The 46,660-nt window shown below is 62.9% G+C and carries 41 protein-coding genes and 1 tRNA gene; 12 read left to right on the top strand and 30 right to left on the bottom strand.

Annotated elements, in window-relative coordinates:
- Positions 1-433: 433 nt before the first annotated feature.
- The gene (gene murA / locus ACYP01_RS04695; protein WP_003941314.1) at positions 434-1,693 is read right to left on the bottom strand and encodes a UDP-N-acetylglucosamine 1-carboxyvinyltransferase; all 1,260 of its coding nucleotides are present in this window, start codon (positions 1,691-1,693) and stop codon (positions 434-436) included.
- Between the two features lie 54 nt (positions 1,694-1,747).
- Between murA and ACYP01_RS04700 the strand changes: the two genes are divergently transcribed.
- On the top strand, positions 1,748-2,320 hold the full coding sequence (locus ACYP01_RS04700; protein ID WP_003941362.1) for a cob(I)yrinic acid a,c-diamide adenosyltransferase: 573 nt from the start codon (positions 1,748-1,750) through the stop codon (positions 2,318-2,320).
- A gap of 10 nt (positions 2,321-2,330) precedes the next feature.
- Here ACYP01_RS04700 and ACYP01_RS04705 read toward each other — a convergent pair whose 3' ends face one another.
- The 22 genes from ACYP01_RS04705 to argS form a co-directional block, all read right to left on the bottom strand.
- Positions 2,331-2,753, bottom strand: a complete 423-nt coding sequence (locus tag ACYP01_RS04705) for a DUF2550 domain-containing protein (protein WP_029255703.1) — start codon at positions 2,751-2,753, stop codon at positions 2,331-2,333.
- Between the two features lie 49 nt (positions 2,754-2,802).
- The gene (locus ACYP01_RS04710; protein WP_003941287.1) at positions 2,803-3,171 is read right to left on the bottom strand and encodes a F0F1 ATP synthase subunit epsilon; all 369 of its coding nucleotides are present in this window, start codon (positions 3,169-3,171) and stop codon (positions 2,803-2,805) included.
- 6 nt (positions 3,172-3,177) lie between these two features.
- The gene (atpD, locus tag ACYP01_RS04715; RefSeq protein ID WP_003941349.1) at positions 3,178-4,629 is read right to left on the bottom strand and encodes a F0F1 ATP synthase subunit beta; all 1,452 of its coding nucleotides are present in this window, start codon (positions 4,627-4,629) and stop codon (positions 3,178-3,180) included.
- 3 nt (positions 4,630-4,632) lie between these two features.
- Entirely contained in the window at positions 4,633-5,616 is a 984-nt protein-coding gene (locus ACYP01_RS04720) for a F0F1 ATP synthase subunit gamma (RefSeq protein WP_003941320.1), read from the bottom strand.
- 48 nt (positions 5,617-5,664) lie between these two features.
- Positions 5,665-7,308: a F0F1 ATP synthase subunit alpha gene (atpA, locus tag ACYP01_RS04725; protein ID WP_007726218.1), complete on the bottom strand. Its 1,644-nt coding sequence runs from the start codon at positions 7,306-7,308 to the stop codon at positions 5,665-5,667.
- Positions 7,309-7,370: 62 nt separating this feature from the next.
- A complete protein-coding gene (locus ACYP01_RS04730) occupies positions 7,371-8,195 on the bottom strand; it encodes a F0F1 ATP synthase subunit delta (RefSeq protein ID WP_003941304.1) in 825 nt (274 codons plus the stop codon).
- A 5-nt stretch (positions 8,196-8,200) separates the two neighbouring features.
- A complete protein-coding gene (locus ACYP01_RS04735) occupies positions 8,201-8,761 on the bottom strand; it encodes a F0F1 ATP synthase subunit B (protein WP_003941337.1) in 561 nt (186 codons plus the stop codon).
- 7 nt (positions 8,762-8,768) lie between these two features.
- Complete coding sequence (locus ACYP01_RS04740; protein ID WP_003941327.1) at positions 8,769-9,011, bottom strand: ATP synthase F0 subunit C; 243 nt, start codon at positions 9,009-9,011, stop codon at positions 8,769-8,771.
- 83 nt (positions 9,012-9,094) lie between these two features.
- Positions 9,095-9,922, bottom strand: a complete 828-nt coding sequence (gene atpB, locus ACYP01_RS04745) for a F0F1 ATP synthase subunit A (RefSeq protein WP_020970049.1) — start codon at positions 9,920-9,922, stop codon at positions 9,095-9,097.
- Between the two features lie 280 nt (positions 9,923-10,202).
- Positions 10,203-10,673: a glycine zipper family protein gene (locus ACYP01_RS04750; protein ID WP_019749175.1), complete on the bottom strand. Its 471-nt coding sequence runs from the start codon at positions 10,671-10,673 to the stop codon at positions 10,203-10,205.
- Positions 10,674-10,705: 32 nt separating this feature from the next.
- Entirely contained in the window at positions 10,706-11,893 is a 1,188-nt protein-coding gene (locus ACYP01_RS04755) for a glycosyltransferase family 4 protein (RefSeq protein ID WP_459678803.1), read from the bottom strand.
- Positions 11,890-13,215 carry a serine hydroxymethyltransferase gene (locus tag ACYP01_RS04760; RefSeq protein WP_459678804.1) on the bottom strand — a complete coding sequence of 442 codons (1,326 nt, stop codon included), beginning with the start codon at positions 13,213-13,215 and terminating at the stop codon, positions 11,890-11,892. The genes ACYP01_RS04755 and ACYP01_RS04760 overlap by 4 nt, the downstream gene beginning before the upstream one ends.
- Positions 13,216-13,217: 2 nt before the next feature.
- The gene (locus ACYP01_RS04765; protein WP_003941345.1) at positions 13,218-13,880 is read right to left on the bottom strand and encodes an L-threonylcarbamoyladenylate synthase; all 663 of its coding nucleotides are present in this window, start codon (positions 13,878-13,880) and stop codon (positions 13,218-13,220) included.
- A complete protein-coding gene (gene prmC / locus ACYP01_RS04770; protein ID WP_030537333.1) occupies positions 13,877-14,809 on the bottom strand; it encodes a peptide chain release factor N(5)-glutamine methyltransferase in 933 nt (310 codons plus the stop codon). Before prmC ends, ACYP01_RS04765 begins: the two co-directional genes overlap by 4 nt.
- A gap of 77 nt (positions 14,810-14,886) precedes the next feature.
- A complete protein-coding gene (prfA, locus tag ACYP01_RS04775; protein WP_003941341.1) occupies positions 14,887-15,966 on the bottom strand; it encodes a peptide chain release factor 1 in 1,080 nt (359 codons plus the stop codon).
- A gap of 146 nt (positions 15,967-16,112) precedes the next feature.
- The gene (gene rpmE / locus ACYP01_RS04780; protein WP_003941310.1) at positions 16,113-16,349 is read right to left on the bottom strand and encodes a 50S ribosomal protein L31; all 237 of its coding nucleotides are present in this window, start codon (positions 16,347-16,349) and stop codon (positions 16,113-16,115) included.
- A 226-nt stretch (positions 16,350-16,575) separates the two neighbouring features.
- Positions 16,576-18,705, bottom strand: a complete 2,130-nt coding sequence (rho, locus tag ACYP01_RS04785) for a transcription termination factor Rho (RefSeq protein ID WP_322002106.1) — start codon at positions 18,703-18,705, stop codon at positions 16,576-16,578.
- Between the two features lie 503 nt (positions 18,706-19,208).
- Positions 19,209-20,153, bottom strand: coding sequence for a homoserine kinase (gene thrB / locus ACYP01_RS04790; RefSeq protein WP_007726194.1), 945 nt, complete (start codon positions 20,151-20,153; stop codon positions 19,209-19,211).
- Positions 20,154-20,197: 44 nt separating this feature from the next.
- Positions 20,198-21,280, bottom strand: a complete 1,083-nt coding sequence (gene thrC, locus ACYP01_RS04795) for a threonine synthase (RefSeq protein WP_003941280.1) — start codon at positions 21,278-21,280, stop codon at positions 20,198-20,200.
- Entirely contained in the window at positions 21,277-22,590 is a 1,314-nt protein-coding gene (locus ACYP01_RS04800) for a homoserine dehydrogenase (RefSeq protein ID WP_007726192.1), read from the bottom strand. The genes thrC and ACYP01_RS04800 overlap by 4 nt, the downstream gene beginning before the upstream one ends.
- A complete protein-coding gene (lysA, locus tag ACYP01_RS04805) occupies positions 22,587-24,008 on the bottom strand; it encodes a diaminopimelate decarboxylase (RefSeq protein ID WP_003941384.1) in 1,422 nt (473 codons plus the stop codon). The genes ACYP01_RS04800 and lysA overlap by 4 nt, the downstream gene beginning before the upstream one ends.
- A complete protein-coding gene (argS, locus tag ACYP01_RS04810; RefSeq protein WP_003941360.1) occupies positions 24,005-25,657 on the bottom strand; it encodes an arginine--tRNA ligase in 1,653 nt (550 codons plus the stop codon). The genes lysA and argS overlap by 4 nt, the downstream gene beginning before the upstream one ends.
- Before the next feature lie 216 nt (positions 25,658-25,873).
- On the opposite strand from argS, the gene ACYP01_RS04815 reads away from it, so the two are divergent.
- Together ACYP01_RS04815 and ACYP01_RS04820 are read left to right on the top strand one after the other, a co-directional pair.
- Positions 25,874-26,701, top strand: coding sequence for a DUF3105 domain-containing protein (locus ACYP01_RS04815; protein ID WP_058227677.1), 828 nt, complete (start codon positions 25,874-25,876; stop codon positions 26,699-26,701).
- Positions 26,694-27,413: a DUF305 domain-containing protein gene (locus ACYP01_RS04820; protein WP_058227678.1), complete on the top strand. Its 720-nt coding sequence runs from the start codon at positions 26,694-26,696 to the stop codon at positions 27,411-27,413. The genes ACYP01_RS04815 and ACYP01_RS04820 overlap by 8 nt, the downstream gene beginning before the upstream one ends.
- Positions 27,414-27,483: 70 nt before the next feature.
- Here ACYP01_RS04820 and ACYP01_RS04825 read toward each other — a convergent pair whose 3' ends face one another.
- Positions 27,484-29,853 carry a phosphoketolase family protein gene (locus ACYP01_RS04825; RefSeq protein ID WP_459678808.1) on the bottom strand — a complete coding sequence of 790 codons (2,370 nt, stop codon included), beginning with the start codon at positions 29,851-29,853 and terminating at the stop codon, positions 27,484-27,486.
- Positions 29,854-30,096: 243 nt separating this feature from the next.
- On the opposite strand from ACYP01_RS04825, the gene ACYP01_RS04830 reads away from it, so the two are divergent.
- The 4 genes from ACYP01_RS04830 to ACYP01_RS04845 all read left to right on the top strand — a co-directional run bounded on the left by ACYP01_RS04830 (position 30,097) and on the right by ACYP01_RS04845 (position 34,510).
- A tRNA-Arg gene (locus ACYP01_RS04830) sits at positions 30,097-30,172 on the top strand.
- Between the two features lie 89 nt (positions 30,173-30,261).
- Positions 30,262-31,188 (top strand): LysR substrate-binding domain-containing protein, encoded by a 927-nt coding sequence (locus tag ACYP01_RS04835; RefSeq protein WP_030537328.1) that lies wholly within the window; start codon positions 30,262-30,264, stop codon positions 31,186-31,188.
- 128 nt (positions 31,189-31,316) lie between these two features.
- Positions 31,317-32,645: an MFS transporter gene (locus ACYP01_RS04840; protein WP_058227680.1), complete on the top strand. Its 1,329-nt coding sequence runs from the start codon at positions 31,317-31,319 to the stop codon at positions 32,643-32,645.
- A 2-nt stretch (positions 32,646-32,647) separates the two neighbouring features.
- The gene (locus ACYP01_RS04845; protein WP_387390509.1) at positions 32,648-34,510 is read left to right on the top strand and encodes an FAD-dependent monooxygenase; all 1,863 of its coding nucleotides are present in this window, start codon (positions 32,648-32,650) and stop codon (positions 34,508-34,510) included.
- A gap of 118 nt (positions 34,511-34,628) precedes the next feature.
- Here the strand turns inward: ACYP01_RS04845 and ACYP01_RS04850 are convergent, their stop codons facing one another.
- Positions 34,629-36,158 (bottom strand): MFS transporter, encoded by a 1,530-nt coding sequence (locus ACYP01_RS04850; RefSeq protein WP_065456552.1) that lies wholly within the window; start codon positions 36,156-36,158, stop codon positions 34,629-34,631.
- Positions 36,159-36,243: 85 nt separating this feature from the next.
- On the opposite strand from ACYP01_RS04850, the gene ACYP01_RS04855 reads away from it, so the two are divergent.
- Positions 36,244-36,621 carry a MarR family winged helix-turn-helix transcriptional regulator gene (locus tag ACYP01_RS04855; RefSeq protein ID WP_459678809.1) on the top strand — a complete coding sequence of 126 codons (378 nt, stop codon included), beginning with the start codon at positions 36,244-36,246 and terminating at the stop codon, positions 36,619-36,621.
- A 233-nt stretch (positions 36,622-36,854) separates the two neighbouring features.
- The gene (locus tag ACYP01_RS04860) at positions 36,855-38,006 is read left to right on the top strand and encodes a N(5)-(carboxyethyl)ornithine synthase (RefSeq protein ID WP_003941354.1); all 1,152 of its coding nucleotides are present in this window, start codon (positions 36,855-36,857) and stop codon (positions 38,004-38,006) included.
- Between the two features lie 9 nt (positions 38,007-38,015).
- Here ACYP01_RS04860 and ACYP01_RS04865 read toward each other — a convergent pair whose 3' ends face one another.
- The 5 genes from ACYP01_RS04865 to ACYP01_RS04885 form a co-directional block, all read right to left on the bottom strand.
- The gene (locus ACYP01_RS04865; protein ID WP_003941292.1) at positions 38,016-38,387 is read right to left on the bottom strand and encodes a nuclear transport factor 2 family protein; all 372 of its coding nucleotides are present in this window, start codon (positions 38,385-38,387) and stop codon (positions 38,016-38,018) included.
- On the bottom strand, positions 38,384-39,538 hold the full coding sequence (locus tag ACYP01_RS04870) for a 3'(2'),5'-bisphosphate nucleotidase CysQ (protein WP_003941396.1): 1,155 nt from the start codon (positions 39,536-39,538) through the stop codon (positions 38,384-38,386). The genes ACYP01_RS04865 and ACYP01_RS04870 overlap by 4 nt, the downstream gene beginning before the upstream one ends.
- Complete coding sequence (gene cysC / locus ACYP01_RS04875; RefSeq protein WP_003941334.1) at positions 39,535-41,379, bottom strand: adenylyl-sulfate kinase; 1,845 nt, start codon at positions 41,377-41,379, stop codon at positions 39,535-39,537. The genes ACYP01_RS04870 and cysC overlap by 4 nt, the downstream gene beginning before the upstream one ends.
- Positions 41,379-42,305 carry a sulfate adenylyltransferase subunit CysD gene (cysD, locus tag ACYP01_RS04880; RefSeq protein ID WP_003941285.1) on the bottom strand — a complete coding sequence of 309 codons (927 nt, stop codon included), beginning with the start codon at positions 42,303-42,305 and terminating at the stop codon, positions 41,379-41,381. The genes cysC and cysD overlap by 1 nt, the downstream gene beginning before the upstream one ends.
- Positions 42,306-42,448: 143 nt before the next feature.
- Positions 42,449-43,384: a helix-turn-helix domain-containing protein gene (locus ACYP01_RS04885; protein ID WP_003941358.1), complete on the bottom strand. Its 936-nt coding sequence runs from the start codon at positions 43,382-43,384 to the stop codon at positions 42,449-42,451.
- Between the two features lie 116 nt (positions 43,385-43,500).
- On the opposite strand from ACYP01_RS04885, the gene ACYP01_RS04890 reads away from it, so the two are divergent.
- Genes ACYP01_RS04890 through ACYP01_RS04900 form a run of 3 tightly spaced genes read left to right on the top strand, consistent with a single transcriptional unit; the run spans position 43,501 to position 46,599 of the window.
- Positions 43,501-44,667 (top strand): hypothetical protein, encoded by a 1,167-nt coding sequence (locus tag ACYP01_RS04890; RefSeq protein ID WP_003941336.1) that lies wholly within the window; start codon positions 43,501-43,503, stop codon positions 44,665-44,667.
- A gap of 2 nt (positions 44,668-44,669) precedes the next feature.
- On the top strand, positions 44,670-45,452 hold the full coding sequence (locus ACYP01_RS04895; protein WP_003941313.1) for an SDR family oxidoreductase: 783 nt from the start codon (positions 44,670-44,672) through the stop codon (positions 45,450-45,452).
- A gap of 7 nt (positions 45,453-45,459) precedes the next feature.
- Positions 45,460-46,599 carry a sulfotransferase family protein gene (locus ACYP01_RS04900; RefSeq protein ID WP_003941406.1) on the top strand — a complete coding sequence of 380 codons (1,140 nt, stop codon included), beginning with the start codon at positions 45,460-45,462 and terminating at the stop codon, positions 46,597-46,599.
- Positions 46,600-46,660: the final 61 nt, after the last annotated feature.

Below are 46,660 nucleotides of genomic sequence, written 5' to 3' on the forward strand. Positions count from 1 at the left end.
CGCGGATGCGAAGTACCAAAAAATATTTGGCACTGACATTCATCGACACACTGTTGAGTTCTCAAAGAACACGCACACACCATCACCACGACCCGATGGCCGCCGCTCCGGGGCAACTTTTCCAGCCTATCCCATCATGATCATCGGCGCAAACCGCTAAGCATTCGGGGAAGAACTGGAGGTGAAGCACAACCATACACGATGGAAACTACTTCGAAATTTGGTCAGGCACTTCGTACAACCTCGTGTCACTCACCCTCGCAGGTGGGAGTCGGTGTCCGTGTCGCTCTGACTTGGAATAAGTTACGCGAACCTTCAATCAATTCACAAATCGCCTGGTCACTACACCGAACTCACCGACTAAGGCCAGGTCAGATCGTTGAGCCTTTCCACCAACTGCGAATAGACCCGAGTGTGACGCCGAGCACCGAAGCTATTCGGAGCCCACCCGCTCGATCACTCCCCCGAGTCCACGGAGATTCTCGACGAATCGCGGGTACCCACGGTCGATGTGGAAGATGTCGTGAACTTCGGTGGTTCCGTCCGCAACCAACCCCGCAAGCACGAGCCCGGCGCCAGCCCGAATGTCCGAAGACCACACCGGCGCACTCGACAACACTGGAACTCCGCGGATCACCGCATGGTGACCGTCAGTTCGGGCGTCGGCGCCGAGTCGGATCATTTCCTCGACAAATCGGAAGCGCGATTCGAACACGTTCTCGGTGATCATCGACGTGCCTTCGGCAACCGCAGCCAAACCGATTGCCATCGGCTGCAGGTCGGTCGGGAATCCGGGGTACGGCAATGTTGCGAAATTGACCGCTTTAGGCCGTTCACGCTGAATGACGCGGAAACCGTCAACCTCGGGAGTCACCTCCGCGCCGGCCGTCCGAAGCTTGTCGAGGACCAGTCCGAGATGCTTGTGGTTCACCCCGCGAACGCGGACGTCACCTCTGGTCATGGAGGCAGCGACACCCCATGTTGCGGCAACGATCCGGTCACCGATGACGCGGTGCGTAGTCGGTTCCAACTTGCGGACGCCTTGAATGGTGAGCGTCGAACTTCCGCCGCCAGATACCTTGGCGCCCATCTCGTTGAGCATGTTGCACAGATCCACGATCTCGGGCTCACGTGCAGCGTTGTCGATCACTGTCTCACCACGGGCGAGGACCGCTGCCATCAAGATGTTCTCGGTTGCACCCACAGACGGGAAGACCAGGCGGATGTTCGCTCCATGCAGGTCGTCTGCCTCGGCAACTACACATCCGTGTTCGATCTCGCTGCGCGCACCCAACAGGCGGAGCCCGGATTGGTGCATGTCGAGGGGCCTCGAACCGATGGCGTCACCGCCAGGCAAGGCAACAACAGCGCGTCGACAACGCGCGACCAGCGGACCGAGAACACACACTGACGCTCGGAACTGTTTCACCGCATCGAAGTCAGCGTGATACTTCGGCTCGGCCGGCGTCGTGATCCGCACTTCGGAATCTTCGAGTTCGACTTCGCAGCCCAGACCTCGCAGAACGTCCGCCATCAGCGGTACGTCGAGAATGTCCGGGCAGTTGGTCACGACAGTGGTGCCTTCGGCCAACAGCGCCGCGGCCATCAGCTTCAGCACACTGTTCTTGGCCCCTCCCACCAGTACTTCACCTTCGAGGCGGTTACCCCCGGTCACAAGAAAGTGCTCACTCACGGTTCACAGCCTAGAGCCACAACCTCGTCGGCACCGCGCCGGTACCGTAGCCCTATGTCTGTTCACCTGACGAAGATCTACACCCGGACCGGCGACGACGGGACCACGGGCCTCAGCGATTTTTCCCGCGTGTCCAAGAACGATCCGCGTCTGATCGCATACGCGGATTGCGACGAGACCAATGCAGCGATCGGTGTGGCCGTTGCCCTCGGCACTCCCCCGGAGAATCTCCTCGCAATGCTGCGCCAGATCCAGAACGACCTTTTCGACGCAGGGGCCGACTTGTCCACCCCCGTGGTCGAGAACCCGAAGTACCCGCCGCTACGAGTGACTCAGTCCTACATCGATCGACTCGAAGGGTGGTGCGATGAGCTCAATGAGCAACTGGCACCGTTGAATTCGTTCATTCTGCCGGGCGGAACCGCCTTGGGAGCCCTGCTTCACGTAGCAAGAACCGTCTCGCGGCGTGCGGAGCGTGCGGCTTGGTCCGCCATCGATGCGAACCCGGAGGACACGAGCGTGCTCCCCGCGAAATACCTCAACAGATTGTCGGATCTGCTCTTCATCATGGGAAGAGTGGCAAATCCTGAAGGCGATGTGCTCTGGAAGCCCGGCGCCGGAGCTTGAGCGGAACCGGTCAGGCGGTGCGTCGCCTACGGGCGCGCCCGTCCGGCCGCGATTCCACCCAGGACAGGAACGCTGTCAATGCTCCACTGTCCAAAGCGATTTCGTAGGCCGACGAGCCGTCGTTGACCTTGACCACGACGATGTCGTCGCTCATGATGTCGAATTCGGTACCCGAGGGAGAGCGACGGCTCTCGACCTCGATACCTTGACGATCAATCCTGGAGTCCGGGCCCGGCCGCAGACTCGACAGTTTGAAAAAGACAAAGGTGCTTTCGCCGTAGCGAATGATTCCGTGACGCCACCCGCTGTCCCCCGGGGATGGCAGAACACGAAGCAGTGCAGCGGTACCGCCGCGACGCAGAACCAGCAGACGATACAGAAAAGCCGCGACGAGAACCGCGAGCAGCACAACCAGAATGATCAACACAGTCATTCCGAATGTCACTGTTCGTCGGCTCCCGTCGCGGCTTTACTCGAGTAACTTACGCGCGCTCGACGGCCCGGAGCTGACCCTTGGCGACCGCAATCGCTTCGAGGTCGCCCGAGTTCTCGGCCAAGACAGCCTTGGCTGCCTCGACGTCGATGTCCTGTGCCATGTCCGCGGACTCGGCAAGGATCGTCACCGTCGTCGCAGTGACGGAGAGAAATCCTCCGTGTACCGCAGCAACGATACGCTCGCCGTCGACCGAGGTGATCGACACGGTTCCGCCCTCGATCAGCTGGCCGAGGACCGGCTCATGCCCAGGCATGATTCCGATTTCACCCTCGGTGGTCTGAGCGCTGACCAGCGTCGCCGAACCAGACCACAAGCGCTGCTCGACGGCAACGAGTTCTACGGTCATCTCAGCCATCGTGGACTACTTCCCGGCCATCTTCTTGGCTGCAGCCTCGACGTCGTCGAGTCCACCGCAGCTGTTGAATGCCTGCTCGGGCAGGTGATCGAACTCGCCCTTGCAGACGCGGTCGAAGGCTTCGATCGTGTCGCGGAGCGGCACGACGGAGCCGGGCTCACCGGTGAACTTCTCGGCAACGATGAAGTTCTGGCCGAGGAACTTCTGGATACGACGGGCGCGGCCGACGAGGACCTTGTCCTCTTCCTGAAGCTCGTCCATACCGAGGATGGCGATGATGTCCTGCAGTTCCTTGTACTTCTGCAGAATGCGCTTGACCTCGTTGGCAACGCGGAAGTGCTCGGCACCGACGATGCCGGGCTCCAGGATGCGGGAGGTCGAGCTCAGCGGATCCACAGCGGGGTAGATACCCATCTGCGAAATCGGGCGCGAAAGCTCGGTGGTGGCATCGAGGTGCGCGAAGGTCGTAGCCGGCGCGGGGTCGGTGTAGTCGTCGGCGGGCACGTAAATAGCCTGCAGCGAGGTGATCGAGCGACCACGGGTCGAGGTGATGCGCTCCTGGAGCTCACCCATCTCGTCCGCCAGCGTGGGCTGGTAGCCCACTGCCGAAGGCATACGGCCGAGGAGGGTGGAAACCTCGGAGCCTGCCTGCGTGAAGCGGAAGATGTTGTCGATGAACAGCAGAACGTCCTGGCCCTGGACGTCGCGGAAGTACTCCGCCATCGTCAGTGCGGACAGGGCGACGCGCATACGCGTTCCGGGCGGCTCGTCCATCTGGCCGAAGACAAGGGCGGTGTCCTGGAGGACGCCCATCTCTTCCATTTCCAGGTGGAGGTCGGTGCCCTCACGGGTACGCTCACCGACGCCTGCGAACACCGAGGTGCCCGAGAACTCGCGAGCGATACGCGTGATCATTTCCTGGATCAGAACGGTCTTGCCGACGCCGGCGCCACCGAACAGGCCGATCTTTCCACCCTTGACGTACGGGGTGAGGAGGTCGATGACCTTGATGCCGGTCTCGAGGATCTCGGTCTTACCTTCGAGCTGATCGAAGGCTGGTGGCTTGCGGTGGATTCCCCACTGCTCGCCGTCGCGGCCGAGGCCCGGGGTGTCGAGGCAATCGCCCAGTGCGTTGAACACGTGGCCCTTGACGACGTCACCGACGGGAACCGAGATCGGCTTGCCCGAGTCGGTCACTGCAGTGCCGCGGACGAGGCCGTCGGTGGGCTGCATGGAGACGGTGCGGACCAGGTTGTCACCGAGGTGCTGTGCAACCTCGAGCGTCAGCGTCTTGGCGACCGAGGGAAGCGTGATCTCGGCGTTCAGGGCGTTGAACAGTTCAGGAACAGCGCCACGCGGGAATTCAACGTCCACGACGGGACCGATGACCCGCACGACGCGGCCGGCTACGGCCGAAGCCGAACCTGCCCCGTTGTTTTCGGTTACTGCTGCGGTCATGTGCTAGTCACTTCCTGCGCTCGAGGCGAGCGCGTTGGCGCCGCCGACGATCTCGCTGATTTCCTGGGTGATCTGGGCCTGGCGAGCCTGGTTGGCCTGACGGCTCAACGTGTTCACCAGTTCGTTTGCGTTGTCCGTCGCGGCCTTCATGGCAGTACGACGGGCTGCCGACTCCGATGCCGCAGCATCGAGAAGCGACGAGAAGATACGAGTGCTGACGTACTTCGGGAGAAGAGCACCGAGAAGCTTCTCGGGCTCGGGCTCGAAGCTGAAGTCCGCGACGGGGCCATTGTCATGGTCGTCGTCGTGGCCGTTGGTCAGCATGTCGTCACCGAGTTCGATGCGCTCTTCCGACACGAAGACCTCGAGAGGGGCCATACGGCGAACCTCGGGAGTCTGCGTCAGCATCGACACGAAGCGGGTGTAGACGATATGGAGTTCGTCGACGCCCTCGATCGTGCCTTCACCGTTCGGAGCGGCAACCTGGTTACCCGAACCAGCCATGAACAGCTCCACCAGGTGGCGGCTGGCCTTCGCTGCATCCGAGTAACCCGGATCCTGCGAGAAGCCCGTCCACGCAGCACCGATGTCGCGGCCGCGGAACGTGTAGTAGCCGAGCCCCTTGGAACCGAGCACGTACACGACCGGCTCCTTGCCCTCGCTGCGGAGGAGAGCCATGAGCTCTTCTGCCTGCTTGAGGACGTTGGAGTTGTAGCCACCACACATGCCGCGGTCACTGGTGACAACCAGGACCGCTGCCCGCTTGGGCTCCGGACGCTCGTTGAGCAACGGGTGATCGAGCGAAGCAGACGCACTCGCCAATTCGGTGAGTACCTTCGTGATCTCCTCGGCATACGGCTTGGACGCGGCGACGCGAATCTGAGCCTTGGTGATACGCGAAGTCGCGATCAGTTCCTGTGCCTTGGTGATCTTCTTGGTCGAGTTGACCGACTTGATACGAGACCGCAATTCGAGAATGCTCGCCATCGATCAATCACTCTCCCTTCGGAATTCGCAGTGTCATGGGCGCGTACGTCACTTGCTGACGGTCTTGCGCTTGACGTTGATCTGCTCGTTCGCGACCTCGTCGGCGCCCAAAGCGTCAGCCTCGGCTTCGTTCACGACCCGGCTTCCGTCGGATGCGATGAAGCCTTCCTTGAACTTGTTCGTCGCGGCGATCAGCTCAGCAGCGTTGTCGGCATCAAGTGCCTTACCGCCGTTGATGCTGGAGTAGACGCCAGCAGCCGAGTGCTTGAGGTCTTCGAGCAGTTCCTTCTCGAAGCGACGGACGTCGCCGATCGGAACGCTGTCGAAGATGCCTTCGCCGGCCAGGTAGATCGAGACGATCTGGTCCTCGACGGGGATCGGGCTGTACTGATCCTGCTTGAGCAGCTCGACCAGACGGGCGCCGCGCTCGAGCTGAGCCTTGGAGGCAGCGTCGAGGTCGGAAGCGAAGGCGGAGAACGCTTCGAGCTCACGGAACTGAGCCAGTTCCAGACGCAGCGAACCGGAAACCTTCTTCATGCCCTTGGTCTGTGCAGCGCCACCGACGCGGGAGACCGAGATACCGACGTTGATCGCGGGGCGAACGCCCTTGTTGAACAGGTCGGACTCGAGGAACACCTGACCGTCGGTGATGGAGATGACGTTGGTCGGGATGTAAGCCGAGACGTCGTTCGCCTTGGTCTCGATGATCGGCAGAGCCGTCAGCGAGCCACCGCCGAGTGCGTCGGACAGCTTCGCCGAACGCTCCAGCAGACGGGAGTGCAAGTAGAAGACGTCACCGGGGTAAGCCTCGCGTCCCGGCGGGCGACGCAGCAGCAGCGAGATGGCGCGGTACGCCTCTGCCTGCTTGGTCAGGTCGTCGAACACGACCAGAACGTGCTTGCCCTGGTACATCCAGTGCTGGCCGATGGCCGAGCCGGTGTACGGTGCGAGCCACTTGAAGCCTGCGGAATCAGATGCCGGAGCAGCAACGATGGTGGTGTACTCCATCGCGCCCTTCTCCTCGAGGGCAGCCTTGACGCCCGCGATGGTGGAACCCTTCTGACCGATGGCAACGTAGATGCAGCGCACCTGCTTGTTGACATCGCCGGAATCCCAGTTGGCCTTCTGGTTCAGGATGGCGTCGATGCAGACCGCGGTCTTGCCGGTCTTGCGGTCGCCGATGATGAGCTGGCGCTGGCCGCGGCCGATCGGGGTCATGGCGTCGATAGCCTTGATACCGGTCTGGAGCGGCTCTTCGACCGGCTGGCGCTCGAGCACCGAAGCGGCCTGGAGCTCGAGTGCACGATTCTCGGTGCTCTCGATCTCGCCGAGGCCGTCGATGGGCGCACCCAGCGGGTCGATGACGCGGCCGAGGAAAGCATCGCCGACGGGAACCGACAGAACGTCGCCCGTGCGCTTTACTTCCTGGCCTTCTTGAATGTTCTGGTAATCGCCAAGGATGACGGCACCGATTTCGGTGGCATCCAGGTTGAGCGCGACGCCGACGATTCCACCGGGGAACTCCAACAGCTCGTTGGACATAGCCGAAGGCAGGCCAGAGACGTGCGCAATGCCGTCACTGGTGTCGGTCACTGTGCCGACCTCCTCACGGGAGGCCTCCGGGGAGTAGCTCGCGGTGTAGTTGTCGATCGCGCTACGGATCTCGTCGGAGGAGATCGTCAGCTCCGCCATGTTTTTCCTGCTCTCGGTGTCTGGTCTTCGAAAAGATCTGGAGTATGTGTTCGGCTGAAGGACTACTTGAGGTTCTTCCGCAGTGCTGCGAGTCGACCCGCTGCGCTGCCGTCGATAACCTCGTCGCCCACCCGGACGACCAAGCCGCTGAGGAGTTCTGGATCGACCTCGACGTGCACTGCTACCGGCTTCCCGTAGGTGCGGGTAAGAGTGCTGGCCAAGCGATCCGACTGCTCCGAGCTCAACGCCGAGGCGCTGCGAACGTGAGCAACGGTGGTATCGCGCTGCGCTGCGGCAAGATTCGACAGCTGATCGAAAGTGTCTGCGGGTGCAGACTTCAACCGGCCGACGGCCTGTCCGGCGAGTGCCTCGGTGACCGCAGTGACCTTGCCGTAGAGCAAGCGGGAGAGGAACTCACGCTTGCGGGCTGCGGGAACCGACAGATCCGAGAGCGTCTGCTCCAGGCTGGGATCCCCTGCCACGATGCGACCGAGACGGAAGAGCTCGTCCTCAACGGTGTCCAACTGGCTCTGATCGGCTGCGGCGCGGAGCAGAGCTTCGCGTCCGAGCAGTTCGAGCGAGTTGACCAAGTCGCGGGCCGCAGACCAGTCCTGGCCTGCAGCTGCCTTCACGGTGGCGAGCGCCTCGGCGCCGACCTTTCCGGAGAACAACTGCTCTGCCAAAGCCTGGCGACCAGCGGCCGGTGCCGAAGCGTCAGCCAGCGCGCTGCGAAGAGCGCGCTGGCCGTCGAGTACCTCGACCACCGAGAAGAGCTCGGACCCAGCCTGAGCAGAAGCAGCAGTTGCGGCTCCTGCAGAGACGGCGCCCAGGGCACTGCTCAGCGCAGAACGAGTCTGCGCCAAGGCTTCACGGCTCGCTGCGTACATGTTGCTCACTTCCTGGCTGAATCAGCGCTGACGGTGTCGAGCTCGTTGAGGAAACGATCAACCGTTCCGGCGCGCTTCACGTCGTCGGCGAGGGACTCCCCGATGACCTTCTCGGCCAGGTCTACAGCGGTCTTGCCGAGATCCGAGCGGAGCTCAGCGACAATCTGCTGACGCTGGGCGACGAGCTGGCTGTGGCCTGCGGCCACGATGCGGTCGCTCTCGTCCTGCGCCTGAACCTTCATGTCAGCGATGATCTGCTGACCCTGGGTACGCGCTTCCTCACGGATCTGCGCTGCCTCGGTACGAGCTTCGGCGAGCTGCGCGCGGTACTGCTCGAGCGCTGCTGCTGCCTCCGCCTGTGCGTCTTCGGCTTTCTTGATGCCGCCCTCGATCTGCTCGGTGCGTTCGGCCAAGACCTTCTGGAACTTCGGAAGAACGAGCTTCCAGAAGACGAAACCAACTACTACGAGCGCGACCGCGGACCACACGATGTCGTATGTCTCGGGGATGAGGGGATTGTGTTCAGTCGTCCCCTCCGCCGCGAGAATTGCGATGGTGGCTGCCATGTCGGTCTTAGAAGATGAAGCCGGCGACGAGGCCGATCAGCGCGAGGGCCTCGGTGAATGCAATACCGAGGAACATGGTGGTACGAACCTGGCCGGCCATCTCGGGCTGGCGGACCATGCCTTCGATTGCCTTGCCCACAACGATGCCCACGCCGATGCCGGGGCCGATTGCTGCGAGGCCGTAGCCGATGGCTCCGTAGCCGCGCGACTTGGTCTCGACAACTTCCTGAGCGAGGTAAGCGATGCTCATGGTGTTCCATTCCCTTTCTGTTGACCTCCGCCGGATTCGGCAAGAGGCTCAGTTCTTGGTGTAGCTGGTGAGGAGGTAAAAGGTCAGTGCTCGTCGGCGTGGAGCGCCAGATCGATGTACACCGCGGTCAGCAGCGCGAACACGTAAGCCTGCAGGAAGATGACCAGCAGCTCGAAGAACGTGAATGCGATACCGGCAATGATCGACGGAACACCGAAGATCGCCTGGAATCCGCCCGACACGAAGAAGAAGTAGTTCGTCGCGCTGAAGAACAGCACCAGCAGGATGTGGCCGGCCAACATGTTGGCCATGAGACGAACCATCAGCGTGAACGGGCGCAGGATGAAGGTCGAGATGAACTCGATGGGCACCAACAAGAAGTGCAGGGGCAGCGGGACGCCGGGAACGACGATGCTGCTCTTGACGTACTTGAAGAAGCCGTACTTCTTGATTCCGACGTAGTTGAACACGATGTAGGCGAGCGCCGCGAGTACCAGGGGCATACCGATTCGTGCGTTCGGCGAGATGTTCAGGAAAGGAATGATGCTGGCCAGGTTGCTGGCGACCACGATGAAGAAGATCGTCGTGATGACCGGCAGGAAGCGCTTGCCCTGTTCCTTGCCCAGGATCTCCTCGGCGATGTTGATACGAACGAAGTCGAGCGCAAGCTCAGCGGCGTTCTGCATCCCACGGGGAACCAATCGAGGGCTGCGCATCGCGATCACGAAGAAGGCTGCGACCAGCACCGACATCAGCAGACGAATCAGCATCAGACGGTCGAGCTCGAAGGGGCCCGCGTGAATCAACACGGAGGGCGGGAAAAAATCGTCTAGTGACGGCGCATGGAATTCATCCGCGGCCAGGGTGGTGACGCTCAGCGTTCTCTCCCGTAGTCGGTCCGCAGCCATCATTGACTGCGGTTCGATCGGACATTGACGATCTACAAGTCGACAAGTTCGACTCGCGCATTCGTCAGCAGCTGGAGAACCCTAGAGGGGCCTGGCGTCTGTCGGTGTCGGCGACTCTCGTCGACTCAGTGGTCAGAATTTCGACCACCTGCGAGCACATGGCATCGTCGGCTGAGTGTTACTCGGCCCACCATTGCTCTCGCTTGAACCGAACCTTATCAAGTCATCTACGACATTGTGTAGATGGGGTACCTGGAAGTCCGATTAGTTACCTCTTGTAGTACTACTCGTCGTCGTCGACGTTGCTGCTGGGAGTGGGATCGACGTACGGAGTTTTGGTTCCCAGGACGCCGTAAGTCTCCGCACCGAGCACCACGACCAGCGACATGATGATGACCAGGACGAGGGCAGTCTTGTTGTAGAAATCCATGTCCGAGAGGACAAAGAGAACCACCATCGCGAGAATCATCTTCAGCAGCCAGGTACCGAGCAGAACGGCACCGGCCGTGAGCGCAGGCAGCTTCGCTGTGAGCAGCACGCCCAACGCCGTGAACAAGATGAACCCGCCGCCGACGGCTGCGCCGATCAGAGCGCCGTAGACGCCTTCCTTACCGGCGAAGAGCCCGCCCAGGAGCGCGCCGACCACGGCCAGCGCGATCAGCCCCATCACACCCCACTTCACGGCCGACTTCATGGCGGCGGTCGAATCAGGGATGGGTTGCGAGGCAGGTACAGGCTGCGGCGTGTTCGTCACGATGCCCAAGGGTAATGGATCGGAAAACTTGGCTAGCGACGCTGCTGCTTGCGATCGATCAGCGAAGGCACCGCAGTGAAGAACAACGCAAGAACCAAACCGGCCGCGACGAGTACAACAACCAGCTGACGATTGAGCAGCGAGGATCCGACGGCACCGAACGCCAGGACGCTGACCCACAGGTAGATGACCAGCACAACTCGTCGGTGCGTGTGTCCGATCTGCAAGAGGCGATGATGCAGGTGCATCTTGTCCGGACTGAACGGACTGACGCCCGCTTTCGTCCGGCGGATCACGGCCAGGAGCATGTCCAGCATGGGGATGAACATCACAGCTCCGACCAGCAACAACGGCGCGAGAAGGCCGACGAGGTCGCGGGTTCCGTAGGCAGCGAGCGGAATACGACCGGACGCGCTGGTCGAGATCGCAGCCAGCATCAGACCGATCAACATCGACCCGGAATCGCCCATGAAAATGCGCGCTGGATTGAAGTTGTGCGGAAGAAAACCGAGACAAGCGCCTGCCAGCGCCGCAGCAATCATTGCCGGCGGATAGACGCTCGCGTCGCCGCCCTGATCGTGGAGCAGACCGATCGAGAAGATGAGGATCGCCAAGGCCGCGATGAGGCCCAAACCGGCGGCCAATCCGTCGAGACCGTCGACGAAGTTCATCGCGTTGATGGTCGCCACGGCGATAGCCACCGTGAACAGTCCCGATTGAATCTGATCGAGGATGATCGTGGACCCACCGTCACCACCGAACGGGTTGTAGATGATGAACCAACTGACGCCCATCACCACAAGAACTCCGGCAGCAGTCACCTGACCCACGAACTTGGTGAGAGCGTCGAGACCCCACCTGTCGTCGATCACGCCCACGAGGACGATGACGGCGCCCGCGACGAGCGCAGCGTGGACGTCCGGACTACCGAAGCCGAAACCTCTTGTGAGCGCGGGTAATTGCTGCGCGAACAGCAGACCGACAGCCATGCCGACATACATTCCGACGCCACCGAGGCGCGGAATCGGCTCGACGTGAACGTCCCGATCACGAGGAATCGCGACAGCGCCGAACCTCAGCGCCAACAACCGGACTGCGCCAGTGGCCAGGTAGGTCACCACCGCCGCTGTACACAGCACGAGCAAAAGTTCACGGATGGGAACACCCGCTCCCCCGCCGCCCTGTGCCAGATATGTGGTCGCCTCGTAGGAAGTGATCACTGCTCGAGATCACCCGTCTGGCGGGCATAGGCAGGCTTTGCCCGGACCAGTTCGCGAACGCCGTCGGCAACTGCTGCCAACTCGGCCTCTCCTGACGTGGTGGCGGGGTCCGCGACAACTGCGCGCGCGATCAACTCCCCCACCACGCTCATGTCGGAGCGGTTGAAACCCTGGGTCGTGACGGCCGCGGATCCGACGCGGATTCCGGACGTGACGGCGGGCGACTGCGGATCGAACGGAATCGCGTTCTTGTTGAGCGTGATCGAAGCCAGTCCGCACCTACGCTCGGCGTCGACGCCGGTGACACCGCTTGCGCGCAGGTCGAGAAGCGCCAGATGTGTGTCGGTTCCACCGGACACGGTGCGCAGACCGCGAGCTTCCAACGACAGCGCGAGTGCCGATGCGTTGGCAACCACTTCCTGTGCATACCAACGATATTCCGGCGTCGACGCTTCCTTGAAGGCAACCGCCTTCGCAGCGATCGCATGCATCATCGGGCCGCCTTGAATGAAGGGGAACACCGCGCGATCTACAGCAGAGGCATGCTCGCCGCGGCACAGGATCATTCCGCCGCGCGGGCCTCTGAGGACTTTGTGCGTCGTCGCGGAGACGACGTCGGCGTACGGAACGCACGAAGGTATCGCCCGGCCTGCCACGAGTCCGATGAAGTGGGCGGCGTCGACCCACAAGATCGCACCGACCTCGTCTGCGATCGAGCGGAAGGCTGCGAAGTCGATGGTGCGGGAGTACGCGGTCGCGCCGGCGACGATGATTTTCGGCTTGTGCGCCAGAGCCAGGGTGCGAACCTCGTCGTAGTCGATCAATTCGGTGGCCGAATCGACGTGATAGGGAACGGTGGTGAACCACTGCCCAGAAAAGCTGACGCGAGACCCGTGAGTCAGATGCCCACCGTGCGGCAGACTCATCGCCAATACGGTGTCGCCGGGCTTGGCGAATGCGGCGTACACCGCGAGATTCGCAGTGGCCCCCGAATGCGGTTGGACGTTGACGTGCTCGGCGCCGAACAGCGCCTTTGCCCGATCGATCGCCAGATTCTCGGCTATGTCGACGTACTCGCACCCGCCGTAGTAACGCCGACCCGGATAGCCCTCGGCGTACTTGTTGCTCAGGGTCGAACCCAAGGCAGCCAGTACCGAGGGGCTGGTGAAGTTCTCGCTCGCGATGAGTTGAAGTCCGTCGCGCTGACGCTCGAGTTCGGCCAGCGCAACAGCCGCGATCTCGGGGTCTGCCGTGGCAAGCTCACCGAAATCCGGTCCCCAATACGTGGATTCCCCCGCGCGCTCGCCGCCGGCGCCGACCATCGTTACGAAACTCCCTCTACGAGACTTTCCGGACTGGTGCCCAATACCTCGGCGATGGATTCTGCCGAGACGGCACCCACTCGCAAGATACGCGGTGAATTGCCGGTCAGGTCGACGATCGTGGAAGCAACGGCGTGTTCGGCCTTGCCCCCGTCGAGATACACGCTGGCAGATCCGCCGAGCTGATCTCGGGCTTCCTCGACGGTAGTGGCCGGCGGACGCCCCGAAATGTTGGCGCTCGAGACGGCAAGCGGTCCGACATCGCGCAACAATTCGAGGGCAACCGGGTGGAGGGGCATGCGGAGCATGACGGTTCCGCGGGTATCACCGAGGTCCCAGGCAAGCGAAGGCGCCTGCTCGACGACCAGGCTCAGTCCGCCGGGCCAGAATGCGCGGATCAGATCCCGTGCCTGCGGGCGCACGCTGTAGACGAGCCCGTCGATGGTGTTCCACGATCCGACCAGAACCGGGACGGGCATGTCTCGCCCGCGTCCCTTGGCGCGCAACAGACTCGTGACAGCTTCGCTGTCGAACGCGTCGGCGGCGAGTCCGTAAAGGGTGTCGGTAGGGAGAACTACGAGTCGGCCGGCCTTGAGCGCGTTCTTCGCGGCGGCCAAGCCTGCGGTTCGGGAATCTGTCTGACTGCAGTCGTACACGGTACTCACTCAGCCATCCTTTCACTCTGCGCTTCGGGCGTTCGATTCCGCTGTGCTTCGACGTCGGTGGCGACGCGTCTGGCGACGACGAATCGCGGACGACCGGCAAGATCTGGATGCTGCGCGACCTCGCCGAATACCCGGCGCGCCGAGAACAGCGCAGCGACGCCGTCCCCGTTGGTGTCGTCGTGCTCGATGCCTGCCGCGCCGCCGATTCGAAGCCACCGCGCGATGTTGCTGATCATGGGTTTGATGACGGACAGACCGTCGGTACCGCCGAACAGTGCGGTGTGTGGGTCGTAATCCATGACCTCAGGCTGCAATTGCGCGCCTTCGGGGATGTACGGCGGATTGGACACGACCAGATCGACGCCGCCCTCGAGCCCTGGCAACAGGTTCCGATCGGTGACATCACCCTGATGCAGATGGATCGGTGTATCACCGGCGGCCTCGCGGTCGGCAGCATTACGACGCGCCCACGCCAGGGCGGCGGGCTCCTTCTCCACGGCGTGAACGACGGCGTCCGGACGGGCCTCGGCGATGGACAGCGCGAGTACACCCGATCCCGTACACAGGTCCAGAACTACCGGCGGCTTGCTTCCGCAACCTTCGAGGAACGAGAGTGCCCAACCCATGAGCAGTTCGGTTTCCGGCCGCGGAATGAAGACACCCGGCCCGACAGCGACGTCGATGTTGCCCATCGACGCGACTCCGATGATGTGCTGCAACGGAATCCGCTTCACCCGTTGCGCAACCAACTCGTCGAACGCCGCGATGACCTCGGGATCGACCAACGGAATCAGCCCGAGACGCGTGCGTTCGACCCCGAGCAGGTGGGATGCCAACAACTCGGCGTCGGTGCGTGGGCTGGGCACACCTGCGGCGTCGAGCTGTTTTGCAGCTTCGATCAGCGCCAAACGAAGTGGAAGTCGACTCACGGGTACAGCCTGCCACGCTCGACCGACACGCGGTTCACCGAGTTCCCGGCGGGATGGAGGTCAGTCATGGTCTGCATCTACTCGGCCGCGAGACGCGCCTCTCGGTCCGCCTTGCCCAATGCATCGAGAAGTGCGTCGAGCTCACCGTCGAGCACCGCGTCGAGGTTGTGCGACTTGAATCCGATGCGGTGATCGGTGATGCGGTTCTCGGGGAAGTTGTAGGTGCGGATGCGCTCCGAACGGTCCACCGTCCGAACCTGACTCTGGCGACCTGCCGACGCTTCAGCGTCCGCGGCTTCCTCGGCGACTACCTGCAAACGGGCTGCAAGGACCTGCATGGCGCGCGCCTTGTTCTGGAGCTGCGAACGCTCGTTCTGGCAGGTGACGACGATGCCGGTCGGAAGGTGCGTGATTCGGACAGCAGAGTCGGTCGTGTTGACGCCCTGACCGCCCTTGCCGGACGAACGGTAGACGTCGATACGCAGGTCACTTTCGTCGATCTGGACCTGCTCGACCTCTTCGGGCTCCGGGTAGACCAGAACGCCGGCAGCCGAAGTGTGAACGCGTCCCTGGGATTCGGTGACAGGCACTCGTTGGACGCGGTGAACGCCGCCCTCGAACTTCAGCCGCGCCCACACTCCGTCCGGGGTGTCCGACTTGCTCTTGATCGACAGCGTGGCTTCCTTGTATCCGCCGAGATCGGAGACCGTCGCGTCGAGGATCTCGACGCGCCAGCCATGCCGTTCCGCGTAGCGGACGTACATGCGGGCCAGGTCCGAGGCGAAGAGCGCGGATTCTTCGCCGCCCTCACCGGACTTCACTTCGAGGACGATGTCGTCGCCGTCATGCGGATCACGCGGCGCCAACTGATCGGTGAGCGTCTGCTCGAGCTGCGCGACCTCGGCTTCGAGATCGGGGATCTCGGCGGCGAAGCTGGAATCGTCGGCGGCTAGTTCGCGCGCGGCTTCCAGATCGTCCTGCGCAGCGGTGAGCTTGTTGTACGTCGACATGATCGGCGAGAGCTCGGAGAACCGCTTACCGACGCGCCTGGCAGCGGCAGGGTCGTTGTGCAGCGCCGGATCGGACATCTGTGCTTCGAGACCGGCGTGCTCCGCCAAGATGTCGTCGATGGCCGAGGGCTGGGTTGCGCCTGCCATGGTTCGCTCCGCTCTGAGTTTCGATTCCTACGGTGCGCGCTTGAAGGTATTTCGACGCCGGGACCCGGGAAACGCGCAAACCGAGTGCAGGCACAAAAAAGCCGACGCCCGATCTGCGTATGGCAGATCGGGCGTCGGCGGAACAGCTAGGACTCGGTGGCCGGGACCTTGCTGTCTGCGCGCTTGCCGTAGCGAGCCTCGAAGCGAGCGACGCGTCCACCGGTGTCGAGAATCTTCTGCTTGCCCGTGTAGAACGGGTGGCACTGCGAGCACACCTCGACGTTGATGCGTCCGGACTCCTTGGTGCTGTGGGTCTCGAACGTGTTACCGCAACCGCAGACGACGGTGGTCGCTACGTAGGTTGGGTGGATTCCTGCCTTCATGGTGTCCCTTTCAATGGTCGCCGGGTCGACGTCGCCAATCGACATCGTGAACCGGAACCGGACTCGGCCGTTCAGTATGCCAGATGCGGTACCTCACCGGATAATCCGCGTCTCGCACGCCTCGGGGTGGCTGTACGAAGTTGTCAACGCACTGTCGCTCGGTTTTGTTCCGCCCACGCAAAAGGCCCACAACCAGCTGGTTGTGGGCCTTTTGACGTCGAATCGATCAGTCGTCGATCGCACCCGGTGCGGTCTTGGAGACCTGCATCAGGAACTCGAGGTTGTTCTTGCTCTTCTTCAGTCGATCGATCAGCAGATCGATGGCCTGATGCGAGTCCAGACCGGACAGGACGCGACGGAGCTTGTGCAGCACCGCAGCTTCGTCCGGGCTCAGGAGCAACTCGTCCTTACGCGTGCTGGACGGGTTGACGTCCACGGCCGGGAACACACGGCGTTCGGCGATCTTGCGATCGAGCTTGAGCTCGGCGTTGCCGGTGCCCTTGAACTCTTCGAAGATCACAGTGTCGCCGGTGGATCCGGTCTCGACCATTGCGGTAGCGATGATGGTGAGCGATCCACCGTTCTCGATGTTGCGGGCAGCACCGAGGAAACGCTTCGGCGGGTAGAGCGCCGTCGAGTCGACACCACCGGAGAGGATGCGTCCCGACGCCGGCGAGGAGTTGTTGTACGCACGACCCAGACGCGTGATGGAGTCGAGCAGTACGACGACGTCCTTACCCATCTCGACCAGGCGCTTCGCACGCTCGATTGCCAGCTCGGCAACTGCGGTGTGATCTCCCGGCGGGCGGTCGAAGGTGGAGGAAATGACCTCACCCTTCACGCTGCGCTGCATGTCGGTCACTTCCTCGGGACGCTCGTCCACGAGGATGACCATCAGGTAGCACTCAGGATTGTTGGTGGCGACGGCATTCGCGATCGCCTGCAACACGCTGGTCTTACCGGCCTTGGGCGGGCTCACGATGAGGGCGCGCTGGCCCTTACCGATGGGCATCACCAGGTCGATGACACGCGTGGTGAGAATGTGCTGCTCGGTCTCGAGGCGAAGACGCTGGTTCGGGTACAGCGGCGTGAGCTTGTTGAACTCGGGGCGCTTCTTCGCGGCCTCGACGTCGCCGCCGTTGACCGTGTCGATACGGACCAGCGGGTTGAACTTCTGACGCTGGCTGCCCTGCTCACCGTCACGCGAGACGCGGACGGCACCGGTGATGGCGTCGCCACGGCGAAGGCCGTTCTTGCGGATCAGGTTCATGGAGACGTAGACGTCGTTGGGACCGGCGAGGTACCCGGACGTACGCACGAAGGCGTAATTGTCGAGGACGTCGAGGATGCCGGCGACCGGCTGCAGGACGTCGTCCTCACGAATCTCGGTCTCGCGTGAATCGTTGGGTGCGCCACCCTCACCGCGATCGCGACCACGGCCACGGCGCTCGCGGAAACGGCGTCCGCGGCGTCCGCGTCCACCCTCTTCGTCGTCGTCCGGTCCGTTGTTGCGGTTGTCCGTACGCGGACCGGCGTTGTTCTGGCCGGCGTTGTTCTGATTGCCGCGATCCTGGCGATCCTGGCGATCCTGGTTACCCCGGTTGCCCTGGTTGTCCCGCTGGCCCTGGTTGTCGCGCTGGCCCTGATTGTCGCGGTTGCGCTCGCGGCGGGGACGCTCGTTGCCCTGCTCGGCGGGAGCCTGATCAGCGTCGGACTTGCCCTCGGTGCGCGCAGGACGCTCGGCCGGAGCCTCGGCCTTGGCGGTCTCGGCGACCTTCGAAGAATCGGCGACCTTCGCGGTGTCCGCGTCGGACTTCGCCGAAGGAGCTTCCTGCTCGATGCTCAGTTCACCCTGGTCGGGTGAACCTGCACGACGAGCGGCGCCACGACGCTGACGTCCGCGACGGGGTGCGCTCTGATCGGAATCCTCGGTGGATTCGGTACGCGCAGGCGCGGCCTCGGCAGGAGCCGATTCGGCTGCCGGAGCTGTTTCGGCTGCGGGGGTTTCGGTGCGTGCAGCGCGAGTGCTCTTGGCACGAGTGCGCGCAACGGGTGCGTCGTCGAGAGTGAGTTCACTCTGTGCGGGTGCAGCCTTTGCGCTGCCGCCCTGGCGCTCCTTGATGGCTGCGATCAGGTCACCCTTGCGCATGCCGGAAGTGCCTTTGATGCCCAGTTCACCCGCAAGAGTGCGGAGTTCGGTGAGCACCATGCCGGAGAGTCCGGCACCACGGCGCGTTTCGGCACGCTTCGTGGAGGTCGCCACCGCACCGTTCGATGCTGAAGATGACGCCTGAGAATTGTCGCCTGATTCCGACCCGGCGGGTGCAGAAGTGGCGATGAGGTCCGTATCGGTCACGGAGGTCCTTTCCTTCCCTCACTCGCACTGCGCAAAGTCGAGGGTTCGTCCCGCAGTTCGATTGAATACCGAACTCGGTGGTGCCGTACGTGGTTGCTGTCCAGAACTGCCGGCTTGTCCGCCGTCACATGATTGTCGGAAACTCTCGCCTCAAACTTTTCATGCGCTCGCAAACCTGCCCAACGCGCCTTCGTCGACGATTCACTCCCCCGTGTGTTGAACCCCAGAGTGATGGAACCTCTGAGTGTTCGATCCGCGGAGGATTCAAACCTTCGGAGAAGGTACAAGCGTGAGGATCATGCCTGCGAGAATCATGCCAAGGACTGTGGACCCCGATTGGGAAGGAGTTTTGCCCCCTGGTGATGCACCGGCGACTGACGCGCACGATGTACGGACATAGCCCAGGATAGCGCCCAAACCTGAGTCCGGCAAGAATTTGGACGACTGGGTGTGTCAGTTCACTACCGATCGGTAGTGGGCGATCACCAGGACCAAGGCAGGGATCAGACCGTCGTCGTGGATACTTCGACGCCGTCGGCGATGTCCAATTCGAGCACACGTAGTCCGTCTGCCCGCGCCGCTTCCGCGAGTTCGACGGGGAAAGGTTCTGTGCTGAGCGCCAACACGGTGGGGCCGGCTCCCGAAACGGTCGCAGCAATACCCGCCTCGCGCAGGATCCCGATCCATCGCGTCGTGAGCGGAAGCGCGGGTGCGCGCTGTGCCTGATGCAGGCGATCCTCGGTGGCCGCCATCAACAGATCGGGCCGAGCAGTGAGCGCAACGACGGCGAGCGCGCTGCGGCTCGCGTTGAACGAGGCATCCTGGTGCGGAACCAATTCGGGCAGGAGCCCGCGAGTGTGTGCGGTGGACGACCGCTCCTCGGGAACCAGTGCCACAGCACGGATGTCGGGATGGACGTCGAGTTTGGCCGCGGAGTAGATCGGCTCGTCGCCTTCGACGGCCGGTGGGCAACTCCACGAGACGACTGCGCCACCGAGAACACTGGCAGACGCGTTGTCCGGGTGACCTTCGAACTCGGACGAGAGTTGAACCAACTGCTCTTCCGTCAAGCCGATCTCGGCATCGAGAGCGCGCGCCAGACCGTTGGCTGCTGCCAATCCACCGACAGCCGCGGAAGCCGAGGATCCCAACCCGCGCGAATGTGGAATCGCGTTGCGGCACAACACGTCCAGGCCACTGGCCCACACTCCGGCCGCCTCGAGACCACGCTCGATGGCGCGGACCACGAGATGCGAAGGACCCCAGGGCACGTCGGCAGCGCCTTCACCTTCGACGCGAATCTGAAGGCCTGAATCCGTTGTGGTGACCACGATTTCGTCGTACAACCCCAACGCCAGACCGAGGGTGTCGAACCCCGGCCCCAAGTTCGCACTCGACGCCGGGACGCGAGCAGTCACCGAAAGGCCGATAGGCAGGGTTATAGTCATGTCAGACACCGGATTCCGCGGAGTGGTCGATGAATCCACGGACACTATGCAAGCTCGAGGGCAGCCGCGACGGCAACGGGATCGACACCGATCGGCTCGACGTTCGGCATACCCTTCAAAGCCGTGTCAGGATCCTTGAGACCGTTACCGGTCACCGTGCACACGACGGTCAGGCCCGGCTCGAGCCAGCCCTCTGCACGTGCGGCGAGCAGGCCGGCGACGCTGGCTGCCGACGCCGGTTCGACGAAGACGCCCTCGGTGGCGGCGATCAGACGGTAAGCCTCGAGGATCTTCTCGTCGGTGGCGGCACGGAATGCACCGTTCGACTCTTCCTTCGCGGCGACAGCGCCGTTCCAGGAAGCGGGAGAACCGATTCGGATTGCCGTGGCGATGGTTTCGGGATCCTTGACGGGTGCACCGTTGACCAGCGGAGCCGCTCCGGCTGCCTGGACGCCGAGCATGCGGGGCTTCACCGTGGTCAGACCGTCCGCGTAGTACTCGGAGTATCCGCGCCAGTACGCGGTGATGTTACCGGCGTTTCCGACCGGGAGTGCGTGCACGTCGGGAGCCTTGCCGAGGACGTCCATGATCTCGAATGCCGCGGTCTTCTGGCCTTCGATGCGCACCGGGTTGACCGAGTTGACGAGACCGATGGTGGGGAATTCGGCCGTGGTCTTGCGTGCCAGCTCGAGGCAGTCGTCGAAGTTGCCCTGGACCTGAATGATCTTGGCGCCGTGCATGACTGCCTGCGCAAGCTTGCCCATGGCGATCTTGCCCTGCGGGATGAGCACGGCGCAGGTCATGCCGGCCTTGGCTGCATACGCAGCGGCCGAGGCGGAGGTGTTGCCGGTGGACGCGCACAGAACTGCGCGCTGGCCACGGGCCAAGGCGTCGGTGACGGCCATCGTCATGCCGCGGTCCTTGAAGGAACCGGTGGGGTTGAGGCCCTCGACCTTGAGGTAGACGTCGCAGCCGGTGATCTCGGAGAGGTGGCCGGCCGGCAGGAGCGGGGTGCCGCCTTCGCGCAGGGTGACGGTCTTCCAGTTGTCACCGATCGCGAGACGGTCCCGGTATGCCTCGATGAGACCCGGCCATGCCTTGTGGACGGGGTTGACGATGCCGGTCATTGTTCAGTGCCTTCCAGTCGCAGCACGCTGGTCACAGCGGTGACGAATTCGAGTTCGTTGAGGGCCGCCACGGTCTCGGAGAGAGCCGCGTCGGTTGCTACATGAGTGACGACCACCAGACGCGCGCCGGCGCCGGCGCCCTCCTGGCGGACGACGGAGATGCTCACGCCGTGCTTGGCGAACTCGGCGGCGACTGCGGACAGCACACCTTCCTTGTCCGCGACCTCCATGTTCACGTAGTAGCGCGTGAGGATGTCGCCCATCGGGGCGACCTTGAGCTTGGCGTACTTGGACTCGCGGGGGCCGCGGCCGCCGTGAACCTTGTTGCGCGCAGCCATCACCAGGTCACCCATCACCGCGGAAGCGGTGGGGGCGCCGCCTGCGCCCTGGCCGTAGAACATGAGCCGGCCGGCGTTCTCTGCTTCCACGACAACGGCGTTGAACGCGCCGTTGACCGAGGCCAGCGGATGGCTGAGCGGAACCAGCGCCGGGTACACGCGAGCGGAAATCCGCTCCTTGCCCTTGGGCGTGACGATGCGCTCGCAGATCGAGAGCAACTTGATCGTGCAGTCGAGTGCCTTCGCCGAAGCCAGGTCGGCGGAGGTGATCGTGGAGATTCCTTCGCGGTACACGTCCGCGGCAGTGACGCGGGTGTGGAACGCGATCGACGCGAGGATCGCTGCCTTCGCCGCGGCGTCGTAGCCTTCGACGTCCGCGGTCGGGTCGGCTTCCGCGTATCCGAGTCGTCCGGCTTCGGCCAAGGTCTCTTCGTAGTCGGCGCCGGTCTCGTCCATCGCCGAAAGGATGAAGTTGGTGGTGCCGTTCACGATTCCGGCGACCTTGTTGACACGGTCTCCGGCCAACGACTGTGTGAGCGGGCGGATCACGGGGATCGCGCCGGCAACAGCGGCCTCGAAGTACAGGTCGACAGAGTTGGCCTCTGCAGCCTCCGCCAATTCACCGGTGTGGTCCGCGAGCAGCGCCTTGTTGGCGGTCACGACCGACTTACCGGAGTTGAGGGAAGAGAGAATCAGCTTGCGAGGGAGCTCGATTCCGCCGATCACCTCGACCACGATGTCGACGTCGTCACGACCGACCAGGGACTCGGCGTCCGTCGTCTGCAGTTCCTCGGGAATTCCGCGGTCCGAGCCGATACGGCGGACGGCAACCCCCCGCAGTTCCAACGGGGCGCCGACGCGAGCTTCGAGTTCCTCGGCCTGCTCACGAATGATCCGGACGACCTCGCTCCCGACGTTGCCGAGGCCGAGAACGGCCACACCGATAGCGCGATGCGCCGATTCGCTCGTCACTGCGATACCTCCAAGCTGAGCAGATCTTCCACTGTTTCCCTCCGCAGAATCACGCGTGAGACTCCGTCACGCACCGCCACCACGGCTGGGCGGGTGAGCAGGTTGTACCTGCTCGACATCGAATAGCAGTATGCACCGGTCGCTGCTACCGCTAGTAAATCACCGGGCCCGACGTCCTCGGGCATCCAGGTGTCCCGAATGACCACGTCACCGGACTCGCAGTGCTTACCGACGATACGTGCAACGACGGGATCAGCCTCGGAAGTTCGCGAAACCAACTTGGCTTCGTACTCCGCACCGTAGAGGGACGTGCGGATGTTGTCGCTCATCCCGCCGTCGACGCTGATGTAGCGGCGTGTCAGCGAGCTACCCACCGTGACGTCCTTGATGGTGCCGACCTCGTAGAGCGTCACCGTGCCAGGTCCGGCGATGGCGCGGCCGGGTTCGACGGCAAGCGTCGGCTCCGGCAATCCGGCCAGTGCGGACTCGTTGCGCACGATGTGGCCGAGCTTTGCTGCCAGTTCGTCGACGGGCGGCGGGTCGTCGGAGGGGATATACGAGATCCCCATGCCGCCGCCGAGGTCGATGATCGAAATCTGCTTGGTCTTCTCGACTCCGAACTCGGTGACGACGTCGCGGAGCAAACCGATCACGCGGTGCGCTGCCACCTCGAAACCGTCGACGTCGAAGATCTGCGAACCGATGTGGCTGTGCAGGCCGACCAGTCGCAAGTTGTCGGCAGCGAAGACGCGACGGACTGCGTCGATCGCCGCTCCCCCGGCCAGCGAGAAACCGAACTTCTGGTCCTCGTGTGCGGTGGAGATGAATTCGTGGGTATGCGCTTCGACGCCGACGGTCAGTCGGATCAACACGTCCTGAACGACACCGGCCTCACCGGCGACACGATCGAGTCGGTCGATCTCGATCGACGAGTCGAGCACGACGTGTCCGACGCCCGCGGCGACACCAGCGGCCAGTTCGGCGACTGACTTGTTGTTGCCGTGCATGGCAATTCGCTCGGCCGGGAAGTCCGCGTGCAACGCGATCGCCAGTTCGCCGCCGGAGCAGACGTCGAGCGAGAGGCCTTCGTCGGCGACCCAGCGTGCGATCTCGCCACAGAGGAATGCCTTGGATGCGTAGTGCACCTTGGCATCCGGGCCGAAGGCGCGGGCCATGTCACGGCAGCGCGAGCGGAAGTCGTCCTCGTCGATGACGAACAGCGGGGTGCCGTACTTCTCGGCAAGTTCACCGACCTTGACACCCGCGAGGGTCACTTCACCGTCGTCGCCACGAGAAGCGTTGCGCGGCCACACCTGCGGTGAGAGTTCGCCGAAGGCTTCGGGGCTGGTCGGACGGTCGGGCAAGCCGGGGGCCTGCAACTGCTCGGCGTGCTTGGGGCCGGCGGGGTGCGCGTTCACATTTGCTCCGGTGCGGTGACGCCGAGCAGTTCGAGACCGTTGGCCAGGACCTGTCGGGTGGCGGCGCAGAGAGCCAGACGCGCGCGGTGCACGTCGGTGGCGTCTTCGTCGCCTTGCGGAAGGATGCGGCACGCGCCGTAGAAGCGGTGGTACGCACCCGCGAGTTCTTCGAGGTAGCGGGCAATACGGTGCGGCTCACGCAGATTCGCAGCGCTCGACACGACGCGTGGGTACTCGCCGATCGTGCGGATGAGGTCACCCTCCTGCTCGACGGTGAGCAGGGCGAGGTTGCTCGCGTCGGCGGACAGACCGAGGTCTGCGGCGTTGCGAGCGATCGCCGAGAGGCGTGCATGCGCGTACTGGACGTAGTAGACGGGGTTCTCGCTGCTGGTCTTGGTCCACAGGTCGAGGTCGATGTCGATGCTCGAGTCGACCGACGAGCGGATCATGACGTAACGCGAGGCGTCGACGCCGATTGCCTCGACCAGGTCGTCGAGGGTGATGACGGTGCCTGCACGCTTGCTCATCTTGACGGCAGTGCCGTCCTTGACGAGGTTGACCATCTGGCCGATCAGCACCTCGACGGTGTCCGGATCGTCGCCGAATGCGGCAGCGGCAGCCTTGAGACGGCCGATGTAACCGTGATGGTCGGCGCCGAGCATGTAGATACAGAGGTCGAACCCACGTGCGCGCTTGTTCTGGAAGTAGGCGATGTCACCGGCGATGTAGGCGGCGTTGCCATCGCTCTTGATGACGACGCGGTCCTTGTCGTCGCCGTAGTCGGTGCTCTTGAGCCACCACGCACCGTCTTCGTGGAAGAGGTTGCCCGAACCCTTGAGGGATTCGACGGCCTTCTCGACCGCACCGGATTCGAAGAGCGAGTTCTCGTGGAAGTAGACGTCGAAGTCGACGCCGAAGTCGTGCAGGGTCTGCTTGATGTGCGTGAACATCAATTCGACGCCGATGGCGCGGAAGGTTTCCTGCTGCTCGTCGGCAGGCAGATCCATGACGTCGGGACGCTGCTTCAGAACCGAGGCGGCGATGTCGGCGATGTATGCACCGGCGTAACCGTCTTCGGGAGCAGGTTCACCCTTCGCTGCAGCGATCAGCGAACGCGAGAAGCGGTCGATCTGGGCACCGTGATCGTTGAAGTAGTACTCACGTGTTACCAAACCACCCTGCGCGGACAGAATGCGTCCGAGCGCGTCTCCGACTGCGGCCCAACGGGTTCCACCGAGGTGAATCGGTCCGGTGGGGTTGGCGGAGACGAATTCGAGGTTGATCTTCTTGCCGGCGAGGGAGTCACCCGAGCCGTACGACGCACCGGCTTCGAGAACCGACACGACGATCGCGCCCTGGGCGTCCTTGTCCAACCGAATGTTGAGGAAGCCGGGCCCGGCGATCTCGGCGGATTCGATTCCGTCGGCAGCGGTGAGGGCTTCGGCGATCCAGCCCGCCAGCTCGCGGGGATTCGTGCCGACCTTCTTGGCTACCTGCATGGCAATGTTGGTGGCGTAATCGCCGTGCTCGGGGTTGCGTGGTCGCTCGACGGTGAGGGTTTCGGGTAGCACGGATACGTCGAGGCCACGATCGGCAAGGACGCTCGCTGCGGTTCCGCGGAGCAGTTCGGCAAGGTCAGCTGGAGTCACAGGTATTCATCCTATTGCCTGCACACCGGAAGTGGAGACTCGCCTCACGCCTCGCTCTCCGTGAACGTGCGCGGGGCCGCTGTGGCGTGTCGCACGCCACTCTCAAAGTTTGCCCTCAGACTCGGAAAGTACAGTGGTAATGCCCGAGCTACCACCGCGTACCTTCATGCGCGGGCGCGCCACACCTCAAGCCCACACACCGAAAGAGCCCAATCGATGCCAAGCGGTTCCGATAGTCGCGGTCCCAACAAGAACTCCGGGGCCAAATCAGCCAAGGCCATCAAGGCCGCCAACAAGAACAGTCGGCCGGCCAAGAAGGGCAAGGGCGGCGTCCCCGCTCCCCGCCAGATCCCCTGGCTGTCGATCGGCGCCGGTGTGGCTGTGCTCGCACTCATCGCCGTGCTCGGTATCAATCTGTGGCCCAAGGTCGAGGAGCGGCAGGCCCTCGAGCCGTACAAGTACAGCTCCGAGAACAAGGATCCGTCGGACAAGATCGACGGCGTCCTCAAGATCGAGTACCCGGCCGGCCAGCACGTCGATTCCACTCAGCGCGTGGCGTACGACCAGACCCCGCCGTTCGGTGGCCCGCACGACGCCACCTGGGCTAACTGCACCGGAACCGTGTACGCCGACCCGATTCGCACCGAGAACGCCGTCCACTCGCTCGAGCACGGCGCCATCTGGATCACGTACAACCCCGATCTCGTCGACCAGGACCAGATCGACAGTCTCGCCGGACGCGTGAACGGCAAGTCCTACATGCTGATGTCGCCGTACCCCGGTCAGAGCAGCCCCATTTCTCTGCAATCGTGGGGCCATCGCCTCGAGATCGACAAGGCCGACGACGATCGCATCGATCAGTTCATCACCGCGCTGAATCAGAACCCGAACGTCTACCCCGAGGTCGGCGCGAGCTGCACCAATCCGCTGTTCACTCCGTCGACGTCGCCGTTCGATCCGACACCTCCGGGCCCGGACGCCATCCAGATGGACGGCACGGGCGCTACCCCGGCCACCGACGAGCAGATTCCCGCCGGTGGATAGTTCACAGAACACCGATCAGTCTTCGAAGCCGAGTCAGCGCACCGCACTGCTGATCATCGGTCTGATCGGCGCGATCGCCGTCGGTTTTGCATTGGGCGCATTCACCAATCTCCTCGGACCCGACGCGAAGTCGTCACTGACCGTTCCGGCATCGGATTCGGTGGACGTCGGATTCGCTCAGGACATGAGCGTGCATCACAGCCAGGCCGTCGACATGGCGGCCATCGCCCTGACGAAGTCCACCGACAACGACGTACGCACGCTCGCGTTCGACATCTTGACCACGCAGCAGAACCAGCTCGGTCAGATGCAGGCGTGGCTGACCATGTGGGATCAGCCGCTGTCCAAGGTGGGCCCGTACATGGAGTGGATGTCGTCCGATTCGGGCTCCGGCCATGGATCGCACGGGACTTCGGCCACGATGGACATGAGTCATTCCGGGCCGGTCGACACGATGCCCGGCATGGCGTCCCCCGAGGACCTTGCGGCTCTCCGCGCAGCGGAAGGTCTGCAACTCGACACCTTGTTCCTGCAGCTGATGCTTCGTCACCACGAAGGTGGGCTTCCGATGATGGAGTACGCAGCAGCCGACGCCACCGAGGGGCCGGTGCGCAGCCTGGCGCAGACGATGGTCAACACGCAGCAGAGCGAGTCCAAGCTGATGACCGACATGTTGGCAGCTCGCGGCGCAGTGCCACTGCCCATGAACTGAACTGCACTGCACTGCACTGCACTGCACTGAGCCGCAATTGTTCAGACCCAACTGGGCCTGGTCCTGAATTTCAGGACCAGGTCCAGTTTTCTACTTCCGGCATGTCTTCGAGGTGCTCGACGATGTAACGCGAGTGCTTTTCGAGTTGTGTGCGGCAGAACTCCGCCAACTCGGACGCCCCGGCCGGCCGACGCTTGGAGCGTCGTAGCGCCTCGATCACCAGGTGGTAGCGGCTCATCTTGTTGAGGACAACCATGTCGAACGGTGTTGTGGTTGTTCCCTGTTCACTGAATCCGCGAACGTGGAAGCGCTCTGGACTCGGACGCCCGTGAATCAGTTCGTGCACGGCACGCGAGTATCCGTGGAATGCGAACACGACGTCGGTCTGCGCGGAGAACAGATCGAGGAAGACCCGCTCCCCGAATCCGTGGGGATGCTCGGTTGGCGTCAGCAAGGCCATCAGATCGACGACGTTGACGACGCGGGTGATCAGTTCGGGTGTGTGATCGCGCAGCAACTGTGCAGCAGACAGGATCTCCTGCGTCGGCACATCTCCCGCGGCGGCCAGGACCACGTCCGGTTCCTGTCCGCGAGCCTCGGTTCCGGCCCATTCCCAGACCGAAGCGCCCGCCGCGCAGTGCTCGTGCGCTTGCTCGAGCGTGAGGTACTGCAGGTGCGGTTGCTTGTCCACGACTATCAGGTTGACGTGGTCGGTACTACGCAGGCAGTGGTCCGAGATCGAGAGCAAGGTGTTGGAATCCGGCGGCAGCCACACGCGGATCACACTGGGTGCCAAGGGAATAACGGCGTCGATCATGCCGGGGCCCTGATGACTGAATCCGTTGTGGTCGTTGCGCCAGCACGTACTGGTCAACAGCACGTTGAGCGAAGCGACAGACGCCCGCCACGGCAGGTCGACGGCATGTTGGAGCCACTTGGCGTGCTGGATGAGCATCGACACGCTCACCATCGCAAATGCTTCGTAGCTCGCGAACATCCCGTGTCGGCCCGACAGCAGATAGCCCTCGAGCCATCCCTCGCAGAGGTGCTCGCTGAGGACCTCCATGACACGACCGTCCGCGGACAGCCCGTCGTCGTAGTCGGTGATCGGCAGTTGCCAGCAGCGATCGGTTGTCTCGAATACGGCGCCGAGGCGATTGCTCGACGTCTCGTCCGGACAGAAGAGTCGGAAGATCCCGCCGCTGTCCTCGGTTTCCGTGGCGGCGTAGATGTCGCGCAGAAGCTCGCCGAGAACTCGCGTCGTCTCGTGGAAGGTCGAACCCGGGGATTGGATGGGAAGCGCATACTTTTCGAGCGGCGGCATCGGGAGATCGACGCGAAGTCGTCCACCGTTCGCGTAGGGAGTGCTCCCCATGCGCTTGTCCCCCGTCGGCGACAGCGCCGCCAGTTCCGCGACGAGTGATCCGTTGGCGTCGAACAACTCGTCCGGACGGTACGACCGCATCCACTCTTCGAGTTGCCGCAGATGTGATTCGTTGCTTCGCACGCCGGACAACGGCACCTGGTGCGCACGATGTGTGCCCTCGACCAAGATTCCGTCGACGGTGTGTGGACCGGTCCATCCTTTCGGCGTCCGCAACACGATTGCCGGCCACGAACCCGTCCACTCCTCTCCGCGGCGTGCGGCACCCTGCATCTCGCGGATCTTCTCGTGCGCCTGCGAGATCGCTTGATACAGCTGAGGAAACACCGCGTCGGGGTCGTCACCGGAGACGACGATCGGCGCCCACCCCTGTCCACCAAGATAGGCCTGGATGTCTTCGTCGCTGCTGCGTCCGTAGACCGTCGGCCCGGCGATCTTGGCACCGTTCACGTGCAGGATCGGCAGCACCGCGCCGTCGCGTCGTGGATTCAGGAACGCCGGGAGCTTCCACGAGCCGGACAACGGCCCGGTCTCCGCTTCGCCGTCGCCGATCACACAGGCCACCACGAGGTTCGGATGATCGAAGGCAGCGCCGGCCGCATGGGCAAGGGCGTAGCCGAGCTCGCCGCCTTCGTGGATGCTTCCGGGTGTCTGCACACTCACATGGCTGGGCACTCCGCCGGGAGCGGAGAATCGCCGACACATCCGGTGGATGCCCTCGGCGTCGTCCGAGACTTCCGGATAGATCTCCGAGTACGTTCCCTCGAGATACGTCGACGCGACCAGCGCCGGACCGCCGTGCCCGGGACCGGTCACGTAAAGCCAGTCTGCGCCGGTGGCGACGATGTGCCGATTGAGGAGCGTGTAGATCATCGACAAGCCGGGGCTGGTCCCCCAGTGCCCGAGCAGTCGGGGCTTGATGTGCTCGGCACGCAACGGTTCCCGCAGAAGCGTGTTGTCCTTCAGATAGATCTGCGCGACGGTCAGGTAGTTGGCCGCTGCCCACCACTTCAGGTCGAGCGCGAGCTGGTCTTCGGAATAGTGGTGATCGGTCATCAACGACTCCCGTACCTCACGAGGGTGCCCGAGCAGTCCGCCCGAGCCTGTGCTCAGAGCCGAGCCTAGGCGTAAAAAGCATCCGAGTCAGTCGGTACAGATGATTCGACGACCATGGTCCCCGGCCGCATCCTCGACTACCTCACGCGAGGACGCCATGCCGAGACGGGTGCCGGTTTGGTCTTGTCCCCCCGTGATGCGCTACGCTAACGCAGCCCAATCGGCACACCGAGTATTCGGTGCGCCCCCGTAGCTCAGGGGATAGAGCGTTCGCCTCCGGAGCGAAAGGTCGCAGGTTCGAATCCTGCCGGGGGCACCACGAAGACGCAGGTCAGCGATTGATCGTCGACCTCTTCACGGTGCCACACCAAAATATTCAGGGCAATCTACCCGACTACTGTCGATCTCATGCCTCGCATCGATCCTGCTCCCACGTACACGATGCGTCAGCTTGCTGCGTTTGTCGCGGTAGCCGAGACCGGAACGATCAGTGCCGCGGCCGAGCGCCTGCACCTCTCTCCTTCCGCCCTGTCCGCGGCGCTCACCGAACTCGAACGCGCGCTCAAAGTTCAACTGTGCGTTCGCCGTCGCTCATTCGGCATTCAACTGACCCGCACCGGTGAATCCGTTCTGGTGCGCGCCCGGGCGCTACTTCAGCAAGCCGGGGAACTCGAATCCGATGCGCTCGGAACCGGCGGAAGCGTGTCGGGGCCCATCGCGATCGGCTGTTATCCCGCTCTGGGGCCGACGGTGTTGCCGTCGATGATCGCCGGGTTCACCCGTGAGAATCCTGACGCGCAGGTGGAGTTCCGCGAGGACACTCAGAATCGGCTCCAGACACATCTCGAGAACGGCGAGTTGGACCTCGCAATCGCTTACGACCTGGACCTGTCTCCACAATTGCGCACAGTTCCGTTGGCCATCCGCGAACCCTTGATCGTCCTGGGTGCAGAACACCCACTCGCGCGGTCCGAGCGACCGATCCATCTTCCGGACCTGGCGGAACACCCGATGGTTCTCCTCGACGCGCCGCCGAGCACCAAACACGCGCTCGACGTCTGTCGCGCAGGCGGATTCGCCCCGAAGGTTGCCTACAGAACTGCGAACTTCGAGACGGCGAGGGCATTTGTCGGCCGTGGCCTCGGCTGGACGCTGCTACTCCAGCGGCCCAAGATCGACGTCACGTACGAGGGGCTCGAGGTGGTCGTCAAGACCATCGCTTCCCCCGCCGTGCCGTCGGTGCACGTAGTTCTCGCTTGGCACCAGAACACTCGCCTCAGCCGCGTCGCACGCGCTTTCATAGAATTCGTTTCACCCTCAGAACCTGCCCAATAGTCCCGCTACCAGGCAGCGGAGCTGGTTCCACGTATTTTCCGTGCAAGAACCTCCAATTCTTTCGCTTTTCAATTGTTGTGGCGCACGTCATTGTTTCTTCAAGCCACATTCATCTCGAAAGGCACTTCATGACCTCCATCGCCTCACCGACCGCAACGCGCGCCGCCGCGACGGTCAAGGCGCGTAAGGCCGCCCTCGGCAGCTTTGTCGGCACCGCCATCGAGTGGTACGACTTCTTCATCTACGGCACCGCCGCCGCACTCGTGCTCGGCAAGCAGTTCTTCCCCGGCACGTCCGATCTGGCCGGCACCCTCGCCGCCTTCGCCACCCTCGCCGTCGGATTCGTCGCGCGTCCCATCGGCGGAATCGTGATGGGCCACTTCGGCGACCGCATCGGACGCAAATCCATGTTGGTCACCTCGTTGATGCTGATGGGCTGCGCCACCGTTGCCATCGGGCTGCTACCCAACTACGCCGCTATCGGCGTCTTTGCCCCCGTACTCCTGGTGACCTTGCGATTCGTTCAGGGACTCGGTGTCGGCGGCGAGTGGGGCGGCGCAGTTCTGGTCGCCACCGAAAACGCACCGGAGGGCAGGAAGGGGCTGTACGGCAGCGCACCACAAATCGGTGTTCCCGCAGGCGTACTGGTGGCCAATCTCGTCTATCTCCCCCTCGCCGCCTTCATGGACGACGATGCATTCAACTCCTGGGGATGGCGAATCCCGTTCCTGCTCAGCGCAGTTCTGGTGGGCGTTGCGATGTGGATCCGTCTCGGCCTCGAGGAAAGTGACGAGTTCACCGCGTCGAAGTCCGAGGCACCGGCGGAGTCCATGCCGATTCTCGAGGTTCTCACCAGACACTGGAAGACTGTGCTCCTCGCCGGTGGAACCTTCATCGCCACCAACGGAATCGCGTACGCGTACATGGTTTACGTCCTCAAGTACGGCGAGACCGAACTAGGCTTCAGCAAGACCACGATGCTCTTTCTTCTCATCGCATCCTGCCCGTTCTGGATGGCGGGAATGGCTTTCAGCGCTCACAAGTCGGACACTCTCGGACGCCGGACCGTCTACATCCGCAGTTCGATCACCCTGGTAGTGGCGGCAGCGGTGTTCTTTCCGCTGATCGACACAGCGATCGTTCCGGTGATGCTCGTATCGATGATCGCCCTCGGCTTCACGCTCGGCTGCTGCGCCGGCCCACAAGCGGCACTGTTCGCCGAATTGTTTCCCGCACACATCCGCTACAGCGGAGCGTCACTCGGCTACCAGATCGGCGCAATCCTCGGCGGCGGTCTGGCCCCGATGATCGCCACCGCGCTCTACGCCGCCTTCGACACCTCGTTCGCCATCACCGTCTACTTCGTGATCATTGCCGTGATCAGCCTGGTTTCCATCCTGCTGCTCCCGGAACCTCAACTGATCCCGAAAAACACTGCCGCACAGAAAGTCTCGTGACCATGTCGACCTACTTTCATCCGAAGAAGTACGCACCCGAGGACTTCGCCTCCCTGGCGCCTTCGGCCGACGCACTTCCCGTCGTGATCGTCGGAGCCGGCCCCGTCGGCATGGGCGTAGCCATGGGCTTGGCGCAGCGCGGCATTGCCGTCACGATTCTCGAAGCGGCCGATCAGGTCTCGTTCGGCAGTCGCGCGATCTGCGTGTCACGCCACAGCCTCGAAGTTGCCGAACGCCTCGGCTTCGGTGCCGAGCTCGAAGACATCGTTCTGCCGTGGGTGGGTGGTCGGAGTTACTACCGCGATCAGGAAGTACTGCAGTTCCGCATGGCATCCGCCGAGCACGACGCGCGTGGACCCATGGTCAACGTCTCGCAATCCGAGTTCGAGCAGATCATGACCGACAAGCTGCTCGCTCACCCACTGGTGAACTTCCACTGGTCGTCGTCGATCGCCGGCATCTCCGTCGGTGACGACGAGGTGACTCTGACCGTCGACACCGCGTTCGGAACCCGCGAACTGCGCGCGGCGTGGGTCGTTGCCGCCGATGGTGGACGCAGCAAGATGCGCGAACTCACCGGAATCCGCTTGCAGGGCAACAGCTACGAGGGCAACTACGTCATTGCCGACATTCATTGGGAATCGGAACTCCCGGCCGAGCGTCTGGTGTGGTTCGACGCACCCAGCAACCCGGGGTCCACGATCATCATGCATCGCCAACCACGGGACATCTGGCGCATCGACTACCAGCTCGACGCCTCGGACGATCCGGAAGCGGAGACGCAAGAAGATCGCATCCGTGACCGCATCACGCGTCACCTCGAATGGCTCCAGAGCGACATCCCCTGGACCCTGGAATGGTTCGGCTTCTACCGCGCCCACGCACTCGCTCTGGAAGATTTCACTCACGGCCGTGTGCTTTTTGCCGGCGACGCCGCGCATCTCGTTCCGATCTTCGGTGTGCGCGGCCTGAACTCGGGCATGGAAGACGCTGAGACCTTGGTGTGGCAACTAGCCGCCGTCATCAACGGAGCTGCCGATTCCACCATCCTCGACGCGTATTCGAAGGAACGTCGCAGCGCGTGGCAGCAGAACGTCGACAACGCAGGCAAGTCGACGCTCATCATGTCGCCGGGAAGTCACGGCTACCGGACCACCCGCGATGCCGTACTCGAAATCGCCACCAAGCGAAGCGAATTCGCGCACCTCATCAACCCGCGCCAGTCGAGTGCGACGCACGCCCGGCTCTCCCCGCTGACGTGGCCCACAGCTGCGGGCGCCGAGGGCGTACTACCCGGCGATCCGTTGGAAGACAGGGTCGTCCAGGTCTCGGCGGACGGTTCATCTACCTCCTTGAACAGTCTGCGCGGTACTGGATTCGGCCTGCTGGCTTTCGGACTGTCAGCTGAGCTGGTATCCGAACTCGACACGCAAGCCGAAATCCTTGCTCAGGCCCTTGCACCGGAAACCGTACGCGTGATCACCGTGGGAACTACCGGCTCCACGGTTCCCGATGCCGAAGGCAATCTCGCATCTGCCCTCGGCGCTCGTGTCGGCGAGATCTTCGTGATTCGGCCCGACGGATTGGTGCTGTGCCGCATCAGCGATCCCACGCAATTGAACGACGTGGCCAAGCACCTCACCGCCGGCACCGCCCCGACGCACTTCGACTCGCAACAGTCCGTCACGACGACTGTGATCGACGACGAGGGCCGCCGCGAACACGTCTGGTTGACACTGTCGAATGCACTGGATCAGGCTGATCCGTCCGACCGCGAAGCCATGTTGGTGCGCCTTGCCTTGATTCTCGGTTCGCAAGCTACGTCGACGAGCTTCGACGTAGCACTGAAAGACGCTGCTCTGTAAGACGCTGCCCTGAAAGACGCTGCCCTGAAATCTGCCACCCGATAGTTCAGACACAGCAACTCGGCCGCGCAGGATTGTCTCCTACGCGGCCGAGCGCATTCGCGGATGAAGCAAGTATTCAGTTGACCTCGGCCAATTCCTTTTCTTCCTCAGCGCGCCTTTCACGCACGGATCTTCCCCGCTGCGACCTTCCACGTAACAGCGGCGAGACGGTGATCGCCAAGCCCACCAGCGCGACTCCGGTAACCAGGATCAGTCCGGGATGGAACTGCTCGAATCCGGCCGTACCGGCGCCGGACGCGGTGTGCGATCCAGCGGTCACGAGGGCAGTGGTCAGAGCGAGCACGAGCGCCGCACCGACCTGAGCGGAGGTGTTCACCAGCCCGGACGCCAAACCCTGCTCCGAGTCGTCGACACCCGAGGTGGCCTGGGCCATGATCGAGGTGTACCCCAGCGCGAATCCGAGTCCGAGCAGGATGACGCTCGGCAGAATCGCCACGACGTACGACGGTGAATCGCTGCCCGCGAAGAGGAACCAGAGGTACCCGACGCTGAGCGAGGTCAGTGCCGCGATGATGAGCTTGGCACTGCCGTACAGGTCGACCAGCCGTCCGACGAACGGCGATCCGAATGCGACGATGATGCCCGCGGGCAGCAGTGCCATCGCCATCTTCAGGGGCGACCAGCCGAGGGCCGATTGCAGGAAGATCGTCATCATGAACTGGAAGCTCAGGTAGGAACCGAAGAGCGCGATGATGGCCAGATTTGCACGAACGATGGTGCCGACGCGCAGAAGCCCAAGTCGCACAAGCGGATGCGCCACCTTCTTCTCCACGAAGAAGAACGTCGCCAGAAGCACGGCTGCGACGGCGAACGAACCCAGCGTCATCGGGTGTGCCCATCCACGGGTCGGAGCCGAAACCATCGTGTACACCGTGAGAAGCATTCCCGTCACCAGGGTGACGGCGCCGACGAGGTCGTGTCCCCCGGTATCTGCGGGACGGTCCCGCGGAATGAGGAAGTACCCACCGATCAGCGCGATGACGGCAAACGGAACCGGCATCAGGAACGTGAATCGCCAACCGGCACTCGTCAGCAGCCCACCGAGGATCAGACCGGACGAGTAACCACTGGCGCCGAACACGGAGAACACCGACAGCGCACGGTTACGGGCCGGACCTTCCTTGAACGTCGTGGTGAGAATGGACATTGCGGTCGGAGCGGTGAAGGCGGCAGCCAATCCCTTCACGAATCGTGATGCGATCAGCAGTGTTCCGTTGTCGACAAGGCCACCGACCAGCGAGGCGATTGCGAAGACGGTCAGCGCGATCAGGAAGACCTTCCTGCGCCCGAGAAGATCGGCGGTACGTCCACCGAGTAGCAACAGGCCGCCGAATCCGAGGACGTAGCCGTTGATGATCCACTGCAGCGAGGTAGTGGACAGGCCCAGTTCATTGCCGATGGACGGAAGAGCGACGCCCACCATCGACACATCGAGACCGTCGAGGAACAACACGAGGCAGAGCACCGCGAGGATGCCCCACAGCTTGAGGGACCAGCCCTCCCCTGTGGCCGGATCCGAGGATTCCGTAGAAACCGGGGCTTCCGGCGAATCGAATGGTTTGAGTGTCGAGTCTGTGCAAGTCACGTCAGCGAGAATAGATGCACATGCACATAATGCACAAGCATTTAATGCAATTGCACGTAATCGAGTCTTCAACTAGAATGCGGTCGTGACGTCGGAATCCGAATTGCGCAACACCTGGCGCTCGCTGTCGACCAGCTACAACGACATCGCGTGCGAACTCGATCGCCAGATGCAGTCGGCGCATGGGCTGAGCATGAGCGACTTCGAGGCTCTCGACCGACTCATGGACGCCACGTGCGAACGTCCACGCATGCAGGAGCTTGCCTCGGAGATGTACCTGAGCCCCAGCGCGCTCTCCCGTAGCGTGGCCCGTCTCGAGAAGGCCGGACTGGTTCAGCGAGCACTGTGCGAGGCCGACCGGCGCGGAATCTTCGTCGACGTCACCGACAAAGGACGTCAGATACACGCGGACGCCAGCAAAATCCAACTGGCCGTACTGGATTCACGCCTGCGCGAGCAGTAGCCACACGTCAGCGGAGCACGACACAGCGCCCGGCCACCGCGCGAGGGCCGTTCCGGACTAGACTGAGCACATACCGACGCGCCTTTCTGTTGCCGTCGGCGATCGACAGCAGCGCAGCCAGCACGCTTTCACGCGGTCCTGGCCGAGGCAATCTGCCAGCGTTCCTGCGGCTTCTGCTAGTCCCTCAGGCTCCTGCCTGACATCTCTACCTGCTCCTATCGAGAGATACACAATTGAACAACGCACGCACCCTTGGAGTCATCGGACAGTCGAGCAAACCGGCAGAACGCCGGTTGCCGATCCATCCTGCGCATTTCGATCGCATCGATGCCGAACTACGTTCTCGGATCTACCTCGAAGAAGGCTACGGCCACCCCTTCGGCTACTCCGACGACTACCTCTCGCGCCTCGTTGCCGGAATCCGCACGCGCAAGCAGATTTTGGCGGAAACCGATGTGGTTCTGCTACCGAAGCCGTTGGTGCGTGACCTCGCCGAGCTACGATCAGGTCAGGTTCTCTGGGGCTGGCCGCACTGTGTCCAGGACACCGAACTGACACAGATCGCGATCGACAAGAAACTGACTCTCATCGCCTTCGAGGCCATGAACTTCTGGCACAGCGACGGATCGTTCAATCTGCATGTGTTCCACAAGAACAACGAGCTCGCCGGTTATTGCTCGGTACTGCACGCCCTGCAGTTGATCGGTTCCACCGGTGACTACGGCCGGCGTCTCACCGCTGCCGTGATCGGTTTCGGAGCCACTGCACGCGGCGCGGTCACAGCACTCAAGGCGCACGGTATCCACGAAGTGGACGTCCTCACCCAGCGTGGAGTCACCGCCGTCAGCTCCCCCATCCACTCGGCGCGCATGGTCTCGTTCGACAACAACAACGGTGACGTCCGTGGCAGCCACGTCATGCTCGACAACCACAGCGTGCCGGTGCCCGGTTTCTTGGCCGAGCACGACATCGTCGTCAACTGCGTACTGCAGAACACGGACGCCCCACTGACGTTCCTGACCGAGGAAGACCTCATGGACTTCCAACCCGGCAGCCTCATCGTGGACGTATCGTGCGACGAAGGCATGGGCTTCAGTTGGGCTCGCCCCACCTCGTTTGCCGAGCCGACCTTCATCGTCGGTGACAACATCACCTACTACGGTGTCGACCACAGTCCGTCATACCTGTGGAACTCCGCGTCGTGGGAGATCAGCGAATCACTTCTTCCCTACCTGCCCACTGTGATGGCAGGAGAGACGGCCTGGAAGGCAGACGAGACCGTCGACCGCGCCATCGAAATCCGTGACGGCGTCATCGTGAATCCCGCCATTACGCGTTTCCAGCACCGTTCGGCGGACTACCCGCACGCTGTCATCGCGGAGTAGGCGCCCCGATCAGGCCTGGCCGGCTGCCGCGTTGATCGGTGCCATGTCGAAATAGTCGCGCCAGGCTTTGATCTTTCCGTCCTCGACTTCGAACACCCCCATGACCGGGAGCGCTACCTCGGCGCCGTTGATGGTGAAGACGTCGACGCGCTCGTTCATGACGGTGTTGCCGTCCGCGACCTGACGCTTGATCTGAAAGTCGATGTTGCCGAAGGCACCGACAAACTGCTCGATGAACGCCCGGACGGCCTCGCGACCGACCACGGGCTCCATCGGGATGTTGTGATAAACGACGTCATCGGTGAAGTAGTCGACAATTTTCGCGACATCGGCATTTGCCCACAGTGCGCAGAATTCGGTGACCAGCTTGTCCGGTGTCATTGTGTGCCAGCCTCTTTCGAATCGTCTTCGTGGGGTTCGATGATTGCCAGGATGCTTTCGATCTCGCCTGCCGGTATCCCGAAGTACTCGGTCACGAAAACCGTGACGGCCGGTGCCTGGCCAGGTGTTCCGAGGTCGAGCAGATACCGGGCTACGACGCTCTCGCCCCACTCACGCAGCGCGAGTTCACGTATCGCCACGATTCCGCGATATTGCTGGCCTTGTTCGAGCTCGTTGCTGATGAAGGCGCCGCTGTCACCGGTTCGCTGACCGTTCTCGACCCGCCAGGCGTCGGCGGCGAAGCGGACCTTCGTTGCGTCATGAGTGAGCAATGCGTTCACGTATTCACGCGCCATAGCGACGCGTCCGCTGACCGCAGACTCCGTGGAGTGCTTGGCAATTGCGCCCAGGATCGACTCCGACAACTCCGGTCGGCAGATCACGAGATCCGGCAGGTACGGATGAGATTCGTTGTAGAGCAGCGGCGAACCGTCGATGCGGCTGCAATGCAGTCCCGCCGCCTGTGCGACGCCGACGGGTGCAGCCGAATCCCATTCCCACTGCCCACCGGCGTGCAGGTACGCGTCGACCTCGCCGCGCACCACCGCCATCGCCTTGGCGCCGGCCGATCCCATGTGCACCACGTCGGCGCCGAGTTCGGCTGCCACCGCTTCGGTGAATGCGGGTGGTCGCGATCCGCTGACTACTACGCGGAGCGGCGAGTTGGCGGCAACCGAAGCTGCCTCGTCGCCACTGGAGTACACCGCTCCGAGCGCCGGCTGAGCAACCGCGGCTGCGGTAATTCCGCGACCGCGCTCCCAAAGCGCCACGTGCACTGCCCAATCCGCATGATTCGGCAAGCCGTATTCCTTGGAGCCGTCCAGCGGATCGATGATCCAGACCCGAGCTGCATCCAGACGACTGCGATCGTCGGCAGATTCCTCAGAGAGCACGGCATCGCCCGGCCGCTCGGCAGCCAACCGGTCGAGGATGTAGGAATCGGCGGCCTTGTCGCCCCGGCGGCCCAGTTCACGACCGTCGTCGACACCCAGACCCTCGGCTCGGATCCCCAGGAGGATCGCACCGGCGGCCTGCGCCAATTCCGCCGCGAGTGCCTCGTCGGCGATTCTGCTGTGTGTGGATTCGCTCACCGGTCCAACACTTCCATAATTCGCAGCGCAAGTTCGGTAGGCGTTCCGTCTTCGGGTCTGATCACCAGCTCGGGACTGGTCGGAGCTTCGTAGGGATCGTCGACTCCGGTGAATCCCGTGATTTCCCCGGCCCTGGCCTTGGCGTACATGCCCTTGGGGTCTCGGGCTTCACATTGCTCGATCGGGGTGTCGACGTAGACCTCGACGAACTTCAGCCCGGCGGCCTCGTGCGCCGCCCGCACTCGATCACGATCTTCGCGGTACGGGCTTATCAGGCAGGCCACTGCCACTGCACCTGAATCAGCGAACAACTGCGCCACCGAGCCGACTCGGCGGACGTTCTCGGCGCGGTCATCGGCACTGAATCCCAGATCCGCGTTCAATCCGTGCCGGAGGTTGTCGCCGTCGAGGCGGTACGCCGGGATACCCGCGGCCACCAACCGCCGCTCCAGTTCCACCGCGATCGTCGACTTACCCGAGGCCGAGAGACCGGTGAGCCACACGGTGGCGCCGGCAGTCGCACGTTCCTCGCGAGAAACCTCCGAACTGTGCCAGACGACGCGCGATTCCTTGAGCGTCGGACCGTTGATCATTCCGGCGGCGACGGTATTGCCCGTGGTCTCGTCCACGAGAATGAAGCTGCCCGTCACGCGGTTGCGGCGGTAGGGATCGAACATCAACGGCTGCTGCGTCTTGATCGAGATGCGGCCGATCTCGTTGAGGGACAGAGATTCTGCCTTCTCGTCGCGGTGCAGAGAATTGACGTCCAGCCGGTAGTCGAGCTTGACGATCTGCGCTTTCGTGGAGCGCGTGGTGTGCAGCAACGAGTAGCGATTGTTCTCCGACAGAGTTGTCTGTTCGGTCAACCAACAGACCATCGCATCGATTTCCTGCCCGACCTGCGGCCGGTTGTTGAGCCGACACAATTGGTCCCCGCGGCTGACGTCGAGGTCGTCGGTCAGCTCGATGCATACGGCCGAGGGCGCAAACGCTTCGTCGATCACGTCACCGCCCGGCCCGTGGACTGCCTTCACCGTCGAGGTGAATCCTGAAGGCAAAGCCACGATTTCGTCGCCGGGCTTGAAGACGCCACTGGCCACCGTTCCGGCGTATCCACGGAAATCGTGGAGGTCGGCGTCGGTCTGCTTCTGCGGACGGATCACGTACTGCACCGGGAAACGCGCGTCGATCAAATTGCGATCCGACGCGATGTGCACCTGCTCGAGATGGTGCAGCAGAGAAGGCCCGTCGTACCAGGACATGTTCTCGGTCCGGGCAACGATGTTGTCCCCCAACAGCGCCGAGACCGGAATGAACGTCAGGTCGTGGACGTCCAGTTTGATCGCGAACTGTCGGAATTCTTCCTTGATCTCCTCGAACCGTTCCTGAGACCAGCCCACCAGGTCCATTTTGTTCACACACAGCACGAGGTGGGGTATCCCCAGGAGAGTGGACAAGAAGGCGTGCCGCCGCGTCTGTTCGAGCACCCCTTTGCGAGCATCCACCAGGATCAGGGCAAGATCGGCCGTCGACGCGCCGGTCACCATGTTGCGGGTGTACTGCTCGTGCCCGGGAGTGTCCGCGATGATGAACTTCCGATGAGGGGTCGCGAAATACCGGTGGGCCACGTCGATCGTGATGCCCTGTTCACGCTCGGCGCGCAATCCGTCGGTCAGTAGCGCGAGGTTGGCGTACTCGTCGCCGCGTTCTCGACTGCTCCGTTCCACGGCCTCGAGTTGGTCCTCGAAGATCGACTTGGAGTCGTAGAGCAACCGGCCGATGAGTGTCGATTTTCCGTCGTCGACACTGCCCGCTGTAGCGACTCTCAGCAGTTGCGGCATCAGAAGTACCCCTCTTTCTTACGATCTTCCATGCCAGCTTCGGAAATCCGGTCATCAGCTCTGGTTGCGCCACGCTCCGTGATACGGCTCGCCGCAACTTCTTCCACGACAGCGCCCGGTGTTTCGGCCGACGATTCGACACATCCGGTACACGTTGCGTCGCCGACCGTACGGAAGCGCACCAACGCCTCGTAGGACTCTTCGCCGGCGCGAAGCTCGAGGAAACGGGTGCGTGCCAACAACATTCCGTCGCGTGGAACCACCTCGCGACGATGGGCGTAGTAGATGCCGGGGAGGTCGATCTGCTCGCTCTCGATGTACTGCCAGATGTCGAGCTCTGTCCAGTTGGAGAGCGGGAAGATCCGAATATGTTCGCCCTTACGGTGTTTGCCGTTGTACAGGTTCCACAGTTCAGGTCGCTGCACCTTCGGATCCCATTGCCCGAACTCGTCCCGGAAGCTGAACACCCTCTCTTTGGCGCGCGCCTTCTCCTCGTCTCGGCGAGCACCACCGAACACGGCGTCGAACTTGTTGTCGCGAATTCCGCGCAGCAACGCGTGCGTCTGCAGGCGATTGCGACTGGAACCGACTCCGGTGTCCTCGATGACGCGTCCGGCGTCGATGTCGTCCTGCACGCTGGAGACGACAAGACGCAGGTTGAAGCGATCGACCGTCTGGTCGCGGAATTCGATCACCTCGTCGAAATTGTGACCGGTGTCGACGTGCATCACAGCGAACGGCAGTGGGGCAGGCCAGAATGCCTTGGCCGCTACGTGCAGCATCACGACGGAATCCTTACCTCCGGAGAACAGGAGGACCGGCTTTTCGAAAGTCGCTGCGACTTCGCGGAATATATGGACCGCCTCCGCTTCGAGTGCTCGCAGATGCGACAACTCGTAGGCGGGCGGGGTCTGGAGTGTTGCCATGTCTTTCGCTCCTGAGCATCACGTACTCCGTGCGGAACACCATTTCCGCATCGGTACATTTATGTACCGGACTGGTTCTAAATTGAACGCAATCACAGAATAGAACTCGTTCTACCCAAAGGTCAATGACCGGCAATCAGACGTCACAGACCGCGAACCGGACTCCTGCCACCAACTTCCGCCGTCACCGCATCCGCCGCCGCAACCAGCGCCGCGGCGCGGTGCTCGATCTCGGCACCCGTGATCGCCCCACCCACATACAGAGTGAGCACAAGGGCCTGATGCCCCTCGGCGTCATAGGTCGGGGCGGCAATGAGACTCACCGGATGCTCGTCGTCAGAGCTGATGTCGCGTCCGAGATACACCCTCTCGCCCAGGCTCGACACCATCTCACCGAGCAGTTCACGCACCTCCGGCGGAAGATCGTGCGTCGCAACGCCCGCCATCAGCGTGTGCAGTCGCTGCCCGACGGGATCCAGACTCTCGACCAGATACCCCGCAGCGCGACACTCGCGGACCACGTTCCACAGACGCTCGCGATCCAAGCGCACCGGCAGGCTCGGCTCTTTGCTCAGCCAACTGTCCATGTCGTGATCCGAACCCCAGAGGACGTACATCAGTCCGACCGGTGGAGCGAACGGGTACACCTGACCGACCTTGGCGGCGCGACGCGCGCCGATCGGTCCGGTCACTTCGAGAACGCTGATCTGATCACCGATCACACCGGACGCCGTGCACGTCGTCCCGAACTCCGTGCTCACTTTCTCCAGATGGGTGCGGGCAATGGGTCCGACGGCAAATCCCCGCTGAGCTGCACGTCCGGCTGCGATCAAGGCCGGACCGAGCCCATAGGTCTTCGACACCTCGTCCCGAGTCAGGTATCCACGATCAGCCAGCGCCGTGAGGATTCCCAAGCAGGTGGGCTTGCTGATCTCGAGCGCGCGGGCCAGTTCCGACAGCCCGAACCGCTGATCAGGGCGGCCGACGAGGTAGTCGAGCACCTGAACCACCCGTTCGGTGGGAGGCGATTGTCTCCCCCTCGGGCGTCCCTCTTCAGGCGTCTTCTCCGGTCCACCCATTGACCACTCCCTAGAACGCGTTCTATTGTCGAAATACCCAACATCTACCAAATAGGTACATATTTGTACCACGACGCTCTGGACCGGCGACATAGTCGGAACTGTGAGGAGCCAGCGTGCTGACGGACCCGTTTGCCGAGGCGATCGCCGAAGCCGAGAAATTGATCGAGACTGCGCCGCACATCAGATCCGAACAGGATCTACTGGAGGGATACCAATATCTGGCCGGCGGAATCATCGCGACGACGCATGCCGCCTGGGCCGGCGAAAAGACCCATCCGAGTTTCATCCAGGGCACCGGACCATTCACCAAGATGGGCCTCGACAACCCCGACACTCTGTACTTCGGCGCCCGAATCAACGACGACAAGGAATACAAGGTCACCGGAAAGCGCGGCACCACAGCCGATCTCAGCTTCCAAGTGTTGAGTGGGAACTACACCAACTCGAACGTTCCCGGAAGCGAAATTGCCTTCGACGACCGCGAGCTGGAGATAGACGACGACGGCAACTTCGTCGCTTGGTTCGGCCCCGGCCCCGCCGACGGACGAGCCAACTACTACACCCTGGCGCCCGGATCCTCGCAGCTGGTCGTTCGCGAGGTCTACAGCGACTGGAGTCAGCAGCGCGGCGTGATCCGCATCGAGCGCACCGATTCGATCGGGATCGCGCCGCCACCTCTTACCGCCGAAGAGACCGAGAAGCGTTACGCCCGGGCTGGGAAGGCACTGGTCACGCGGGTCAAGACGTGGCTCCAGTTCCCGGAGTGGTTCTACCTCAAGCTCGCGGTCAACACCATGACCGAACCACGCCTGACACCGGGCGGGCTGGCAACGCAGTACTCGTCGGTGGGACATTACGAACTCACCGACGAGCAGGCGATGATCATCACCGTTCCCGCCTCCGACGCACCGTATCTCGGCTTCCAACTGGGGAGCCTCTGGTACATCTCACTGGACTACGTCAATCATCAGACCTCCCTCAACAACGGCCAGGCACAGGTCGATCCGGACGGGATGGTTCGAATGGTGGTCAGCGAGAAGAACCCCGGTGTCACAAACTGGATCGAAACCGTCGGACATCCGCGCGGCATTCTGCAGTTCCGTTGGCAGCGCGTGTCCCGCGAGCTGACGCCGCAGGACGGTCCCACCGTCGAAATCGTCGCCGTTGCAGATATTGCGAAGCACCTGCCGCATTTCGACACCAACACCATCACCGCCGAGGACTGGGCAGCGCGCATTGCCCAGCGCCAGGCCGCCATCGACAACCGAATGCTGGGGTAATCATGACCGCCTTGCTCGAAGGCCGTGTAGTAGTCATCTCCGGAGTCGGTCCGGCACTCGGCCGCGCTCTGGCCCTTCGATGTGCGTCGGCCGGCGCGAGTCTTGTTCTCGCAGCACGTACGCAATCGCGACTCGACGACGTCGCGAAGGAAATAGTCGATGCCGGTGGGCGCGCCGTCACCGTTGCCACCGACATCACCGACCAGGCTTCCGCCGAGAACCTGGTGGCCGAGTCCATTGCCGCCTACGGCAAAGTCGACACTCTGATCAACAATGCATTCTCGATTCCGTCGATGAAACCGTTGGCTCGCACCGATTACCAGCACATCCGCGACAGCATCGAACTGACCGTACTGGGTGCGTTGCGCCTGACGCAGCTGTTCACGCCGGCACTTGCCGAGTCGGACGGCTCCGTGGTGAACATCAATTCGATGGTGTTGCGGCATTCGCAAGAGCGTTACGGCAGCTACAAGATGGCGAAGTCGGCCCTGCTCGCCATGTCGCAGTCCCTGGCCACCGAACTCGGCCCGCAGGGAATTCGTGTCAATTCGATTGCACCCGGCTATATCTGGGGAGACACCCTCAAGGGATACTTCGCGCACCAGGCGGAGAAGTTCGGCATGACCGTCGAGCAGATCTACGAGCACACTGCGTCGAACACCGACCTCAAGCGCCTGCCGACGACGGATGAAGTATCCGATGCGGCGATCTTCCTGGCGTCTCCGATGGCCAGCGCGATCACCGGCCAATGCATCGACGTCAACTGCGGCGAATTCCATCACTAGGAGCACCATGACTGAACGCACTCACGTCGGCACCGTCGAGGATCTCCATGCCTCGGCGACGAGGATGACCGGCCTGACGGACTTCGGCGTCGACGATTACACCGAGGCTCTGTCGGTCCTCCTCGAGTCTTACGACCGCGACGAGGATCTGACGCCCTTCGGCAGCAAGATCTCTCGAGTATTCCTTCGCGGCGCCCTGGTGGCCCGTCTGCTCAGTGAATCGGCGTGGAAGGAGCATCCGGAACACGCCGACGTCAAGATCGAGCGGCCGATCTTCGTCACCGGATTGCCACGGACGGGCACCACTGCCTTACACCGCCTCCTCACGGTCGACCCGGCTCACCAGGGCCTCGAGATGTGGCTGACCGAGTTCCCTCAGCCTCGCCCGCCTCGCGATACGTGGGAATCGAACCCGGTCTTCGCCAAGATCGAGGAGACATTCGGTCAACACCACGTCGAGCATCCCGAATTCATGGGCGTGCACTACATGTCGGCCAGCGAAGTCGAAGAATGTTGGCAACTCTTGCGTCAGACGTTCAAGTCCGTGTCGTACGAGTGCCTGGCAAATCTACCCACGTACTCCGCATGGCTGAAGGACCAGGAGTGGTCGAACGCCTATGCACGACACAAGAAGAACCTGCAGCTGATTGGTCTGCCCGATCAGGATCGACGGTGGGTCCTCAAGAACCCGAGCCACCTGTTTGCGCTCGACGAATTGATGGAGGCGTACCCCGACGCTCTCGTCATTCAGACTCACCGCTCCCCTACGACGATCATTCCGTCGGTGTGCAGCCTGGCCGCCCAGGCTACAGAGGGTTGGTCGAACACGTTCACCGACAAGGTGATCGGCGAAAGTCAGCTCGAATTGTGGGCCAGGGGGCTCGAGCAGTTCGACAGTGCACGCGCACACCACAATCCCGCACAGTTCATCGACGTCGACTATCAGGACTTCGTCACCGATCCGCTGGGAACCGTCGAGAACATCTACACGCACTTCGACATCCCGTTGACAGCTGCCGCGCAGCAGTCGATGGAGGCCATGCACGAGGAAAGCCGCTCGGGTGCTCGCAAACCTTCGCACAAGTACACGCTCGAGGAGTTCGGTCTGACGAAGGAGCAGGTGGAAGAGCGATTCGGAACTCGCTGACCACCGCTGGCCGACGACCTTGCTGACAACTGAAGCCCCGCCGATCGGCGGGGCTTCAGTG

The organism is Rhodococcus sp. no. 34 (assembly GCF_054589475.1).

Excerpts from the sequence above, each read along its gene's own strand:
- ACYP01_RS04865 (WP_003941292.1), bottom strand. The coding sequence starts at position 38,387 with ATGACACCGGACAAGCTGGTCACCGAATTCTGCGCACTGTGGGCAAAT.
- ACYP01_RS04895 (WP_003941313.1), top strand. The coding sequence starts at position 44,670 with ATGACCGCCTTGCTCGAAGGCCGTGTAGTAGTCATCTCCGGAGTCGGT.
- prfA (WP_003941341.1), bottom strand. The coding sequence starts at position 15,966 with ATGGCAGGCGCAACCCAGCCCTCGGCCATCGACGACATCTTGGCGGAG.
- cysD (WP_003941285.1), bottom strand. The coding sequence starts at position 42,305 with ATGGCAACACTCCAGACCCCGCCCGCCTACGAGTTGTCGCATCTGCGA.
- atpB (WP_020970049.1), bottom strand. The coding sequence starts at position 9,922 with ATGATGGCTGCGGACCGACTACGGGAGAGAACGCTGAGCGTCACCACC.
- ACYP01_RS04815 (WP_058227677.1), top strand. The coding sequence starts at position 25,874 with ATGCCAAGCGGTTCCGATAGTCGCGGTCCCAACAAGAACTCCGGGGCC.
- cysC (WP_003941334.1), bottom strand. The coding sequence starts at position 41,379 with ATGCCGCAACTGCTGAGAGTCGCTACAGCGGGCAGTGTCGACGACGGA.
- thrB (WP_007726194.1), bottom strand. The coding sequence starts at position 20,153 with ATGACTATAACCCTGCCTATCGGCCTTTCGGTGACTGCTCGCGTCCCG.
- ACYP01_RS04730 (WP_003941304.1), bottom strand. The coding sequence starts at position 8,195 with ATGTACGCAGCGAGCCGTGAAGCCTTGGCGCAGACTCGTTCTGCGCTG.
- thrC (WP_003941280.1), bottom strand. The coding sequence starts at position 21,280 with ATGACCGGCATCGTCAACCCCGTCCACAAGGCATGGCCGGGTCTCATC.
- ACYP01_RS04835 (WP_030537328.1), top strand. The coding sequence starts at position 30,262 with ATGCCTCGCATCGATCCTGCTCCCACGTACACGATGCGTCAGCTTGCT.
- ACYP01_RS04825 (WP_459678808.1), bottom strand. The coding sequence starts at position 29,853 with ATGACCGATCACCACTATTCCGAAGACCAGCTCGCGCTCGACCTGAAG.
- ACYP01_RS04900 (WP_003941406.1), top strand. The coding sequence starts at position 45,460 with ATGACTGAACGCACTCACGTCGGCACCGTCGAGGATCTCCATGCCTCG.
- ACYP01_RS04735 (WP_003941337.1), bottom strand. The coding sequence starts at position 8,761 with ATGGCAGCCACCATCGCAATTCTCGCGGCGGAGGGGACGACTGAACAC.
- ACYP01_RS04840 (WP_058227680.1), top strand. The coding sequence starts at position 31,317 with ATGACCTCCATCGCCTCACCGACCGCAACGCGCGCCGCCGCGACGGTC.
- ACYP01_RS04760 (WP_459678804.1), bottom strand. The coding sequence starts at position 13,215 with ATGGTCGGCGCCGGCGGCGAGCGCGCGGGGGAATCCACGTATTGGGGA.
- ACYP01_RS04700 (WP_003941362.1), top strand. The coding sequence starts at position 1,748 with ATGTCTGTTCACCTGACGAAGATCTACACCCGGACCGGCGACGACGGG.
- ACYP01_RS04720 (WP_003941320.1), bottom strand. The coding sequence starts at position 5,616 with ATGGCGAGCATTCTCGAATTGCGGTCTCGTATCAAGTCGGTCAACTCG.
- atpA (WP_007726218.1), bottom strand. The coding sequence starts at position 7,308 with ATGGCGGAGCTGACGATCTCCTCCGACGAGATCCGTAGCGCGATCGAC.
- ACYP01_RS04710 (WP_003941287.1), bottom strand. The coding sequence starts at position 3,171 with ATGGCTGAGATGACCGTAGAACTCGTTGCCGTCGAGCAGCGCTTGTGG.
- ACYP01_RS04845 (WP_387390509.1), top strand. The coding sequence starts at position 32,648 with ATGTCGACCTACTTTCATCCGAAGAAGTACGCACCCGAGGACTTCGCC.
- ACYP01_RS04705 (WP_029255703.1), bottom strand. The coding sequence starts at position 2,753 with ATGACTGTGTTGATCATTCTGGTTGTGCTGCTCGCGGTTCTCGTCGCG.
- ACYP01_RS04885 (WP_003941358.1), bottom strand. The coding sequence starts at position 43,384 with ATGGGTGGACCGGAGAAGACGCCTGAAGAGGGACGCCCGAGGGGGAGA.
- ACYP01_RS04740 (WP_003941327.1), bottom strand. The coding sequence starts at position 9,011 with ATGAGCATCGCTTACCTCGCTCAGGAAGTTGTCGAGACCAAGTCGCGC.
- atpD (WP_003941349.1), bottom strand. The coding sequence starts at position 4,629 with ATGACCGCAGCAGTAACCGAAAACAACGGGGCAGGTTCGGCTTCGGCC.
- rpmE (WP_003941310.1), bottom strand. The coding sequence starts at position 16,349 with ATGAAGGCAGGAATCCACCCAACCTACGTAGCGACCACCGTCGTCTGC.